The 44,963-nt window shown below is 56.6% G+C and carries 33 protein-coding genes and 2 pseudogenes (1 of these 35 only partly in view); 11 read left to right on the forward strand and 24 right to left on the reverse strand.

The annotated features are described in order from the left end of the window. The 6 genes from GT003_RS27995 to GT003_RS28020 all read right to left on the reverse strand — a co-directional run. Positions 1-202 carry the 5' end (the start) of a fibronectin type III domain-containing protein gene (locus GT003_RS27995; protein ID WP_161704238.1) on the reverse strand. It extends 3,830 nt beyond the left edge of the window, so only the first 202 of its 4,032 coding nucleotides appear in the window; it begins with the start codon at positions 200-202; the stop codon falls past the left edge of the window. A 72-nt stretch (positions 203-274) separates the two neighbouring features. Then, positions 275-1,162: a carbohydrate ABC transporter permease gene (locus GT003_RS28000; RefSeq protein WP_161704239.1), complete on the reverse strand. Its 888-nt coding sequence runs from the start codon at positions 1,160-1,162 to the stop codon at positions 275-277. A 23-nt stretch (positions 1,163-1,185) separates the two neighbouring features. Beyond that, positions 1,186-2,088 carry an ABC transporter permease gene (locus tag GT003_RS28005; protein ID WP_161704240.1) on the reverse strand — a complete coding sequence of 301 codons (903 nt, stop codon included), beginning with the start codon at positions 2,086-2,088 and terminating at the stop codon, positions 1,186-1,188. A gap of 63 nt (positions 2,089-2,151) precedes the next feature. Next, positions 2,152-3,924: an extracellular solute-binding protein gene (locus tag GT003_RS28010; RefSeq protein ID WP_161704241.1), complete on the reverse strand. Its 1,773-nt coding sequence runs from the start codon at positions 3,922-3,924 to the stop codon at positions 2,152-2,154. A 113-nt stretch (positions 3,925-4,037) separates the two neighbouring features. After that, the gene (locus tag GT003_RS28015; protein ID WP_161704242.1) at positions 4,038-5,675 is read right to left on the reverse strand and encodes a response regulator; all 1,638 of its coding nucleotides are present in this window, start codon (positions 5,673-5,675) and stop codon (positions 4,038-4,040) included. Then, positions 5,653-7,494, reverse strand: coding sequence for a sensor histidine kinase (locus GT003_RS28020; RefSeq protein ID WP_161704243.1), 1,842 nt, complete (start codon positions 7,492-7,494; stop codon positions 5,653-5,655). Before GT003_RS28020 ends, GT003_RS28015 begins: the two co-directional genes overlap by 23 nt. A 296-nt stretch (positions 7,495-7,790) precedes the next feature. Here GT003_RS28020 and GT003_RS28025 point away from each other — a divergent pair, with 296 nt between their 5' ends. Next, positions 7,791-8,261 (forward strand): DinB family protein, encoded by a 471-nt coding sequence (locus GT003_RS28025; protein ID WP_161704244.1) that lies wholly within the window; start codon positions 7,791-7,793, stop codon positions 8,259-8,261. A 139-nt stretch (positions 8,262-8,400) separates the two neighbouring features. Here GT003_RS28025 and GT003_RS28030 read toward each other — a convergent pair whose 3' ends face one another. The 8 genes from GT003_RS28030 to GT003_RS28065 all read right to left on the reverse strand — a co-directional run bounded on the left by GT003_RS28030 (position 8,401) and on the right by GT003_RS28065 (position 23,835). Continuing rightward, a complete protein-coding gene (locus GT003_RS28030) occupies positions 8,401-11,049 on the reverse strand; it encodes a family 78 glycoside hydrolase catalytic domain (protein ID WP_161704245.1) in 2,649 nt (882 codons plus the stop codon). A 299-nt stretch (positions 11,050-11,348) separates the two neighbouring features. Further along, positions 11,349-14,408, reverse strand: a complete 3,060-nt coding sequence (lacZ, locus tag GT003_RS28035) for a beta-galactosidase, LacZ type (protein ID WP_161704246.1) — start codon at positions 14,406-14,408, stop codon at positions 11,349-11,351. A 189-nt stretch (positions 14,409-14,597) separates the two neighbouring features. Next, on the reverse strand, positions 14,598-15,422 hold the full coding sequence (locus GT003_RS28040) for a carbohydrate ABC transporter permease (RefSeq protein WP_161704247.1): 825 nt from the start codon (positions 15,420-15,422) through the stop codon (positions 14,598-14,600). Next, positions 15,419-16,309 (reverse strand): carbohydrate ABC transporter permease, encoded by an 891-nt coding sequence (locus GT003_RS28045; RefSeq protein ID WP_161704248.1) that lies wholly within the window; start codon positions 16,307-16,309, stop codon positions 15,419-15,421. The genes GT003_RS28040 and GT003_RS28045 overlap by 4 nt, the downstream gene beginning before the upstream one ends. Before the next feature lie 84 nt (positions 16,310-16,393). Further along, positions 16,394-17,698, reverse strand: coding sequence for an ABC transporter substrate-binding protein (locus tag GT003_RS28050; RefSeq protein ID WP_161704249.1), 1,305 nt, complete (start codon positions 17,696-17,698; stop codon positions 16,394-16,396). A gap of 349 nt (positions 17,699-18,047) precedes the next feature. After that, positions 18,048-19,829, reverse strand: coding sequence for a cache domain-containing sensor histidine kinase (locus GT003_RS28055; RefSeq protein ID WP_161704251.1), 1,782 nt, complete (start codon positions 19,827-19,829; stop codon positions 18,048-18,050). Continuing rightward, on the reverse strand, positions 19,826-21,508 hold the full coding sequence (locus tag GT003_RS28060; protein ID WP_161704252.1) for a response regulator transcription factor: 1,683 nt from the start codon (positions 21,506-21,508) through the stop codon (positions 19,826-19,828). The genes GT003_RS28055 and GT003_RS28060 overlap by 4 nt, the downstream gene beginning before the upstream one ends. A gap of 1,001 nt (positions 21,509-22,509) precedes the next feature. After that, positions 22,510-23,835 (reverse strand): alpha-L-fucosidase, encoded by a 1,326-nt coding sequence (locus GT003_RS28065; RefSeq protein WP_161704254.1) that lies wholly within the window; start codon positions 23,833-23,835, stop codon positions 22,510-22,512. 407 nt (positions 23,836-24,242) lie between these two features. On the opposite strand from GT003_RS28065, the gene GT003_RS28070 reads away from it, so the two are divergent. From GT003_RS28070 to GT003_RS28100, 7 genes and pseudogenes are all read left to right on the forward strand, one after another. Continuing rightward, a complete protein-coding gene (locus GT003_RS28070) occupies positions 24,243-24,857 on the forward strand; it encodes a TetR/AcrR family transcriptional regulator (RefSeq protein WP_161704256.1) in 615 nt (204 codons plus the stop codon). A 43-nt stretch (positions 24,858-24,900) separates the two neighbouring features. Continuing rightward, on the forward strand, positions 24,901-27,279 hold the full coding sequence (locus GT003_RS28075) for an MMPL family transporter (RefSeq protein ID WP_161704258.1): 2,379 nt from the start codon (positions 24,901-24,903) through the stop codon (positions 27,277-27,279). Positions 27,280-27,688: 409 nt separating this feature from the next. Further along, a pseudogene (locus GT003_RS28080) lies at positions 27,689-27,877 on the forward strand (alpha-N-arabinofuranosidase); the annotation flags it as partial. Positions 27,878-28,233: 356 nt separating this feature from the next. Beyond that, complete coding sequence (locus tag GT003_RS28085; RefSeq protein ID WP_161704260.1) at positions 28,234-29,199, forward strand: metal ABC transporter solute-binding protein, Zn/Mn family; 966 nt, start codon at positions 28,234-28,236, stop codon at positions 29,197-29,199. A 20-nt stretch (positions 29,200-29,219) separates the two neighbouring features. Next, entirely contained in the window at positions 29,220-29,984 is a 765-nt protein-coding gene (locus GT003_RS28090; protein ID WP_161704262.1) for a metal ABC transporter ATP-binding protein, read from the forward strand. 5 nt (positions 29,985-29,989) lie between these two features. Then, complete coding sequence (locus GT003_RS28095) at positions 29,990-30,925, forward strand: metal ABC transporter permease (RefSeq protein ID WP_161704263.1); 936 nt, start codon at positions 29,990-29,992, stop codon at positions 30,923-30,925. Beyond that, positions 30,922-31,797, forward strand: coding sequence for a metal ABC transporter permease (locus tag GT003_RS28100; protein WP_161704264.1), 876 nt, complete (start codon positions 30,922-30,924; stop codon positions 31,795-31,797). The genes GT003_RS28095 and GT003_RS28100 overlap by 4 nt, the downstream gene beginning before the upstream one ends. A 70-nt stretch (positions 31,798-31,867) precedes the next feature. Here the strand turns inward: GT003_RS28100 and GT003_RS28105 are convergent, their stop codons facing one another. The 3 genes from GT003_RS28105 to GT003_RS28115 are packed head-to-tail and all read right to left on the reverse strand — an operon-like array spanning position 31,868 to position 34,422. Then, on the reverse strand, positions 31,868-32,677 hold the full coding sequence (locus GT003_RS28105; RefSeq protein WP_161704265.1) for a glycosyltransferase family 2 protein: 810 nt from the start codon (positions 32,675-32,677) through the stop codon (positions 31,868-31,870). Positions 32,678-32,705: 28 nt separating this feature from the next. After that, positions 32,706-33,395, reverse strand: coding sequence for a glycosyltransferase family 2 protein (locus GT003_RS28110; protein WP_161704266.1), 690 nt, complete (start codon positions 33,393-33,395; stop codon positions 32,706-32,708). Position 33,396: 1 nt separating this feature from the next. Continuing rightward, positions 33,397-34,422 carry a glycosyltransferase family 4 protein gene (locus GT003_RS28115; protein ID WP_161704267.1) on the reverse strand — a complete coding sequence of 342 codons (1,026 nt, stop codon included), beginning with the start codon at positions 34,420-34,422 and terminating at the stop codon, positions 33,397-33,399. A gap of 191 nt (positions 34,423-34,613) precedes the next feature. On the opposite strand from GT003_RS28115, the gene GT003_RS28120 reads away from it, so the two are divergent. Both GT003_RS28120 and GT003_RS28125 read left to right on the forward strand, forming a co-directional pair. After that, positions 34,614-35,606 (forward strand): sugar phosphate nucleotidyltransferase, encoded by a 993-nt coding sequence (locus GT003_RS28120; protein ID WP_161704268.1) that lies wholly within the window; start codon positions 34,614-34,616, stop codon positions 35,604-35,606. After that, positions 35,603-36,898, forward strand: a complete 1,296-nt coding sequence (locus tag GT003_RS28125; protein ID WP_161704270.1) for a UDP-glucose dehydrogenase family protein — start codon at positions 35,603-35,605, stop codon at positions 36,896-36,898. The genes GT003_RS28120 and GT003_RS28125 overlap by 4 nt, the downstream gene beginning before the upstream one ends. A gap of 443 nt (positions 36,899-37,341) precedes the next feature. Here GT003_RS28125 and helD read toward each other — a convergent pair whose 3' ends face one another. From helD to chrA, 5 genes and pseudogenes are all read right to left on the reverse strand, one after another. Then, a complete protein-coding gene (gene helD / locus GT003_RS28130; RefSeq protein WP_161704272.1) occupies positions 37,342-39,759 on the reverse strand; it encodes an RNA polymerase recycling motor HelD in 2,418 nt (805 codons plus the stop codon). Between the two features lie 460 nt (positions 39,760-40,219). Then, on the reverse strand, positions 40,220-40,681 hold the full coding sequence (locus GT003_RS33085) for a DUF6688 family protein (protein WP_428842607.1): 462 nt from the start codon (positions 40,679-40,681) through the stop codon (positions 40,220-40,222). After that, positions 40,682-40,980: pseudogene (locus GT003_RS33090) on the reverse strand (DUF6688 domain-containing protein); the annotation flags it as partial. A 26-nt stretch (positions 40,981-41,006) separates the two neighbouring features. Further along, positions 41,007-41,396, reverse strand: a complete 390-nt coding sequence (locus tag GT003_RS28145; protein ID WP_161704278.1) for a DUF6688 domain-containing protein — start codon at positions 41,394-41,396, stop codon at positions 41,007-41,009. Between the two features lie 311 nt (positions 41,397-41,707). Beyond that, a complete protein-coding gene (chrA, locus tag GT003_RS28150) occupies positions 41,708-42,886 on the reverse strand; it encodes a chromate efflux transporter (RefSeq protein WP_161704280.1) in 1,179 nt (392 codons plus the stop codon). Positions 42,887-43,162: 276 nt separating this feature from the next. On the opposite strand from chrA, the gene GT003_RS28155 reads away from it, so the two are divergent. Beyond that, complete coding sequence (locus GT003_RS28155) at positions 43,163-43,714, forward strand: VanZ family protein (protein ID WP_161704282.1); 552 nt, start codon at positions 43,163-43,165, stop codon at positions 43,712-43,714. Between the two features lie 29 nt (positions 43,715-43,743). On the opposite strand, the gene GT003_RS28160 is transcribed toward GT003_RS28155, so the two are convergent. Together GT003_RS28160 and GT003_RS28165 are read right to left on the reverse strand one after the other, a co-directional pair. Further along, positions 43,744-44,019, reverse strand: a complete 276-nt coding sequence (locus GT003_RS28160; protein WP_161704284.1) for a LexA family protein — start codon at positions 44,017-44,019, stop codon at positions 43,744-43,746. A gap of 829 nt (positions 44,020-44,848) precedes the next feature. After that, on the reverse strand, positions 44,849-44,963 hold a 115-nt coding region (locus GT003_RS28165; RefSeq protein ID WP_161704286.1), incomplete at its 5' end, for an IS3 family transposase.

Consider the following 44,963-nt stretch of genomic DNA (forward strand, 5'->3'; position numbering starts at 1 on the left):
ACGTCGTGCTCAGATCGAAGGTCAGCTCGTATTTCCCGTAGACGGCAGGAGCCGCCGTGTTGGCGGAGACGTTCGCGAACGTCGTCGACGCTGCCGAAACCTCCGAGGTCCCGAACACCATGGATCCGGTAATGGTGCCGCTGACGATTATCGCAGCAAGCAAGAAGCGGAATAATTTGCGTACCGCAGAATGGCTGAACAAAATCATAATCCCCCTTTTAGTTGATTTTCGATTGATCCTATGGGTTGCCGATCATGTTGTTATCCGTCGGTTCTACTCCTTCACGCTCCCAAGCACGATACCCGACATGAAGTACCGCTGCAGGAACGGATACACGCAGAAGATCGGCAGCGCGCCCAGGAAGATTTGCGCCGCGCGAACGGCCCGGTCGTTCAAGCTTTGGAGATAAGTCGCGTCGTCAATGTTGGCGATCTTCGAAATATCCAGGTTCACGACGATCGTCTGCAAGTAACTGGCCAGCGGGTAATGGATCGAATCGTTCATATAAATAATGCCGGCGAACCATTCGTTCCAATGTCCGACGATCGTGAACAAGCCCACCGTCGCGATCGAAGGCGTCGACAATGGCAGGATGACCTTCCACAGCAGCTTCCAATGTCCGCAGCCGTCGATGAACGAGGCCTCCATCAATTCCTTGGGCAGCGCCCGGAAGAAATTCAGCATGAGAATCACGTTGAAGATCGGCACGGCACCCGGCAGCACGAGCGCCCACAAGGTGTCGAGCATGCCCAGGTTCTTCACGATGAGATAAGTCGGAACGAGTCCGCCGGAGAACAGCATCGTAAAGACGAAGACCCAAGCATAGAGCGTCCGCAGGCGGAAATGCGACGATTCCTTGGACAACGGATACGCGACGAGCACGGTGAGCACCATGTTGATCAGCAAGCCCAGCCCGACCCGCTGGATGGACACCCAGATGGATAAGAGGAACGCTTTCTTTTGGGCGACGAAGTGGTACGCCTTGGTCGAGAACTCGACCGGCCAGAAAGTAACTTTATCCGCTTGAATCGCATCGTTGGAGCTGAACGACAGCGCGAGAACGTTAATCAACGGCAGAATACATACCAGCGCTACGAGCGTAAGCAGGCAGTATATGCCAACATAAACCGTTCGTTGTAAAGCCGACTTGTGCTGGACCATGACAGCATTCTCCTATCCGCAGGCTAGAAAATACGATAGTTGGCAAATCTGTACGCGATGATATAAGACAGCGAGATCAGCAGGAACGAAATAATGGATTTGAATAGGCCGACGGCCGTCGCGACGCTTAACTGCGCGTTCACGAACGCGAGCCGATACACGTACGTATCCAGAATATCGCCCGTCTCGTAGACGGAAGGATTGTACATATTGAAAATTTGATCGAATCCCGCATTGAGGATATTGCCGATGGCAAGCGTCATCATGAGGACAATGACGGGGAACATGCCGGGAATCGTAATATGCAGCGTTTGCTTCCAACGATTCGCGCCGTCGATGACGGCCGCTTCGTACAGCATCGGATTAATCGACGTCAAGGCGGCCAGATAGATGATCGTGCCGAACCCGAATTCCTTCCATACGTCGGTCGTCACCATGACATACGGAAACCAGCTTTGGTCGCCGAGGAAAAAGATCGGTTTGGCGCCGAACAAGAAGCCCAGGCCTTGATTCAGAATCCCGCTGCTCGGAGACAGGATATCGATGAGGATGCCGCTAAGAATGACCCAGGACAAGAAATGCGGCAAATAGATGACCGTTTGAATGGCGCGTTTGAAAAACTGCTTGCGGATTTCATTGAGCAGGATGGCCGTCGTGATCGGAACGACCAGCCCTGCGACGATCTTCATGAAAGAGATAAAGAGCGTATTCGCGACGACGGCCCGTGTTTGCGGCAGTCCGTAGACATACTTGAAATGCTCCAAGCCGACCCAATGCGAGCCGAACATCCCTTTGGTCGGAATAAAGTCCTGAAAGGCAATGATCAGCCCCGCCATCGGCGCATAGCTGAAGATCAGCACGAACAGGAGTCCCGGCAGGATCATGAGGTGAAGCGGCCGTTCCAATCGCCAATTCTTCTTGCCCATTGCTGCTCCTCCTCATAAGAAAGGGATAGAGAGCCCTCTATCCCCGGCTGACTTTAACCCGTATTATTTCAATCTGCCGCTTTCCGCGATTTCCTTCAAAATATCCTGTCCGCCCTGCTTATTCCATTCCGCGACGAAGGCCGTGTCGAAATCGTCCAATGGCCGCGTTCCGTTGATGATCTCCGTGAACACTTTGATCTCCAAGTCTCTTAGGATCGGCCCCTTGCTGACCATCGAGAGCGTCGGCTGGCCGAGGTACTCGCTCGTGACCGGCGGGGAATTCTTATCGTAGTCGTTGGTGATCGAGTAAGCGCCGCCCGGGCCGAAGAGCGCGTTCCAGAACCACATTTCCATGTTGCCGGCCTGGTACTCTTTAATGCCTTTGTAATAAACCATGGCGGAAGGCGTCAGCTTGGACTCGTCGCCCGTCTTGAGCGCGTCCTGGATCAGATCGTTGTCCGTCTGGTTCGTATTGCTGAAGCCGGGTCCGACGATCGGAGACAAGCCGAACACTTGGTAGTTTTTGTCCCCTTCCTTAACCTGGTGATACGCTTCGTCCTTGTTCGGTCCGCTGACCTTCTCATGGAAGTAGTTGAGGATCTTCATCGCCGCTTCCGGATGCTTGGAATTCTTGTTGACCACGATGAAGCTCGTCGGAACGTCGCCCCGTCCTGTCGGATGAACCGGCTGGTCATCGGAGGAGACGATCGGATACGGCTTCCAATCGACCTTCGGATCTTCTTTCTTCATGTTGTTGATCGGCCAGGTTCCGACCCAGAACTCGCCGTACGACATCCCGACTTTGCTCGTGGTTGCCAGATCGCCGGCTTTGCTCGGGTCGAGCACGCTGAATTCCTTGTTGATCGCGCCCGCCGCGTAGAGATCGCGCAGGTGGCCCAGAGCGGTTTTGACTTCCGGCAGCGTATCGCCAAGGATCGGCTTGCCGTCCGCGTCCTTGCGAATAATGAGCTCGGTGCCCGAGGCGTTCGCCGGATTAAAGGCATACGCATGATAGCCGTTCAGGTACCCGTCGATCCCTGCCCAGCCGCCGAACAAGTCCTTCATCAGGTTGAGGCCGATCGTATCGTTCTTGCCGTTCTGATCGGGATCGTCCTTCGTGAAGGCCAAGGCGATTTTGTTGACGTCGTCCATCGTCTTCGGCGGCTCCAGGCCCAGGTTCTTCAACCAGTCCGCGCGAATCCAGATCATCTGCGCCGCGCCCGGCATCCCGCCGTTGAGCGGCAGCGCCATGAGCTTGCCGTCGAACGTGGCGCCCTGCAGCTTGATGCCGCCGAACTCTTCGAACGACTGCTTCGTCACGTCCGACGCGTATTTCTCGTAGATCTCCGTCAAATCGGCCGCTTGCCCCGCATCGACGATCTGTTGGAGCTGCTTGCTGTCGACTTGATAGAAGTCCGGCATGTCCCCGGAGATCATGGATACCGTGATTTTGTTGTTGTATTGTTTATTGTTCACTTTCCATTTGTTGACGACGTTAATGCCCAGGATCGACGAGAAGTCTTTCGTCCAGAGATTGTCATCGAGCGATTCTCCCTTGCGGTACTCTTCCACGTCTGGAAGCGAGCGAACGGTGGTCATCGTGATCGGCGGATCGTATTTGCCGAACGGCCCCTCTTCCATGCCCGAAGCCGGCTTGTTCGCGTTCGCGTCCGCGCCCGCGTTGCCGGAAACCGCCGGCGTATCTGATTTGCTGCCGGTATTGCCCGTATTTCCGGTATTGCCATTGCTGCCGTTGTTGCCGTTCGAGCATGCCGATGCCAACAACAACGTGGTCAGAATACCGACTGTCAGCGTCTTGACTGGTTTCTTCCGCATTCGATCGTGAACCTCCCTTATATAGATAAAGCGCTTTCTTTCAATTCCAATTATAAGAGCCCGCCGAATGGCCACGATACAGGATTCTCATAACTTCCCTTATCTTCCCATGTCTACTTTTGCATGTCCCGGAATTCCTGCGGCGTAAACGTGGTCGCATTTTTGAAGAAGCGCGTAAAGTAGGAAGAGGTGTCGTATCCGATCTCCGAGCCGACCTCGTGGATTTTCATGGCCGAATGGGTCAGCAGCTGCTTGGCGCGGGCGATCTTGATCTCGCCGATATAATCCGAGATGGTCTGCCCGGTTTGCTGCTTGTACAAGCGCGACAGATAGAACGGCGCCAGATGCACCACTTGCGCCAGCCTTTCCAATGAAAGATCCTTCGAGAGGTGATCGCCGATATACGATCGCACGAGCCGGACCACTTCATTCGTAATTTGCGCATTCTCGTCCTTGCCCTGCTCGAATAATTTCTCGGCCAGCTTGCGGAAGTAGGCGGACATGTCCCGCAGGGAGGCATGCTCCTGGAAGGATAACAGCGGATTGACGTTGATCTCGCTCGATACCCGCTGCAGCAGGTCCCTCTCGTTCAGGTACGCGATAAAGATCGCCGTGAGCGAATAGAAGATCTCCAGCGCGGCGCCCGACTGAACCGAGGGCTGGTCGACGGTCTCGTGCATGATCTCGTCGTACAGCGCATAGAACTTATCCGGTTCCTTGCGTTCCAAATACTGGCCCAGCAGATGGATCCGTTTCACTTTCGTTCGCTCCTGCCGGCTTTCCCCCGACAATAAATGCTGGTCGGAGAGGATCATTTCGTTCCCCAGCCCCAAGCCCCGGCTGAAGAGCAGCGAGATCCGCTCGAATCTCGCGGGAATTGCATCCCATCCATAGGCTTGGCTGCTCACCACGAACGAACAGGACAAGGACAGATAGCTGGCGCAGGCGGATTGGATCGACTCCATCGTTTCGAGCAAATATCGGCAGGCATGCCCGGCATCCATGGCGTCCCCGTTATCCGCATTCGACCTCCGCAGCTGTACGAGCCACAGCATCCGGTCGGACGCATAGGGAAGATGCACGATATGGTAGCTGTGCGAGACGAACTCTTCGAAAATATTGTTCACGGAATACGTATACAGCGTCTTGTCCTTCTGCTGGATGCCATTGCGCCAGTAATCGATGCGGCCGGCAACCAGGAATACAGGCTGGTCCGCCTGCAGCGGAATATGAAGGGCGGCGAATTGCTGCCGGCGCGAGGCTTCCGTCGACTGTTCTCCGGACAGCAGCTCCAGCAGATATTCCTTGCGAAGGAGCGGTTGGGCCGCGGATACCTGCTTCTCGGCGTTCGCGATCAACTGCTCGACCTGCAGCTGTTCGTTGATCTGGTGAATCGCTTTCTCTACGACGGCGATGATGGCTTCGTCGCCCTCGGTCTTCAGTACATAGTCCAGCGCGCCTCCGCGCAACGAGGCTTGCACATAGCCGAAATCAATATAGCCGCTCAAGAAAACCGTCCGACAATCCGGCCACAGCCGATGGACGCTGCGGTTAAGCTCGATGCCGTTCAAGCCGGGCATCTCGATGTCCGTGAGCAGGATGTCGATGCGCATCCGCCGGGCGATCTCGTACGCTTCTTCCCCGTCGTAGGCACGGTATACTTCCAAAGGAAACGCGCCGTAAGCCTGGAAGAGATCGAAGAGGCCTTCAACAATGATAGGTTCGTCGTCAACGATCAATAGCCGGTACATCTTCATCCTCCTTGTCATGATTCGAATGCGGCATCGCATTTGAATGTGGATTTGAATTCGAATGCGGATTGGCCAGCGCGGCTTCCATGCAGATCTTCACCTGTAGCCCTCCCATCGGTCCCCGAGCGACCTCGATGCCCGCCGTATCGCCGAACATGATCTGAAGCCTGCGATGGATGTTCAACAAGCCGGTTAGCTCGAGGGGCGGGTGCTCACGATCCGACAGATCCCGCTGCAGCCGTGCCAGATCTTCGTCCCGCAGCGATTCGCCGTTATCCTCGACGGTCATGAAGAGACGCTTGCCGTCCTGCTTGAAATCGATGGCGATCCGGCAATTCGCGCGCTTCTTCTCGAGGCCGTGCTTATACGCATTCTCGATGACGGGCTGCACGATCAGCCGAGGCACGGTCACCTGCCGCCAGCTGTCCGGAAGCGGCGCGAAATCGACGTCGATGCGATTAAAGAACCGGATATTTTGAATTTCGACATAGGTCTGGGCATGCTTGATCTCGCTCTCCAGCTCCACCTGATCGGCGCCGCTTCGCGTAATGTACTGAAAATACTCCCCAAGATACTGGCAGAACCGGATCAGCGTATCGATCTGTCCCGCCTTCGCCAAGCGGTACAGGATGAAATACGTGTTGTACAGAAAATGCGGGTTGATCTGCGATTGCAGCTGCTTCAGCTCCGAGGCCTGCGCCCTGGTCTTCTGCTCGACCACCTCATGGAACATGACCTTCAGCCTGTCGACCATCGCGTTGTAGTGGTGCATCAAATCGGTAAATTCGTCTCGGCTGCGCGGCATGCGGATATGCTCCCACTGCCCCTCCTCCAGCTTGCGGAAGTTGCGGATCAATTTATTGAGCGGCCGGTGAATCATGCGATAGATCCAAGACGAATAAATCAGGATGATGACGATGGATAAGAGAGACAACAGCCACAGCAGCTCTTTGTAATTGTCGATCTTGCCGAACAGCTGCTCCTGCGGCACGTAGACGACCAGATAGCTGTCCAATTCCTCCGAGTATTTGTACGAGACCAAAAATGGCTTGCCGTCCATCCTCAGACTTACCGTCCCCTCCGATGCGTCGGCGGCCTGGCGGGCTAAGTAATCCTTCACGTAGGGCAGCTGAGGCTCATCGCCGAGATTATCCACCACCCAGCCCTGCCGCAGATTAATGAACATGGCGCCCGAGTTCTCGTAATCGGTAAAATGATCGAGCGCGTCCCGCAGCGTCGTTAGATTCAGTTCCAATTGAATGGCGAAGGAAGGCGGGACCTTCTTCGCCGAAGTCGGGAACGGCAGGCTCAGAAACAGCCGGTCCTTCCAAGAGATGAACGCGCGGTTCGGCGAACTGTAATTGGGAGCGATGGCTTCATACTCATCTGACAAGCGGTTGTCCGTTATGGAAGCTTCCGTCGAAATCGTCCGGTTCTGCGTCAGCATGTGAGCCTCGACGGACTTGATATAGATGCTGGAGGCTTTGATCATCTGGAGCTTGTTCTCGAGCGCCAGCACGGATTCCGACCATTCGTTGATCTTCATGAATTGGCCCACGAACGTTAAGTGGCTCAGGTTCTTATCGACCGCCAGTTGGTCCAGCAGCCCCAGCATATGCGCCTTCTCCGTTTCCAGCGAGTTCACGTAAAATTTCACCCGGGATTGAAGCGAATCGGATACCTCGCTCCGAACGCTGGTCTCCCCTTGTTTATTGATGATCAGACCGATGCCGTACAATGGCGTTACGAGCAGCAGAAAAGCGACGACCAGCTTCGGAAATATCGTATACATCCATTTGGCGTCCTTGATTCTCGGCATGCGGCACCTCGCTTAAGTTGATGAGTAGGTATTCCATAAACGCCCTTGTTTCCCCTTTTTCTGACAAACTCGAGAATGAGCCCGAATCGATGCCGTAAGCCCGCATGCGTTCGGCGGACGTTATCCCGGCATGTAACCGTTCAAACGGAGCCGCCTCGAACAATCGGAAGAAGCCGTACCCGTCAGCTAGCGGGTACGGCTTCTTCGCGGTACGCCTCGTCCGCTGGCGCTGGAGGACATTGCATGCAGGCATCGAATCTCTACAGACAGGCCTTACAAATCAAGGAGGAATGGATATGAACCGCGTTGACCTGCTTCTGAACGTGTTGGATTCGACTTACGATCGAGAAAATTGGTTTGCTCCGCTGAAAGACGCGATCGGAGGCATCACGGCGGAACAAGCAAGCTGGAGGCCAGACGGAGAAGCAGCCAAATCGATCTGGGAGAACGTGAACCATCTCATTTATTATAAAGAAAGGCTGGTCGCCGGCATGGAAGGCTGCGAATGGACGCACAGTCCCGTCGGCGACGAAACCTTCTATCTGACGGAACCGTCAAACGATGATGAAGCATGGGCGAAAGTCGTTGCTCGCGCCGATCGCGTCCAGCTTCGTTTGAGACAGCTGCTAAGCGATACTACTGCCGAAGCGCTGGCTGCCAACGCGCTCGAGAGCAATCTGCTGGACATCTTCCTGCACGATGCTTATCATACGGGCCAAATCATTCAAACCCGCAAAATGCAGGGCGCCTGGCCGGCTCATCGTTAATCGTCGGGCGATCGCGCGGGGGGAACGTACCTCTATGGAAACAGGCAGCCGACTATGGTCGGCTGCCTGTTGTTGCGTTTCCGCAGAGATGCGGGAACCGCATTGGATTGAACCGTTTCAGTCCGTTCGCCTGATTCCGTTAGGCGTTAAGGACCGTGAAGCTGTACGTCCCGCTGCCCAGCACGGCCATCGTCGCCCGATCGTCAGCCTCGACCGATACGACGCCGTCCACTTCGTCGATCGGCACGCCGTTCTCCGAGATGGCATGCCGTCCGGCGAAGAAACGAACGCTCGCGTTCGTATTGCTCGGTACCGTCAGCGTATGGGTATATCCGTCCGCCGTTCGCTCCCAGGCGGAAGCCAGTTCGCCGTATACCGTGCTTACCTTGCCTTCGGCGAAGCTCAAGCCTTCGGCCATGAACGGGCGAACCGTAAACCGGCGGTATGCGGGCTCATCCGGTTTGATGCCGGCCAGGTCGCCCATGAACCAATCGACGATCGTGCCGAACATGTAGTGATTGCGCGACCGCGCATTCAGCTCCCACATCTCCCACAGCGAATTCGCCCCGTTCTCGAACCAGAAGCCCCAGCCCGGATAGGTACGGTTGTCCGCGACCCGGAAGGCCAGCTCGCCGAAGCCGTGCGCGGTCAACAGCGGCAGCAGGAACTTGGTTCCCAGGATGCCCGTATTCAGATGGCCATCCCGCGTGACGGCGACATCCTCCACCAGATTGGCGAGTACGGCAGGCACGTCGGAATTTTCCGTAATGCCGAAGGCCAGCGGCAGTATCGACGATACCTGCCTGTAACCTGCGTCGCGATCCGTTTCGTAGATGCCGGGTTCAGGACGGAAGCAAACGCGATTGATCGCATCCCGGATCGCTTCCGCATGCCCGTCGTATCGCTCCGCATCCCGCTCCTCGCCGATGATGCGGGCGATATCCGCCATCGTCCGAAGAATGCGGTACACGTAAGCCGACGAAGTGACCTGCGCCCCCTCCGGCGGCGTCCACTCCTTCGACCATGGCGGCACCCAGTCCCCGAGCACGCTCGAAGACAGCCCGTCTTCGGTCAGCGTCAGGATCTCGGCTTCGGCGTACGCGCGCATGCCGGCGTAGTGACGGCGCAGCAAGCGTTCGTCGCCGGAATGCCGATAGATCGCCATCGGCACGAATACGCGGGAGCACTGCCATTCGGGCGAGTGCATCTGACCCCAGCCCGGGGACGGGACGATCAGCGGGAAGAAGCCATCTTCGCCCTGGCTGTCGGCGAGATCCGTCGACCATTTCTCCCAGAACGTCTGGATGTCGGCGAATAGGAACGTCGATTCCGACAGCAGCTGCGCGTCGCCCGTCCAGCCGTTCTTCTCGTACACCGGGGTGTCCGTGGGAATGCCGTGCGCGTTGTTCATGAAGGTCGTGACCGTCGCTTTGTAGATGTCGTTGAACAAGTCGCTGGAGCTGCGGAAGCCTCCCGTAAGCTCCAGGTCCGTCCGAATCGCCAGCGCCGTCACGCCGTCCGCGGATGGAACGCCCGGCCAGCCTTCGAGCTCAACGTAACGGAAGCCCTTGTAGCTGAATGACGGCGACCAGGTTTCTTCCCCGTCTCCGCTTAGAATATAGGTATCGGTCTGAATCCGGTCGTGAATGTAATCCTGCTGCACGTTCACCGCGCCGTTATCCGCCAGCGTCTCCCCGTAAGAGATGCGAACGGTCGTGCCTGCCGGACCCTGGACCCGAATACGGACGTTGCCTGCCAGCATGCGGCCGAAATCGACGATGTCGTGATTCGCTTCGTTCTTCGCGATCGAGACGGGCCGAATCTCTTCGATGACCCGGATCGGAGGCATCGTCTGCGCCTGCAGCTGCCTGGCGTCGCGCGGAATCGTCTCGACCGAATGCCAGCCGGCGGCGTCGAAGCCGTGTCGATTCCAGCCTGTCAGCTCCAGCCGGGCATCGTACGTCTCCCCGCAGTAGAGAGAATCGGACAAGGTCGGACCGACGTTCGCCCGCCAGCCGTCATCGCTGACGAGGCTGAACGTGCCGCCATCCTCATATTCGACGTTCAGCTGAAGGAGCAGCTTGGGTTCGCCGTTCCACGGCGCCTTCTCCCATTCCCAGACGTTCGGCGTCTTGATGCCGTAGAAGCCCCGTCCGAGCTCCGCTCCCAAGCAATGCTCGCCGACGGCAAGCAGCTCCGTCACGTCATGAGTCGCGTACAGGGATCGCTTGCTATAGTCCGTCAGCGCCGGATCCAGCAAACGGTCGCCGATCTTGCGCCCGTTCAGCGACAACTCGGCGTAACCCAGCGCGCTGACGTAGAGACGCGCCTTCGCGACGGCGCGATCGATGCGGAATTCGGTACGCAGCAGCGGTGCCGGCGCTTCGCGCTTGTCCCCTGCGGGTTCGCCGGCATAACCGATCCAACCGCCCTGCCAGTCCTCGGAAAGCAGCAGCCCCATTTCCCACTGGGCCGTCTCGCTCCACTCGCTCTCAGTCCACGATTCGTCCCATACCTTGACCTTCCAATAATAACGGCAGCCCGTGAGAAGCGGCTCGCCGGCGTAGATAACCGGGCCGATGCCGGCATGGCTCGTCCGTCCGCTGTCCCAGGCCTCGCCGGCGCCTTGCTCGACCGACTCCGGCGTGCGTCCGACGACGATGCGGCAGGCAGATTGGTTCCAGCCCCGGACGCCTGCGGCGACCTTCCAGGAAAAACGGGGCGCCCGCTCGTCGATGCCGAGCGGATTATTGCGATACTCGACGCGCAAATCGTAGATGTGCATCATGAAGCGGAATCCTCCTTGTTTGTTCGCGGCTTGCTCTGAATGCGATTACATATTGACCTCCTTACATTCGCTGTCTCCGCTGCCCGTCCCTGCCTTAAGCCATGCAAAAAAGCCCCGTCCCCAAGTCTAGAACGACTTTGGGGACGGCTTCGGGGACGGCTTCGGGGACGACTTTGAGTGCGACTTTGAGTGCGACTTTGAGTGAGACTTTGAGTGCGACTTTGAGGACTCGTTTGGTGACTGACTTTGGTGACTACTTGGGAACGACTTTGGGGACGGCCTTATGCCTGCCTGCACCGCTACTTCGCGTGCGGCTTTAATGTAAACGCGAACGACAGATTTCCGTTCGACGGGATGCGGTATTCCGGATGCACCGGCGCGCCCCAGCTGTCGTCGCCGCCGACGCCCATTTGACAGCCGGCTACGGTGACGACCGTATAGTGCGCATCCGGCAGCTCCCAGGCATGCGCCGCGTGCTCGAGCTCGAAGGCCGTATACGGCGAGATGTTGCATTCCACGGGGTTAAGCGAAGCGTCGATCGTCATCCCCAGCCCTTGCGGATTGCTCAGCGTCACGCGCCTTACGCCCGTACGATTGCCCGATTCCTGCGGCACGAGATAGCGGGAAGGAAGCTCCTTCACGCGGCGCTCGAACATGCCGAGACGCGCGCCATGCTTGCGGTCCGCGTAATTCTCTTCCGGCCCCATCGCATACCAGTTCGTATGCTCGTAATCCGCGCTCGTCTTGAACGAGACGGCGAGGATCGGCAGCTCCGGCAAGCCGGCAGCGCCGGTATAGTCGGTACGAACCCGAACGCTTCCGTCGGCGTAGACGGTATAGGCGATCTCTACCTTCACGCCCGGACAAGTACGGAATTCGTACGCGAAGACGACGGTCGCCGCATGTTCTTCTTGGCGCAGCTCGATGCCGGTGCAATTGCGGGCCAAGCTGGCCGCGTACCATACGCCTGCTTCGTAGCCGAGCGAGTACCCTTTGTCGTTGTCCGTCGTTGCCCGCCAGAACAGCGGAGCCGGAGGTACCGCGATCATCTCGCGGCCGCCGTAGCGCAGCGATACGAGCGACTTCGCCTGCTTGGAGAACAGGACCGCCCAGCCGTCGCCGTTCACGCCGATGTTCACGTCGCCTTCGACGACGCGCAGCGTGCCGCTCGGGACAGTCGGTTCCGCAGACGACTCGATCCGGAATACCTCTTGTCCGAATGCGATCTCGTGTCCGGCCGAGGCCCACGGCGTTCCCTGCTTCAAGACCAAACAAGTCTCGATGGCGTATTCGCCTGGCGCCAAGTTACCTTCAGGAAGCGTGAGCGGCACGAAAGCTTCCGATTGCGCAGGCACGTCCGCATCGGTACGACCGCGGTAGATTTCCCGTCCGCCTAGGAGCAGACGATAGACCAGCGACAGATGTTCCGTTCCCGCGAACAAGCTCTCGTTCACGATCTTTACGCCTTCCCGGTTCGGGAAAAGCTTATAGTCCTGATACAGGAACTTCACTTCCTGCATCTTCGGCGTAACTTCGCGATCGGCATAGACGATGCCGTTGCCGCAGAAGCTGTAGTCCGTCGGACGGTCATCGAAATCCCCGCCGTAAGCGAGATATTCCTGCCCGAAGCGATTCTTCTTCATGAGCGATTGATCGATAAAGTCCCAGATGAAGCCGCCTTGATACATCGGATACTTATTCTCCAGCTCCGTGTATTTGTGCATGCCGCCGACGGAATTGCCCATCGCGTGCATGTATTCGCAGCTGATGTACGGCTTCTCGGGCGATTCGTTCAAGTACGCCTCGATGTCCGCAGGCTTCGCGTACATCCGGCTTTCCATGTCGCTCGTGTCGTTGTACGCCCGATTGTGGAAGACGCCCTCGTAATGGACGAGACGGCTCGGATCGGCCAGACGGAAATAGTTCGATACGTTCAGGATGACTTCCCCTGCATACGCTTCGTTCCCGCAAGACCAGATGATGATCGACGGATGGTTCTTATCCCGCTCCAACATCGAGATCGCGCGGTCCATAACGATCGGTTCCCACTCCGGCAGATTGCCCGGCACGTTCCACGACGGTTCCACGGCGCCCATTTTCTGCCACGACCCATGCGATTCCAGGTTCATCTCGTCGATGACGTAGAGGCCGTATTCGTCGCACAGCTCGTACCATAACGTCTGGTTCGGATAGTGGGACGTGCGGACCGCATTGATATTGTTCTGCTTCATGATCGCAATATCACGCAGCATGTCCGCCTCGCCGATCGCGCGGCCGGTGCGGCAGTTGAACTCGTGGCGATTCACGCCCTTGAACACGATCCGCTTGCCGTTCAGGCACATCACCTTGTCGATCATCTCGAAGCGGCGGAAGCCGACCTGCTGCACGATGGCTTCAATCAGTTCCCCCTGCTCGCCGATGATCGAGATGGCCAGCTTGTACAAATAAGGCTGCTCCGCGCTCCAAAGTTGTACTGGTCCGGCTTCGAGCGCGATATCAAGCTCGCTGCCGATCACATCATGCAGGCCAGCAGCGACAGTCCGTCCCTCTGCGTCCAACAGCTCGAATCGCGCGGCGGACTTAGGGCCCGTCCCGCCGATGCTTTTCTGTCCGCCCGAACCCAAACGCAGTCCGACCTTCACCGTACCTTGCGCGTACTTGTCGTCCAACTCGCCGCGAACGGACAGATCCCAGACGTGAAGCTTCGGCACCGTATAGAGGTAGACCTCGCGGAAGATCCCCGAGAACCGCCAGAAATCCTGATCCTCCAGCCAGCTGCCGGTGCTCCGCTGATACACCTCGACCGCCAGCTTGTTCGCCCCCGGCCGAACGTATGGCGATAGATCGAATTCCGCCGGCGTAAAGCTGTCTTCGCTGTAACCGACGAATGCGCCGTTCAGCCATACATAGAAGGCCGATTCGACGCCTTGGAACGAAATATAGACCGGCCAGTCCGTCATCGTGGCAGGCAGGTCGAAGGTTTTCACATAACTCCCGACGGGATTATGCTCCGGAATATGGGGAGGTCTCACGTCTTCAAGGCCGTCCCAGGGGTACATCGTATTCACGTATTGCGGACTGCCGAAGCCCTGTAATTGGATGTGGCCCGGCACTTGGATATCGCTCCACCCGTCGCAGGCGAAAGACTCCTCGTAAAATGCCGCCGGCCGCGCCTGCGCGTTCAAGGCATAGTGGAATTTCCAGCTTCCGTTCAGACTCTGGCGCATGTCCATCGGCGCACTGGCTTTGGCCGCTTCCACGGTCCGGTAGTACCGGTGATCGGAATGGGCGTCCAGCCGATTCACGCGGAATACGGCCGGATCGCTGAGCCATTCGATGCTCGGCGATTTCGTTGTCATGATGTTAACGCTCCTTTTGCTGCTTCTTGAGGTGAAAAAGTGACCGGAGGTCGAATGGAGGTGGAAAAGCGTCAGCGTTCGCCTTTGTAGTCAGATTTCTACCTATAGTTACTTATATAATCGAGGAAATCTGAACTACAACAGCGATTGGAGCCCCATTCGACCGCAGGTCATGCCCTTTTTCCCCGATTATTTTATCGATCCCACCATACCGGCGACGAAATGCTTCTGCATCAAGAAGAACACGAGCGCCGTCGGCAGCGTCGAGATCAAGACCGCCGTCATAATGATACCGTAATCCGGCGAATAGCTGGAGCCTAAATTCGAAATCAGCAGCGGAATCGTCCGTTTCTCCGGCGACTGCAGCACGACGAGCGGCCACAAATAGTTGTTCCAGCTGGACATGAACGTGATGATCGCGCCGGCCGCGTAGCTCGTTCGCATCGTCGGCACGAAGATTCGGAAGAACAAGCCGAGCTCCGACAAGCCGTCGATACGGCCGGCCTCGAGCATATCCTTCGGGAACATCTTCGAGCTTTGCCGGAAGTAGAAGATAAGAAACGCCGTCGTGAAGGTCGGCAGGATAACCGAAGCCGCCGTATCCACGCCGATCACGGGCAGGACGCCCGAGAATTTGGCGAACATCTGGAAAAGCGGCACCATGATCGCCGCGAACGGAATCATCATCGACAGGAGCAGGATATTGAACACGATATCCTTCGCCTTGCTGCGGTAAATTTCGAAGCCGTAGCCGGCGAGCGACGCGATGAGGAGCGCAAGAATCGTCGTCGTCACCGAGATCTTCGCCGAGTTCCACATGGCTTGGCCAAGCTCGACCTGCTCCGTCAGATGGCGGAAATTATCGAGCAAATGCGATCCGGGCATCAATCTGCCGTTGGAGACGTCGATCGACTTGTTCGTCGCGCTGGAGATGATCCACAGGAACGGGAAGATCGAGACGCCGGCCGCAATGATCAGGAAGATATAGATGGGAGATCGTTTGAACATCTTCATTTACTATCACCTGCCGCTTTGAACTGAATGAAGGAAAGCAGAATTATCAAGACGACGATCGAATACGACACGGTCGCGGCATAGCCGAAATCCGGCGTGTATTTGAACGAAAGGTTATAGATATATTGGGAGATGGACATCGTCGCGTTGCCCGGTCCGCCCTTGGTAATGTTCACGACCTCATCGAACAACTGCAGCGTGCCGATGGTGGATGTGATGGACGTGAACAGAATGATCGGTTTCAGCAAAGGCACGGTAATCTTGAAAAATTGCCTGATCGGCGAAGCGCCGTCGATGCGGGCCGCCTCGTAAATCGAATTATCGATGTTCTGCAAAGCCGACAAATAGAAAATCATGTTGTAGCCCGTCCAGCGCCAAGTAATCGCGATAATAATCGTTATTTTCGCCCAGAAGGGGTCCGTGATCCATTGGATCGGGTCGTGAATGAGATGCAGGTTGAGGAAAAGCTTGTTGATCAGTCCGTCGTTGCCGAACAAATATTTGAACACGACCGAATACGCAACCAGCGAGGTGACGCAAGGCAGGAAGATCGCCGTCCGGAAGAAGCCTTTAAACTTCAGTTTGCTGTCGTTCAGCAGGACGGATATAAACAAGGCCAGCACGATCATGACCGGCACCTGGATAATCAGGAACAGGAACGTGTTCTTCAGCGCGGTCTTGAATACTTTATCGCTGAACAGCCGCTCGTAATTATCGAAGCCCGTGTAATGAATCTGTGCGCCCGTCCCCGTCTTGAACGAGAGAAGAAGCGCTTGGATCATCGGGTAGAAATAAAAGGCGCAGATCAATAGTACCGCTATGGAAATAAACAGCCAGCCCGTCCATCTGGGTTGCAGTCGGCTGCGCGCGACAGATGCGTTTCTCAATTCACTCCACTCCTCTCTTTATCCGCAAGCAGACTGATGCAAGCATACCGTCCTCCAGGGACGGTATGCTTGCACGGGAGACTGCTATTTAAGCTGGGACTCCGCTTGGGATTGCGCGTTCGCAAGCACCTTGTCCAGGTCCGAGCCGCTCATGTAGTTCTGCACTTCGGGAACCAGGATATCCTCGATCGCGTACGTGTGCATGCCGTAGTTGACTTGCGGAATCTTCTGCGTCCAAGCCGCGAAGTCGGCAACCGTTTTTTGGCCGCCGAAGAACTCGTCCGCCGCTTTATACGCTTCGCCTTCCGCCGCGGTCTTCAACGTGCCGATGACGCCGATTTGCTTAACCATCTTCTGATACAGCTCGACGTCGGAACCCATCGTTTTCGCGAGGAATTCGGCTGCCGCTTCTTTGCCGTCGATATTAAGGACATACCACGAGCTGCCGCCCAGGTTGGATGCGTTGACGGAGCTTGCCGTGTTTTTCAGCTTCGGCATCGGAACGACGGCCCATTTGCCGGATTGGCTCGCTTCGGCCTTCACGGAAGGCGAAATCCAGTTGCCCGTCGGAACCGATGCGACGTCGCCGCTGTTGAAGCCGGCCAGGAATTGGCTCCAGTCGGACGTGACTTTGACGATATCGGCCGTCATCAGCTTCTTGTACGTCGTGAGCGCATCCTTCAGCGCCGCGTTATCCTTCAGATCCGGCGTCGTGCCGTCGGACTTCAGGTACCACGAGCCTGCGGATTGAATCATCATGCGGATGAGGCCCAGATCGTTCGGGTCCTGCGTCAGCATGAATTTGCCGGTTTTCGCTTTTACCGCTTTGCCGATCTCGATGAACTTGTCCCAGTCCACGTTCGTAATGTCCGCTACGGAATAGCCCGCGTCTTTCAAGTAATCCGTACGAACGTAGAGACCCGTTACGCCGGAATCGAAAGGCACGCCGTACTGAACGCCGTCAAGGCTCGTGGAGGCGATTTTGTAATCCGCGAAGTCGCTCGACTTGATCAGATCGGACATTTTGTAGAAGCTGTCCGGGTAAGCCTTCAGGAAGCTTTGCGCCCGATAGTCTTCGATCAGGACGACGTTCGGCAGGCCGCTTGTCGTGCCCGAGTTCAGGCCGGTGTTCAGCTTCTGAATGATATCCGCTTGCGCGTATTCGATGATATTTACCTTGACGTCCGGATTCTCGGTCGCATAAGCATCCTTGGCCAGCTTCATGGCCGCGATGTTGAAGTTCGGATCCCATGCCCAGACCGTCACTTCTTTGCTGCCGCCCGCGGTATTGCCGTTATTGCCGGCGGTGTCGTTCGCGTTGTTCGATTTACTGCCGCATGCGGTCAGTACGAGTACCGCCGCGATCATGATAAACATCAGCTTTTTCAACGTTAAATCCCCCTTGTTCGTGATGCGAAAGCGTTTGCTTGCTTTGCGTAACCAAAGCTTATCATTCCCTTTAACCCGCACGTTATGACGAATTTGAGATAGATTGGTCTTATTCTTGCGAGTTTCGGAAGGGAGCAAACGAGGGAGCTGGTACTTTTTCTTGGTTTGGTATTATCTTTGGCTTTGGCTTACCATTAAAATCCGACTTAGCCATGGCATTCTTTTCTGCCACGGCCCTTGGAAAGATTTGGATCGGCCCTTGCATTAGCGTTAGATCCAGCACTGCCTTTCGTTTTAGCTTCGTTTAGCCTTGGCCTCCGTTTTTTTTGCATTGGCCTTCGCTGCGACCTCAGCCGGCCGGTGGTTCCTCGACGCGAAACGGCAGCCGGACCGTCACCCGCGTTCCTTCTCCGGGGCGGCTCTGAATGGTCGTACCGAAATCCTTGCCGTAGAGGAGCAGAATGCGGGCATGCACGTTGCGGATTCCGATGCCGGTGAACAGATGGCGGTTGCGGTTCGAATCCGGCAGCTTGTCCTCTTCGCCATCGAGGTCCATGCCGTCGCCATTGTCTACGACCTCGCAGCGCAGCGTATCGCCTTCGCGCGAGATGATGACATAGATATAGCCGGCACTTCTCTCCTTGAAGCCGTGAAAGAAGGCATTTTCCATGAAAGGCTGCAGAATCAGCTTCGGAAGCCGGGCCTCCAGGCAATCCGGCGAGATGAAATAATCGACCGCGATGCCGGTTCCGTAGCGAACCTGGTTGATGAACGCGTAATGCTTCAGATTGAGGACCTCCTGCTCGACGGAGATCGTCTCCTCGACGTTGCTGATGGAGTTCTGCAGCAGCGATATCAACGCATGCATCGTCTCCGTCGCTTTCGCATTATCGCCGCGCTGCACGAGGAAATTAACGGATGCGAGCGTATTGTACAGGAAATGCGGATTGATCTGCCGCTGCAGCGCGGCAAGCTCGGCATTGCGCTGCTCCCGCTGCGTCGCGACGAGCTGCAAGATATAATTGTTCAGCTCGTCGAGCATATAGTTAAAGGCCGTTCCGAGCTCCCTCGTCTCGTAGCTGCCGGTGATGGCGATGTAATTATGGAAGTTGCGCTTCGTTACGCTCGACATTTGCCTGACAAGCATGCGCAGCGACCGGGTCAGCCTGCGGGTAATGAGGAACAACGCCAGCAGCGCCGCCGATATGATCGCCGCGCAAATCAAGGTGATCCACGTCACCGGCAGCATCTTATTGATCAGCTTCTTATCGACGAGATTCACGATGTAGAAGTCGCAGGCAGGCAGGTACTCCGACAGCATGAGCACGTCGGCCGTCTCGTTCTTGATCGAGCTCGACTTCAGCTGCTTCTTCTCGATCTCCTCCGCGCGCGCGAGCATATCCCCGGAACGCTGCCCGATCAGCCCCTGGCGGTTGCTGGAGATGATCAGCCCCGTCCGGTCCATGATGATGACGTCGTTGCCCGTGCTCGTGAAATTCGAATAGAATTGCTGAAAGTCATGCTCCCGAATCATAAAATACAGCTGCCCGTACATCTCCTTCGTGGAACGGGACAAGAGCGCGCGCGTCGCCACGATAAGCGGATCGCCCGCCGTTCCCTTCTCGTCGCGGAGAAAATGATAGGAGAGTCTCGGCGCTTCGTTCACCGTCAACGCGGTAATCGCATTGCTTTGCAGGCTCGCTGCGGAGGAAAGCCAGTAATTGCGGTCGCTGAAATAACTCCGATCTCCCATTCCGAGAACGACGGTCCCGACATCGCTAAGATCCAAGCCGTTCAGAATATGCTTCATCTGCTCTTTCATCTTGTAGTAAGCTTGCACGTCGGCCAGCGAGCCGCCGCTCGTCTCCGTCAGGAAGTTCTTGATCGTCCCGCTCTGCATGACATCATTGGATGCCGTGACGACGGAGTAGTTGAACGTCTCGAAGTTCCGTTTGATTTGTTGGATGATTTTGGAATTCGTAATGCTGAACGTGTTCAGGAACAGATTCTGCGATACTTTCACCGTCATCCAGGACGTCGTGGCGGCGACGGCGATGGTGCTTATGACCATCACGACGAAGATTTTGCCGAACAAGCTGGACTGCGTTCCTTGCCTCCATGCGAGCTTCATCTGGCGTCCCTTCCATCCTGCGCGTTCCGCCGATACTGGCTTGGGGAGATTCCTTTCAGCTTGCGGAATACTTTCGTAAAATAGCTGTGATCCGAATAGCCCACCTGGCTGCTGACTTCGGATATCGTCATATCGCCGTTTCGCAACAGCTCGCACGCTTTCTCGATTCGCACGCGATTGACGTGTTCGCTGAAGCCCTCCTTATTATGGGAGGCGAAATAATTGGATAGATAAGACGGGTTAAAGTGAAAATGGGCCGCCATGTCGGCGAGGCTCAGCGGCTCGGCATAATGCTCCTGAATATATGTCAGCAGCTTGTGCATCGACTGGCTTCCGGAAGGCCGGCTGCGATCCGCGACGCAAGCCTCGGCTTCTTCCAAAAACCGCAGCAGAACGCCCTCCGCCTCGTCGACATGCTTCGCCTCATGGATGCTTCGGAAGTAATCGTATTTTCGTTCATCCAGCTTGGCGGCCGGGTATTCAAACCGCAGCAGCGCGAGGATAATCGCGAAGACCTGATGACCGAGGAAGGATTTGCATTCCTGGATGCTCATGCGCGGCGTGGCGGGCAGCGCGGCCAGGAACAGCCGCAGGCGGCCGAACGCATGGGCAAACGACTGCTCGTTCAACTCCCGGTTGAAGGCCGTCACATCGAAAGGAACCGGCTCGCCGTCGTACCCGGTCTCGCTCTCGGTCTCCATGAACATGCGTCCATGGGGGTGGAAAAACCGGCTTTCCAGCAGCTTGGGCACTTCGGCATGATAGGCTTTAGTTAATTCGGTTATCTGGCGAAAGGTCGGGCTGAGCGCGGCGAACAGCGGCATGTCATGCGTCTCGAGCTCCTCCCCCAGCTGTTTGACAAGCGCTATTAACGGAGCTTCATAGGACTCGTCGAAATTGAGCAGCAGCCGGACAAGTCCGTCGTCCTGCGGAAGTTCGGAAGAGAAGACGACCGGCGCGCCCTTCGGGAGCGAGCGCAGCCTGGATTCGGCCCAGCCGAGCATCTGCGCGGCATGCATGGGCAATGGAGAAGCCGGCGCTTGCGAGGCGGTCACTGACGTGTCGGGTAATAGCGAACCGGAGATCGGCATGGACGATGCAGGCCCAAGCCGGTCTCGCCGCCCGCTCGTCTCCTCTCGCTCGAGCGCGAGCAGCGCGTAGGAAGCGTACGGAAACCGTTCCTTGCTGACGGCTTCGTCTTCTTCGTTCAGGGCATAGCCTGCGATCAGCTTATCGAGTACGGCTCGAAGCGATCTCTCGCACGCGTTCGAGTTGCCTAAGCCTTGCAACGACGGTATGCCGGCGGCGATTTTCTTCAAAATCGCCAGCAGATGGCCGGCATCCAGCTTTGGCTTGAGGATATAATCCGCCGCGCCGCTTTGGAACGTCGAACGAACGTATTCGAATTCGCTGAAGCTGCTCAGCACGACGATCTCGATGTCCGGATAACCCGCCTTAATATGGCGGGACAGCTCTTCGCCGTCCATGACCGGCATGACGATGTCCGTAATGACGATATGCGGCTGCAGCGATTGGATCAGGGCCAAAGCCTCCTTGCCGTTAGCCGCTTCGCCGACGACCATGAACCCTTCGCTCTCCCAATCGAACAGATGCTTGATGCCCTGCCGGGCTAACAGCTCATCGTCGACGATGAGCACCTTGCAATAGGACTGAACCATGATTGCTCTTCCTTTCTCCTGCCTGAATATACCGGTATCCTCTAAATTATCACTTTTTGCACCTGATGTTAAACCTCGCGCGGCCGAGGGATCCTGTACGGCCCGGCTGCGGACGAAAAGAAAGAACCTTCGCTTCCACGTGGAATGTGGGAGCGAAGGTTCTTGGTGCCGGCGTACGAGAGCGTGGCCGGTTGCTGCGCGAGAACGCGGCCGGCTGCTGCGCGAGAGCGCGGCCGGTTGCTGCGACGGAGCGCGGCCGGTCGCTGCGCGAGAACTTGACCGGTTGCTGCGCGAGAGCGCGGCCGGTTGCTGCGCGAGAGCGTGGCCGGTTGCTGCGCCGGAGCGTGGCCGGTTGCTGCGCGAGAGTGCGGCCGGTTGCTGCGCCGGGGCACGGCCGGTTGCTGCGCCGAACTATGTCGGATGCGGCTGCCGGTCGCAATCGGCTGGGTTGTGCGAGTGCCGCTCAAACTGTGCCGATTGGCGGCTGTTTGTTGCGAATTCCGGTTGCGTTCGGCAGCGTGGCAGGCTGTCAATCCGTGCGCCCGCCGAAAGGTCAACGCCAACCGTTCGGCACGCCTGCAATGGTCCGAAATTAAACCAACGCGATCCAACTCCGTCGTCCCTCGGGCCGCCGAAACGCTAACGAACGTGACAACGCCTATTTCCTCGAAAATGGCTTGTTTAGAACTCTAACGAGCGTCAGAAGCGCTATTCACGCCGCGAAGAGCAATTAGTGGCGCTCGGGGCGCCAATAGCATGCGTGAGAATCGTTACGATTTTAAAATGTCCCTTTTGGGACCAAATAGCGATACACAGTTGCGTTAGCACGTGGGTTGACTGAGTTTTGACAAGGTAGTTTGCTTGCATGAGCCGTCTTCCGCCAAAGTTGCGCACGAGGTACGCCTCTTTGACCGCATGGGCCGTCTTCCCACCAATGCAGTGCACGGGGTGCACCTCTTTGCCCGCATCAACATACGCCCGAGCCGGCTAACCTGCCCCTGTTAACCCTCGACGCTCTTCAGCGTAACCTCGACAACCGTGTCGCGCTCGTCCGGCAGCGGCCATGAGAAATGCTCCGGCGAAGCGAAGTTGATGAACGCATCGTTCGGATACATCTTGGCGTTCCACGGTCTGGTCGAGCTGACCTCCGAACCGTCCGCAAGCAATCTCGCGTAACGCACTTTATCCGCCAGGCCGACCAGATTGACCGGGCCCACGCTGTCCTCGAATACATGCGCGAACAGCTTGTTGCCTTTCTGCGTATAGCGGCCCCATTCCGGCTTGGGGAAATCGGCTTGGCCGCATCCGTAGATGCTGTCGCCGTTTTGCGTCATCCAGTCGCCGACCTGCTCCAGCACCTCGAGCGTTTTGCGCGGCATTTCGCCCTTGGCGTCAGGCCCGACGTTGAGCAGCAGATTCCCGTTCTTGCTGACGCACTCGACTAATTTGCGAATGACGGTCTTCGCCGACTTGTAGGTGCGGTCCGTGGATGCGTAGCCCCAGTTGTTATTCAGCGTCATGCAGGCTTCCCATGGAATCGAATTGCCGGCTGCGTCCGTCACGCCATTCGGCGGAATGATCTGTTCCGGCGAAGCAAAATCGCCGGCGTACGGGCTTGGGTTGTTCGTGTAGATCGACCCGCCTTCTTCGCCGCTCGCCTCCAGTCGATTATCGATAATCAAATGCGGCTGAATCGATCGGATCATCTCCATGAGTTCCGTCGCGCGCCAAGCTTCGCCTTTCAAATTTTCATACGAGAAGTCGAACCACATGATGTCCAGCTTGCCGTAGTTCGTCAGCAGCTCGCGCACTTGTCCGTGCATGTAGTCGAGATAATGCTCGAAACGAGCCGGATCCCGGCGATAATTCTCGTTGGCGCGCATCGGATGAATAAGATCGCCGAATGCCGGATAATCCGGGTGATGCCAGTCCAGCAAGGAGTAGTAGAGGCCTACCTTCAACCCTTCCGCGCGGAAAGCGTCTACGAATTCACGAACGAGGTCGCGGCCCGATTGCGTATTCGTCGACTTATAGTCCGTCAGCTTGCTGTCGAACAAGCAAAATCCGTCATGATGCTTCGCGGTCAAGACCGCGTATTTCATCCCTGCCGCTTTGGCCGTTCTGGCCCATTCTCTCGCGTCGTAACGATCGGGATTAAATTCGTCGAAGTAGACTTGATAGTCTTCGCTGCTGATATGCTCGACGCTCCGGACCCATTCGCCGCGAGCCGGGATCGCGTACAATCCCCAATGGATGAACATCCCAAACCGATCCTCCAGAAACCACTTGGTGCGCTCTTTCCTGCATTCGATCTCGTTTCCGCTCATCTTGTCAGCTCCTTAGACTCTTCTCAATTGCCCATTTTAGACTCTTCTCAATTGCCCATTATAGTATCACTTGTACGTATAAGCAATGTATTTTCTAGACAGTTGTACGTATAAGTAGAACGAAGCTTTGGATCTCCTTATAATCATGTCCGACTTGAGCACTCCCATTTACAGGACCGCGGTCCGCTCCGATGAATGATTCGCGTGGGATTGGGGGAGTTTACCTGGCGATTAAAGTCAGCCATGTATTCCTTTGGTCACAATATCGTAAAACGTTGCCCATTGTGCATCATTGCCCAATGGGCAATAATATAAGAGTGAAAGCTTCAAGTACCGTGCAGTCCATGCAATCCGATTCACAGGTTTTATATGTCATAGAAGAAAAGGTGAACGCAGAAGCGCCGACAATGGACAAACAAAGCTTGCGTGACAAGAAACGGGAAGCGACCGCGCACGCCCTCGCCGATGCGGCGTTCGAGCTTGCGCAAGAGCGCAGCTTGGACGGCTTCGTCGTCGACGATATCGCGCAGAGAGCCGGCTATTCCAGACGGACGTTCGCCAATCACTTCTCCTGCAAGGAAGAAGCGGTAGCAACGGCGGCCGTCAGCTTCAAAGGCTCCGAAGAGGTACGAATTTGGATCGACGAGCAGCGGGAGAACGTTTCTCCGCTCGATATTTTATACCGGCTCCTGAAGCTCCAGCTGACGGGAGAGCATCTCTTGAAATTGCGTCAGCTCGTAGAGCTGTCCAAGCAGAGCAAGGCGCTCGAGCCTTACATTCTGAGCGCGTTCCGGCGTTTGCAAATTGCGGCCCAGGAAACGTTGAACGAATTCTCTCCCGAGCGTTACCCTGCCGGATACACCCATCTTCTCGCCGGCATGATCTACGGCGCCGTCATGCCGGTGCTCGACGGCAGCCTGAACGTGCTGCTTCCTGGCCAGCGGGCAGCGGACGGCGGCAATGCCGAACCGTTCGATCGCTACCTGGACACCATGTTCGGCTATTTGCGCAACGGCTTCTAGCCGCAGCCCGCATTATTTTCATAAACGAAGGAGACTCATCCTCATGTCGACATTCCTGTACAAAATCGGCAAGTCCGCATACGCCAAGCCTTGGTATTTTATCGTCAGCTGGGTCGTGATTCTTGGGGTCGTCGGGGCGCTGATCGGCGCGAACGGCATTCATACCGGCTCCGAAATGAAAATCGAAGGCACGGAATCGCAGAAGGTGCTGGATCAGCTGGCCCAAGAGCTGCCGCAGGCTTCGGGGGGACAGGCAAGCGTCGTCTTCGCGGCGCCGAAAGGCGAACGGCTGGACACGCCGGATCGCCTAGCCGCTATCAGCAAAGCCGTCAATGACGTCTATCACCTCGAATACGTCATCAATCCTGCCGAGCTGGCCGCGGAAGCCGGCGCTTCGGCGGGAGATGCCGCTCAAGTCAGCGGCGATGCGGCTTCGCCCAACAACGCGGCTGCGGGAGACACCGGCGACGCGAAGGACGCCCAAGCTTCGCAAGCGGCAGCAGGCGCAGCCCCTCCCTACGGCCCGATGATGGAGAACGGCGCACCCGTGCCCGGCGTGATGCTCGCGTCCGACGGCAGCGTTGCTTTGTTCCAGTTCCAATTCACCGTGCAGCAGATGTCGCTGCCCGAGACGGTGCCGGATGCCGTGATGACGGCCGTAAACAACGTCGAGCAGACCGGCGTTAAGGCGCTGCCGAGCGATTCGCTGTCGACCAAGCCCGCCATGGGCTCGACGGAAGCCATCGGTCTGGTCGTCGCCGCCGTCGTGCTCTTCATCACGCTCGGCTCCGTCGTCGCGGCGGGACTTCCGCTCCTGACCGCGCTCTTGGGCGTCGGCATCAGCGTCGGCGGCGCTTACGCCTTCTCCAAATTCATCCCGATGACCGACATTACGCCGGCACTGGCCCTCATGGTCGGCCTTGCCGTCGGCATCGACTACTCGCTGTTCATCGTGAACCGGCAGCGCCGGATGATGCTCGATCAAGGGCTGAGCGCGCGCGAAGCCGTGAGCAGAGCGATCGGGACTGCCGGCAGCGCCGTCTTCTTCGCAGGCTTGACGGTCATCATCGCCCTGTGCGGCATGCTGGTCATCGGCATTCAATTTCTGTCCGCGATGGCGCTGGTTGCCGCTGCCGCCGTGTTCGTCAACGTGCTGATCGCGCTGACGCTGCTGCCGGCCCTGCTTGGCCTGGTGGGTGAACGCATCTGCTCCAAGAAGGCCCGCGCCAAGATCGCTTCGACGACCCATGCAGCACGACGCGGTTTCGCTCACCGATGGGTAACGGGCGTCGTCAAATCCCGTATCGCGATCGTCATCGGCGTTATCGTCATCCTCGGAGCGGCGGCTACCCCCGTCCTCGAGATGGAGATGGGCATCCCTTCGGGCGAGACGGCCAACCTGGACACGCCGTCCAGGCAAAGCTACGACGCGATCTCCGCCGGCTTCGGCGAAGGCTTCAACGCAACGCTGCTTCTGGTCGCCGAGCCTGCCCGCGCGGACGGCAAGGTCAGTCCGGAGATGCTGGGCGGCATTACCCAAGAGCTTCAAAAGCACGAGAACGTCGCGCTGGTGACCCCGATGGGCGTGAACAAAACCGGCGATATGGCCATAATCAGCCTCATTCCGAAAACCGGTCCGACCGACCAGGCGACTAAAAACCTCGTACACGATCTTCGCGCAGCCGACTCTGACTTGGCGAAGACGTACAACGTCAAGCTCGGCGTGACCGGATTCACCGCGATCAACATCGACATGTCTTCCAAGCTGGCGGACGTATTTCCGCTCTACGTCGTCGTGATCGTCATTCTATCGATTATCATTTTGCTGCTCGTATTCCGCTCGATCATCGTGCCGCTCAAGGCCACGGTCGGCTTCCTGCTCAGCGTGCTCGCCACGTTCGGCATCACCACCGCCGTGTACCAATGGGGCTGGCTCCATTCGCTCTTCGGCTTCGATACCGGCGGACCGCTGCTCAGCTTCATGCCGATCATGGTAACCGGCATTCTGTACGGCTTGGCGATGGATTACCAGGTCTTCCTGGTCAGCTCCATGCGCGAGTCTTACGTTCACGGCCATCGCGGCAAGGAAAGCGTCGTTCACGGGTACGACCAAGCGAGCCGCGTCGTCGTCGCCGCAGCCGTGATCATGGTATCGGTCTTCGCCGGATTTATCTTCGCGCCGGATGTCATGATCAAGCAAATCGGCTTCGCGCTCGCCGTCGGCATCCTGATCGACGCGTTCATCGTCCGCATGACGCTGGTTCCGGCCGTCATGGCGCTCTTCGGCGATAAAGCCTGGTGGCTGCCGAAATGGCTGGATCGCCTGCTGCCGAATCTCGACGTCGAGGGCGACAAGCTCCTGGCGCAGCTGAATGCGCGGGAAGCAAGCGAGATGCCGGCAAAACGCCGCCGGCAAGCTTAACGACCAGCCTGCCGCTAATACGAAGCAAGCCTGACTAGAATGCAGACAGAACAAAGGGGCGGTTCCCAAGTCAAACGACTTGGGGAACCGCCCCTTCATGTTGATAGAACAAGGAACACTTCTTGCTCAGAGAGATTCTACAACCCAAGGCCGGTTACGAGTCCGATGACTTGGGAACGGCCCTCTCCGCATGTCGAGAAAATCCAACTCGCGGAACTCTATTGTGCTGCTGATTACCGATGTAAACCATTTCCCGCAACGCTTGCGAAAATGAAAAACATAAACAGCTGCGGCTAACGGTTGTACGGATCGCTAATTGGCAAAAAATTGCCGTTTTGAACTGCTAACCGTTGCCAGGAGGCTTATTGCGAGAGTTTCCTATGCAAATCAGCTCCTATCTGCCACATAGGACCATGACGGTCCGACCAACGATAACGGCGACCAATTCGCGATGGAAGACTACCATGTCTTGTCCATGGACGACGTGAATTCGGCTTGCGACGACCACGGCGAAGCGCTTCATATCCGGAACATACCCTGGGCGTCGAAGCAAATGTGGGCGCCCGATGCCGCATTCAAGAACGATACGTACTATTTGTTGAATAAGCAGTTAGCTACATGACTCGCCCAGCCGCCTCCGCGGACAACAAGACGCCTGCCGGCGACGATTATCGCTGGCAGGCGTCTTTGCTCACGCCGCAAACGGACAGCGCGCTTGAACGAATGGAAAATAAACCGAGGACGAGTTTCCTTAGGGAAACTTTTTGTTGTCAAGGAAACACTTTTGAAGTAAGATAACACTTAAGCAAGAGATGGCCATCTCTTTTTTTACCCCGAAAGTTTCCTTAGGTAAACTTAATTTCTCTAAGGAAAAATAGTTGTCCTGTGCAAAAACGCGAATCAGCTGCAGCGAGCATTGCGCAAAAAAACGCTACGGACGAGGAGAATGAAACGATGGAATTCCCGGCAAACGCAAGATCCGGCAGGAGGCTTCGACGGTTATTCGCGCTGATCTGCTTAGGCTGCTTGAGCATCGTGACCGCGTGCGGAAATACCGGAGCGCAGGAAGACGGGCACGCTGTCAAAGTGACCGCCACGATCGGCATGATCGCGGATGTCGTCCGGCAGATCGGCGGAGAGCACGTGGAAGTAACGGGACTAATGAAAGCAGGCGTAGACCCCCACTTGTACAAAGCCTCGCAAGGGGATATCAGGAAGCTGGATAAGGCGGATATCATCTTCTACAACGGACTGCATCTCGAAGGGAAAATGGTCGAGATCTTCGAGAAAATGGCCAAAGAGAAAACGACCGTCGCCGTGTCGGACAACATCGACCGCGCCGCGCTGCGAACCGGCGCCGAGAACGGAATGGCGAACACCGAGTACGATCCCCATATCTGGTTTAACGTGCAGCATTGGATGACCGCGGCGGAATCGATTCGGGACACCCTCGTCGGCCACGATCCGGAGCATGCCGCCGATTACCGCCGGAACGCGGAAGCCTATCTCGAGCAATTGCAGCAGCTGCATGACGACGTAACCAAGCGCCTGAACGCCCTTCCGGAGGAGAGCCGCATCCTGGTGACGGCACATGACGCATTCGGTTATTTCGGCGATGCCTATCGGCTGCAAGTCAAGGCGCTGCAAGGCATGAGCACCGCTTCCGAGGCCGGGACGAAAGACGTCACGGATCTGCGGGATTACCTGGTGGACAACAAGATCAAAGCGGTCTTTATCGAATCCAGCGTTCCCCGCAAGGCCATCGACGCCGTCATTCAAGGCGCGAAACAAAAAGGCCACGACGTCGTCATCGGCGGCCAGCTGTTCTCCGATGCCATGGGCGAAGAAGGCACGCCAGAAGGCACCTATATCGGGATGGTCCGGCACAACGTAGATACGATCGCGGCCGCGCTCAAATAAAGACGAAGGGAAGTGTGATCATGCCTGTACATCCGCTGACGATTCAAAACATGACGGTCGCTTACGAGAAGAAGCCCGTGCTGCGGGATATCTCCTTTCAGGTGCCGGAAGGCAAGCTGATCGGCATCGTCGGTCCGAACGGCGCCGGCAAGTCGACGCTGATCAAAGCCGCGCTGGAGTTGATTCCGAAGCTGTCCGGCGATGCAGCCATCTACGGAAAGCCCTATGCGGAGCAGCGCAAGCTGGTCGGATACGTGCCTCAGCGGGAATCCGTCGACTGGGACTTCCCCACGAACGCGCTCGATGTCGTGGCGATGGGACGTTACGGTCATCTGGGCTGGTTCAAGCGCCCCGGCGGCGTGGAGAAAAAATTGGCCATGGCGTGCCTGGCCAAGGTCGGCATGAGCGAATTCGCCGGTCGGCAGATCAGCCAGCTGTCCGGCGGCCAGCAGCAGCGCATCTTCCTGGCGCGCGCATTGGCGCAGGACGCCAAGCTTTATTTCATGGATGAGCCGTTCGTCGGCGTCGATGCGGCTACGGAGAAAGCGATCATCACCCTGCTGAACGAGCTCAAGATGCAGGGCAAGACCGTGCTGGTCGTCCATCATGACCTCGCGACGGTGCAAGAATATTTCGATTGGCTGATGCTGCTCAACGTAGAGCTCATCGCCTTCGGACCTACGGAGCAGACGTTCACGGCCGACAAGCTGCAGCAAGCATACGGCGGGAAATTAACGATGTTGGATCGAGACGGCCAATCGGCTTTGATCACGAGCGGGAGGTAGGGACGATGTCGGATTGGATGACCGTATTCGCGGACCCCAACGTGCAGTGGATCCTGTTCGGCTGCATGCTGCTCGGATTAAGTAGCGGCGTGATCGGCAGCTTCGCCTATTTGCGCAAGCAATCGTTGATGGGCGACGCCCTGGCGCATGCCGCGCTTCCCGGCGTCTGCATCGCTTTCATGCTGAGCGGATCCAAGTCGATCGCGCTCTTCCTGATCGGCGCCGCCGTCGCCGGCACTGCCGCGACCTTCGGCATCGGCTATATTACGCGCCACACGAGAATCAAACAAGACGCCGCCCTGGCCATCGTGCTCTCTACCTTCTTCGGCCTCGGCATCGTTCTGCTTACGCAAATCCAGCATAGCGGCAACGGCAATCAGAGCGGCCTGGATAAGTTCCTCTTCGGCCAAGCGGCTACGATGATGCAGAACGACGTATGGATCATGGCCATCATTTCCCTCGTTCTGATCGGCATCAGCACGCTGTTGTTCAAGGAATTCAAGCTGCTCAGCTTCGATCCCGGATTTGCCCGCGGCATCGGTTATCCCGTCGCATTCCTGGATCAGCTGATCATGTTTCTCCTGGTCGTTGCGGTCGTAGCCGGCATTCAAGCCGTAGGCGTCGTGCTAATGGCCGCCCTCCTGATCACGCCCGCGGTGTCCGCCAGATATTGGACGGAGAGGCTCGGGTTCATGGTCGCGCTCTCCGGAATGTTCGGCGCGCTTAGCGGCCTGGCGGGTACGTTCATCAGTTCGACCGGCAATAATCTGCCGACCGGCCCCCTGATCGTGCTTGTCGCGACTGCCGTCTTCTTCTTCTCCGTCCTGGCCGCCCCGCGGCGGGGCATTCTCTCCAAGCTGCTGCTGCGCGCATCGGCCCGCAGCCAAGCGAGACAGGAACAAGTCATTCTTCAAGCGGTTCGAAGGGAGCAGGATCGATGAGTACGTTATGGATCATTCTAACCGGCGCGCTCGTGGCCAGCACATGCGGCATCGTCGGTTGTTTCCTCGTCCTGCGCAGAATGGCCATGATCGGCGATGCGATCAGCCATTCCGTGCTGCCGGGCATCGTCATCGCTTTTCTGATCAGCGGATCGCGGGACTCCCTCTTCATGCTGCTCGGCGCGGCGGTCCTTGGCCTCGTTACGGTATTCCTCATCCAGCTGTTCCATCAGAGCGGGGTTCAGTCGGATGCTTCGATCGGCGTCGTGTTCACCGCGCTCTTCGCGGTCGGCGTCGTTCTCGTCAGCATGTATACCAAGCATATCGATCTCGATCTCGACTGCGTGCTCTATGGAGAAATCGCTTATGTGCCTTGGAATACGATCCAGCTGGCCGGAATCGACATCGGGCCGAAGGCGGTATGGGGCGTCGGCCTGGCGCTGCTTCTTACCATCCTTCTGATCTCCGTCTTCTACAAGCAGTTCAAGCTCTGCTCCTTCGATCCCGCCTTGGCCGCGGCCGTGGGCATACCGGTGGCGCTCTTCCACTACTTGCTCATGGGGCTCGTATCCGTCAGCACCGTCGCTTCGTTCGAGAGCGTCGGCGCGATTCTGGTCGTCGGCATGCTGGTCGTTCCTCCGGCTGCGGCTTACCTGCTCACGGAACGGCTGAGCCGGATGATCGTTTACAGCGTCGTCATCGGCTGCTTCAGTTCCGTGCTCGGTTATTATGCGGCCCACCTCCTGGATGCTTCGATCGCGGGCTGCATGATCAGCGTCGCCGGCGTCATCTTCCTGCTCGCCCTTCTCTTCTCGCCGGGACACGGCATCGTATTCCGCAAATGGAATCGGAGGCAGCAGCTGAGCTCGTGACAGCCGGCTAAGCTCCGGCACCAGCACAAATACACCTCAATGACCTTAACAAAGTCATTGAGGTGTTTGTCTATCCATTTCGATTCGCTCGGCGCCGCGCCCGCACGTTGTTCGCTGCGCTCGCGTTTCTCGGCTTCATGCCGTCCGGCAAGGGCAGAAGGTCGAACGAGCGGTCGACATGCGGCTTGAAGTCCTGCGTTCGGATGATCGATGCTCCTTTGGATGCGAGCAGCTGCTGCTCCGAGATCCGCCACGTATGCGATTTTCGGTTCGCGCGGCGGCAGCCGGCGAAGTTGTAAGACGATGCCGTGTATACTTTGAAGCCCTTCTTGAGGCAGGCTCGAACGAAGCGCGCGTCGGATCCGGCAACCACCTTCGTCGAGAAGGCGACCTTCTTGAACACCCGCTTGCGGAACATGATCGTGGGTCCCGCGATACGCCTGCACCGGCTGTACGGCTTTACGGCCGTCTTGCGCAGCAGCAGGAGAGAACGGTGAGGGAAGAAGAAATAAGTGGAACGCTTGCCGACGATATCCGCGTTCCTCTTATGGAATACAAGCATGGATTCATCGAGATAGTGAGGCGAGTAGTAGTCATCGTCATCGAATTTGGCGATATACGGATACTTGGCGCGGGCCACCGCGTAATTCAGGCACGCGCCCAGATTCCTGCGCTCGTCGACGCGATAGACGCGGACGTTGGCGTGCTGCTTTGCCAGCTCCAGGTAAGGCTGCATGGCGATGGCGTTGTCGTTGAGAATCACGATGAGCTCCTTGACCGGCCACTGCTGGCGCGCGTAATTGTCGAACAAGTTGCCCATTAGGTCTTTCCGAATCGTCGAGGTAATAATCGTTACGCCTGCCTCTGTGCTCGCGGACATCGTCCGTGCCCCCTATGTGAAGGATCCTCTAGTTGACATAAGGCCTGTAATTCTTCGTCCTGCGAACAAGCCTGCACTGCGACATGTAGCGGAGCGTGGATTTCTTCTGCGTATGGCTGCTCCAGTTCTTTCTTCGAATGCATACATAGTGACGCTTGGATACGGAATAGACGCGGAAGCCTCTGCGGACGCAGCGGCCGAGCCAGCCGGAATCGGTGCCGTTCTTCTTGAATTCGGGGAACGGGACGCGCTTCCAGACCGATTTCTTGAAGACCAGCGTGCCGCCCTTGACGCTGCGCCTGTAGCTCCATTCCCGGCCGCGGCGGAACACCATGAGCGCCTGCTTCGACTTGAAGTAGAGATAGGCGGTATGCTTGCCGACGATGGACGCCCAGCCCTGCTTGATCGCCCGCGCGGTCTCGCTCAGAAACTTGGGCCCGTAATAATCGTCGTCGTCGAACTTGGCGATCAGGCCGTCCTCGGCCAGATTGATGGCGTAATTCAAGCACTTGCCGAGCATGTATTTCTGGGGAAGCTGGTAGACGCGCACCTCGTTCTCCGGATATTGGCTCGCCCGCTGCCGATAGAGCTCGATATCCATCTTGTCGTTGTTCAGGACGATGATCATTTGTTTATCCTGCCAGAGCTGCCGGTCGTAATTCTCGAATACGTTGTCGATGCAGGAGGATCTCATCGTACAGGCGATCACGGTGATCATCTTAGCCCCCATCTCCGGTCGGCGCCGACTGAAGCTTGGCTTTGCGCCGGTTCCATAAAGTATTCTTTTTGATTTTGTACAAGTTCTTGTTGATGACCCTCTTGTACAGCTTCAGGAACGAATCCGTCATGACGACGTCGGAGTAACGGGTTCTGGCATAACGCCTCAATGCGCGGGCCGACGGCAGCCGTTTGCGGTTTCTGACCTTCGCCGCCATGCCTGTCGTGGTCTTGCATAAGAGCCGCGGCATGCCGCGAAGCACCTCGGCCACGCCGCCCTTGTTGAAGCCGAGCACCGGCGTGCCGCTCGCCATCGATTCCACGAGGACGAGCCCGAACGGTTCATCCCAGGTCGACGTGAACAGGACGCAGCTGGCATTGGCGAGCAGCTCGTGCTTGCGGTCTCCGCCCACGGGACCGACGTAGCGGATTCGTTTCCCCAGATGCGGTTTGATTTTGGCGTTATAGTATTTCTTGTCGTTCAGCGTGCCGGCGATGATGAGCCGTCTGCCCGTCTTCTTGGCCACCTTGATGGCCAGGTGCACGCCCTTCTCCTTGATCAATCTGCCCAGGAAGAGCAGGTATTTCCGCTTGGCGGTTTTGAACGTGTAGTCGTCCATGCGGATCCCGTTGTAGACCGCGTAGCCTTTTCGTTTCCCGTATTTGCGCAGGATGAACTTGCTGACGTATACGCGAATCTGCACGTTCGACTTGATTCCTTTGGAATGGGACTGGCAGATGGTCGGAATCGGCGGATTCGCTTTGGCGACGATGCCGTAATGATCGTGAATGATATCCACGCCTTCCGGCATGTTTTTTATAATGAAGTCGAGCTGTTTTTTCGGATCATCCGATTCGTATTCGAACGTTCGGGTCGCATTCGAGGTCGAGCCCTTCTTGGCGAACAGAAACACCTCATGCCCCCGCTTGACCAATTCCTCCGTCAAATAGTGAACGTCACGCTGCGTACCCCCGTAATTCTTCGGCGGGACGGGAATCGTATTCGTCGAGATTTGCGCAATTCTCAAATGTCCCACAGCTCCTTAGGTCAGTGTCCTCTATAGGCATTTCTTTGTAGGATATGAATGGACTCCTGTGCAGGGCACGGCGCTTTCATCAAATTCAGCACTAATATTACCCGCGCGTAGCATATGGCCTATACCAAGTGAAAGCCATTTTCATAGAATAATAGCAGTTGATCAAGAGGGGAGAGAGGCTGTTGAAGGGATTGATTCTCTGTGCAGGGAAAGGAAGCCGTTTATATCCGTTTACCTACAGTCGGCCGAAGACGCTTATACCTGTCGCAAATACACCTCTGCTGCAATTATCGATCGTGAAATTAATGGAGCTCGGCATAGATCAAGTCGGCATTGTCATTCATCCATCTCAGGAAGCGGGCATTCGGGGCCAATTCGGAGAGGGCGAGGCGCTTGGCATTTCGATCTCGTACATCTATCAGCATGAAGCCAAAGGTATCGCTCATGCGGTCAAGCAAGCGCAGGCGTACATCGCGGACGAAGCGTTCTTGCTGCTTCTGGGGGATAATTTGATTTCCTCCTCGTTATCCGCGCTGAAAGGCGACATCGAGCTTGGCGGGGTACAAGCATCCCTGCTGCTCGCGGAAGTCGCGGCTCCGCAGGATTACGGCATTGCGGAAATTCAGGACGAGCGCATCGTCGGTCTCGAAGAGAAGCCGGCGAAGCCCAAGTCCAACCTGGCGGTGCTTGGCGCGTATGCGTTCACGAAGGCTATTTTCGCCGCGATCGACGAGATTCGGCCTTCCAAGCGGGGCGAGTACGAAATTACGGATGCGATTCAGCGGTTGATCGAGAAGGGGCAGCAAGTCGCCTATCGCGTGACCGATCAGTTGAACATCGACGTCGGCACGATGGACCGGTGGTTGAAGGCCAATCAGAAATTGCTGGGCGCGGATGCGTCGATGAGTCGGATACACGAGTCCGCCGTGCTGGAGCGATGCACGATCGTGGAGCCGGTATCGATCGATAAGGACTGCGTGCTGAAAGATTCCCAGGTCGGCCCGTACGTGTCGGTGGGCGCGGGATCCATGCTGGAAAACTGTCTGATCGAGAACAGCATTATTTTAAACGGGGTCCATGCACAAAACCTTCCCTTCCCGTTGAAAAATGTCATCATCGGCGAGCATTCCATCGTCACCGGTGTGCACAAAGATGAAGGAGTGAATGAACCTTGAACATTTTGATAATCGGTACGGGTTACGTTGGAGCCACGACCGCCATGGTTTTTGCCGAATCGGGTTGGCAGGTCACGGGACTGGATATCGATGCCGGCAAAATCGAACGGCTGAGGCAGGGACGCCTGCATTTCCACGAGCCCGGCCTTGAAGAGCTGATCGCCAAGCATGTGCGCAGCGGCCGCTTGCTCTTCACGACGGACAAAAAGACCGCGATCGCCGAGCACGACGTCATTTATATTTGCGTCGGAACGCCCTCGCGGCCGGACGGCAACGCGGACCTGCGCTATATTCAGCAAGCGGCCGAGGATATCGGCTTCTTCATGAACGGCTACAAGCTGGTCGTCACCAAGAGCACCGTCCCCGTAGGAACGCAGGAGCAGATCAAATCATGGATCGAAGCCGCGCAGCAACAGCCCTATCGCTTCGATGTCGCTTCCAATCCCGAATTCTTGAGGGAAGGCAAAGCCGTGGAGGATGCCCTGCGGCCGGACCGCATCGTCATCGGCACGGACAGCGCGAGGGCGACGGAGCAGCTTCAGCTGCTGTACAAGTCGTTTCATTGCCCTTGGATCATCACGAAGCCGCGGACCGCGGAGCTGATCAAGTACGCATCCAATGCTTTTCTCGCCACGAAAATCTCGTATATGAACGAGCTTGCGCGATTATGCGACGAACTGGAAGTCAACGTCAACGAGGTCGCGGACGGGATGGGACTGGATCCGCGGATCGGCCCAAGCTTCCTTCAAGCCGGTCTGGGTTACGGAGGCTCCTGCTTTCCGAAGGACGTCTCGGAGCTGGTCATGACCGCGAGGAAGCACGAAGTGCATCTTCGCATCCTGGACCAAGTGATGGACGTCAACCGCATGCAGTTCGCTTATTTGCTCGATAAGGCAAGGACGCGGCTTGGGGAATTGAAGGACAAGAACATCGCGGTGCTGGGACTGGCGTTCAAACCGGATACGGACGACATACGGGAAGCGCCTGCGCTCCGGATGATCCGCGAGCTGCTGCTCGAACAGGCCCGTGTCAGGTTATTCGATCCTGTCGCGAAATTGCCGGCTCATCCATTCTATGAGACGGTGGCCGTATGCGCCTCGGCGGAAGAAGCCCTGCTGAACGCGGACGCGGTCATCCTCTGCACCGAATGGACGGCGTTCGGGCAGCTGAACTGGGAGAACGCGAAGCCGCTCCTCGGGCAGCCCAATTTCTTCGACGGGCGCAATATGATGGACGCCCAGCGGATGCGGGGCATGGGTTATTACTATCAGGGCATCGGTACGGATCATTGAGCGCAGCGGATGTTTTCCGGCGATCAATTTCCTCCACGTCACAGATCCAAAAACAGCCTTGGCCGCTTTGCGGCCAAGGCTGTTCCATGTAGAGATTCCGCTGCTTCTTAAGAGAGTTAAGCAAGGCGGCGGAAACCTCCAATCGTTCAACGTGAATTCGGACTGAGGTCTAACGGTTGTCAGCGCTACTATTTCTCGAAAAATACGGCTAAATAAATGCTAACGATTCTGACAGACGTTATTGGGCATAGAGGCGCTGATTTACACGGGAAAATCTCGCAATAAGCCTCCTGACAACCGTTAGCCATATAGGAGAGGCATTTGGGGCCGATTAGTGATCCCTACAACCGTTAGCCGCAAGCGTTTATGTTTTAGGCTTATTTTTCGCAAACATGACTGTAATCTTTGCGTCGGCGATCGGCAACCCTATACAGCAGCTCATTTCAATAGCCTGCCGCTTCGTACAATTCCGCAGGCTGCGACTGCACGAACGGCGACCAATCGCCCGTCGTATACAGCTGAAGCTGATGCATGGCCCGCGTGCATGCCGTGTAGAGCAGCTTCCGTTCGTTATCCCGTCCGTAAGCTTCCGGCGAAGCATCGTAGATCAAGACGGCATCGAACTCGACGCCCTTGGCGAGATACACGGGAATGACCATCACGCCCTTCTCGAATTCCGGCGTCTCCTTCGTAATGAGCCGCAGCTCCTCGCATCCATAGGCCCGCAGCGATTCATGCGCATCCCGGCTGTCGGCCGCGGTCTTCGTGATGACGGCGATCGAATCAAAGCCCTCGGCCTTGAGCGCCGAGATGTCCGCGACGATCTGCGCATCTCGCTGCTCCCCGTCGTCCAGCTTCGAGAGCAGCGGCTTGCGGCCTCTGCGTTCAAACGCTTGAATCTCTTCCCCGCCGGGCAGCATCGCTCTCGTGAATTCAACGATCTCTTTGGTGGAACGATAACTCCGTACCAGGCGGATCAGGCTCGTATCGGCTTCGCCGAACAGACGAATCAGCGGCGAATCCGCGGCGTCCAGGCTTGTCGCCTGCATGTAGATGGCTTGCCCGAAATCGCCGAGCACCGTCATGCGGGCACGCGGAAACAGCTTTTTGAGATATTCGTACTGAAATGCCGAATAATCTTGGCCTTCGTCTATGAAGACATATTTGATTTCCGTGTTCATGCGTACGCCTTCGACCAGTTCCTTCACGTACAAATACGGCGTCGCATCCTCGTAGAACAGCTCGTTCCGGTTCAGCATTTCCTTCGTTTGCTCGCAAATCTTGGCCCACAGCGGCGGAAGGCCGGCTCCGTTCGTCCGTTCCCGGTAAGCGGCTTCGCCCTCGAACAGTTGGCCGTATAAGGCTTTGACGTCCACGAACGCGAATTTCTTCACGCTCTTTCTCAGCGGCTTGAACAGACCCTGCACGATCTTCCGGCGGAGCAGTTCTTCTTCCTTCAAGCCGTAGTCGAAGTCGCCTTCATCTGCCCGGCGCTTCTTGTTGATTCGCTCGCGAGCCGAGACGTACGTCTCGGCCAGGTCGAAGAGCTCCTTCTCTTGGTGCAGCATGCCGAAGGCTTCCACGTACTGATCCGTGTCGAGATAGTTCAGCTCTTCCTCTACCCAATCCGCTTCCCGTTCCTTGCGTTCCAGCAGCGTCAATTCGTTCAGCAGCCACTCCTGCAAGAGAATGACGCGATTGATCAGCGGCAGGGAACGGTCATAACCATAGAATTCGGATCTCATCCGCTCCGCGGTAATCACCTCGCGGTCACGCATCCGAATACCGGTGAACTGCATGCCTTCGCGTCCCAGCCACAGGCCATAGTTCTGCAAAGCCTGCAGGAAAGCCTCGGAGGATTTGTACGCGATGCCTTGAAGCCGCGCCTCGTACCCCGGCGTTCCTTGGGCGGTCAGTACGTATTCGATCTGATCGAACGGATCCTCCGGCCGCAGCGAGGCGCCCAGCCAATAGTCGAGAAATTCTTGATACGTCGTCTGCTGCATATTCTCTTCGCCGAGCTCAGGCAGGACCGTGGAGATATAGCTGGCGAACATCGGATTCGGCGAGAAGAGCACGATCTGGTCGGCCCTGATGGACTGCCGGTGTTTGTACAGCAAGTAGGCCACCCGCTGCAAGGCCGCGGAAGTCTTGCCGCTGCCGGCCGCCCCCTGCACGATTAACATGCGGCTTTTGTCATCGCGGATAATGGCGTTCTGTTCCTTCTGGATGGTAGCCACGATGCTCTTCATCTGCGAATCCGCGCCTTTGCCGAGCACCTGCTGCAGCAGCTCGTCTCCGATCGTTTCGCTCGCGTCGAACATGTTGTTGATTTGTCCGTTTTGAATCTGATACTGCCGTTTGAGCTCCATCGTTCCTTCAATCCGTCCAGTCGGCGTGACATAAGACGCAGGCCCGGGCGAATAATCGTAATACAAGCTCGCGATCGGCGTACGCCAGTCGTAGATCAAGAAGCTCAATCCGTCTTCGTCGATGAAGGAGGATACGCCGATGTAGATCTGCTCGCTGAGGCTCAGCCCATCCTCCTGAAAATCGATACGCCCGAAATAAGGAGACGGGAGCAGACGGGTCATGTTTCGCCATTTCTCCGTCAACAGCTTATGTCCGCGCTCGCGTTCGGCCAACAGCGCCGACTGCTGATTAATATTATGAAAGGTTTCCTCGAAATCCTCGTCCGTCGCCGTATTGATCGTCACTTCTTCCCAGAAGCGCCTGCGGATGTCCGTCGCCTGATCGTGCAGCCCGGCAACCTCCGGCTCCAGTTCGGCGATTCTCGCCTCCAGCTTGTTCCTGACCAGCTCGAGCCGCTCTTGTTCCTGCTGCCATTGCTTGTTTTCCATCTGTTCTGAACACACTCCTTTTTCCGAATTTGCGGGGTAAAAAAGAGCATTGACAATTCAAAGTTCCAGGTGTACAATTAAAGTAGGAAAAGAACTGAGTACGCCTATATTTTAAAATGTCAGTAGCGCTAATGATTATATCATAGCGTTATTTTTCGTTCAATCGTTTTTTGTGCCCCTTTTTATAGCAGCCTTATGGAATTCGCTTGGGGCTTCTTCACCCATACGATCGTTAAAGCAAAACCCGGAAGCGGCGCACTTATCGAAGTGTCCCGCCTCCGGTTTTTGGTTTCTATAGGCTGATGGCAGCACGCAGCTGATATGGAGCTGGGAGATTTGGACGATGCACCGGGCGCTTCCCCATTAACTCGTCAGCTTCAAACAGTCGCGAATACGCGAACCGCAGCATTCCCCCATTATTTTCCGCGATACGGTCTCGTTCATTCTCGTACTTCCGACTTTATCCTATCCGATTGGCGTCCGGTCGCGCGCTCGCTTTTCTACCGAAGCCGCTGTATTGCGCTTGAATCCGATCTTCCGGGCGGCGGTCGACGGTGTACAGGACGAGCAGGAAAAACCATTCCAGCGGCTTCATCGCCAAGTAGACGACATCCGCCGCCAACTGCGAGCGAATATGCCGGCTTACCGGATATCCCCAGCTGTCGTATAGTCGTCGAATCATCCGGTGGCTTGCAGGCATGTGCTGTTCCAGCACGTTCTCGAACGCATTCGCGATGAGCAGCTGACGGTTCACCGTGATGGGTTCGCCATGCCGGATTCCCGCCCGAAGCGGCTTGACGAGGCGGCGGTGTCCCCGAGCGGCGACGGTGCACAAATAATGGCCGTCTCCCGCCACCATTTCCGGCGGCGGCGCGGGCAGCCTCGACAAATGGAAGCTGCTCGTCTCCAGAAACGCCCGCATGACGCCATCCGGCCGCTGCCGAACAAGACCAGTATCATCTGCACGACCAGCTGGACAGGAAACATCAGCGCGAACCACAGCGCCGGAAATCTCCGGCTGCGCTTGACGATGAAGCGATGCAGCGGCCGCTGCCAGTCGGGCATCGTCTCCGCCTCCTCCATGTTTCCGAACGCCTTCCATACGTCAAGCGAACGCTTGAGCTGCGCCAGGTAAAGCAGGCTGGTCGTCAAGCTTCCGGTTTGAAGAAGCAGCACGGAGAAGATCTCATTGAATTCAAGATCGGAAATGCCGGTATGCATAAAATAGACGACCGTTAATGAAATGCCTACACCAGAAAAACGTTGCAGCACGTGTAGACGATCGGAGAAAGCCGACTATGATGGATTCTTAGCAGCCAGTAGGAAAAGAAGCCGAGCAGCCAGTCTGCGCAAAGCACGGCACTGTGCTTGCCGGACAAAGAAGCATAAGCATAGAGCGGCTCTCCGTTGTCCGAGTATCTTTGCAAAGGCGAACCGCCCGGCACCCCTTTCATATCGGCCAAGAAGCCGATGAGCACCAGAAACGAAGCAATTCCGAACAGCACGACGTCCACGAACCGAGCTGCCGTCAATTCTTCGCCTCGTTCGCGTTCTCCTGGCTTTCGCGCGAACGCAAACACGGCCCGAACGAGGGCGAAGAACGCCAAGAGAAGAAATGGAGAATAAAATAGCAGCATGCAGTCGATCCTCCTTCCGTTTCCATACGGCACAGCTCGCGCTACTAGCGCGCGTTACGCTGCACATGGGCCGCCGATTAACAGCCGACCCTTTATGGAGTCCATGATACGTGGAAGGGACAGCCCGAAAAAGAGAAAGATCATCGACTGCAATTTCCTATTATTGTCTTCTGGGAATGTTACGGATTAGAAGATCTCATTTATCCAAAATAGCAGCCGCCTGGGACAAGTAATAACGTCCTGGACCGCTGCTGTTTTGTTGTATAACGCCATGGATGGACATCGCTTGATTCGCCAATTCGCCATGCCACCTAGATGTAAGTCAGCGCAATGCCGCCAAGCGCAGACACGGCGACGACGACCCATGGCGGCAGCTTCCACGCGACCAGCAGCCCGAAAGCGATCAGCGCCAGGGCGAAATCGGATCCGGTATGGATGGCGCTCGTCCAGACGGGATCGTAGAGCGCCGCCGTCAGTATGCCGACGACGCCGGCGTTAATGCCCGAGAGCGCCGACCGAAAGGCCGGCTTCGAGCGGATGACGTTCCAGAACGGCAGCGCCCCCGCGACAAGCAAGAAAGCCGGCAGGAAGATCGCGGCTACCGCGAGCAGGCCGCCGGCGATGCCGTTCGGAGCAGGCCCGGACACGAAGCCGAGGTACGCGGCGAGCGTGAATAACGGGCCGGGCACCGCCTGTGCCGCGCCGTACCCGGCAAGGAATTGGCCGTCGGTCATCCAGCCCGCCGGCACGACGCTCTGCTGCAGCAGCGGCAGTACCACGTGGCCGCCTCCGAAGACGAGCGCGCCCGCGCGATAGAAGCTGTCGAACAGCGCGAGCCCGTGGCCCGCGACAGCAGTCCGCAGCAGCGGGAGCGCCAGCAGCAGTACGCCGAACGCCGCGAGGAAATACGCGCCGGTCCGGCGGCTGATCGTGGACGGCAGCGGCTCTGACAGTTGAGCGTCGTTCGCGCGCAGGCAGCGCCAGCCGAGCAGACCCGACGCCGCGATAATCCCCGCCTGGACGAAAGGCGAAGGAACGAGCAGCGCCGCGACGGCGGAGGCAATCGCGATGGCGGCCGTCGCTTTCCCATTCGCCAGCTTTGCCGCCATGCCCCAAACGGCCTGCGCGACGACGGCGACAGCGGCGATCATAAGCCCGTGCAGCCAGCCGGCGTCAGTGACATCCAATCCTTGCAGCACGTAAGCGAAAGCGAGCAGGAGGACGACGGACGGCAGCGTAAAGCCGACCCATGCGAGCAGCCCGCCGAGCAGGCCCGCTCGTCCGATACCGATGGCAATGCCTACCTGGCTGCTCGCCGGTCCGGGGAGGAACTGGCAGAGCGCGACCAGATCCGCGTAGCTCTCCTCCGTCAGCCACCGGCGCCGCTTCACGTATTCCTCGCGAAAATACGCCAAATGCGCGATCGGGCCGCCGAAAGACGTCAGCCCGAGGCGGAAGGATACCTTCAGTACCTCCAACAACCGATTCATATCTTCCGTCTCCTTCCGAGTTGATAAAAGCAAAACTCAGCCTTGATTATCGCAAGTGTTTGTTCGCTCCGTGTTAAGGAGACGGAAATCTTCGAAAAATCGCGTCCGAACCGAAACTAACGATGAACGAATCCCAGCGGAATGGTATAATAACTTTTCTGCGCATGACCGTTTTTACTTGCGAAGTTAAGAAATAATTAAGATTTCGCACCAACATCATTTAAGCAAATTACGGTATGATCTATCTGGCCGTGAAAGATAAAAAAGGGGATAGCGATGCGTAAATTAGAACGAGTGAAAGCATTTTTCTTATATGTCGTTTTCCTTTGTTACATCCTGTTACTAATTAAAATCTTGTTCTTATCGAGAGTTTCGTTCGCGGAGCTGTTCGATCGCCACAGGACGGCAGTCAGGTCGGTCAATCTCATCCCTTTTTGCAGCATAAGCGAATTCTTATCCGGCAGCTCTAGGAATTTAAAGGATTTCGCATTCGCGAACGTGGTCGGCAATATCCTTATTTTCTTCCCCCTTGGCGTATATTCGTCTGTGTTGAGTAACCATACACGCGTAAGAAGCCATCTCTTGCGTATAATTGCAGCGAGCGTAGTCGTTGAGATCATCCAGGGCCTGCTGGCGATCGGGACGGCGGATATCGATGACGTCATCCTAAATTCATTAGGAGGATGGATTGGTATTGCAGTATACAAGCTCTTATTACTCCTGTTGCGAAACAAGAAGAACGTACATACTGCTGTTGTACTACTGTCCGTTATCGTAGGCTTGCCGGTCATATTCTATTATTTATTCATGATCAAGATGAGATTCTGAACAGCCAACCCGCCGGATCCATGCGTCGCTTACTTGTAAATATAATCGCTTCTCTTTTCATGAAGTAGTCTGGCGTACTCGCTCACGACAAAATCGGACCGTAGCACGTTCAACGTTCTCGACTCGCCGCTCACCCAATCGACCACCCCTTCTTCTTTTAATTTCTTAAGATGCGCATAGACGGTGGAGCGGTTCCTCAGACCGACGAAATTACGGATTTCGTCCACGGTCGGAGGCATTCCGCGCTTGTTTTGATAATTCAGGATCGAGCAGGCAATCTCAAGACTCTTTTGCGATAAACGCATACTCACGCCTCCCATATAGGAACATATGTTCTCATTGTAATACTGGAGGCGCTGCTTATCAAGAGGAATAAAACAGCAACCGACCGTTAGGCGGTCGCTTTCCACCTGTAGAGAGACCCCTGTTTCTTCGAAACGGCGGGTTTCTCTTACGTTTCCGGTTCGATTGCCGCGCCTTCGGAGGGCGGATTCATCCTCCGAAGCCGAATATTCAACGTGAAGAATTCCGGTTGACGCCTAACGGTTGTCAGCGTCGTTATTTCACGATTAAAGCTGCAAATAAAACGCTAACGTTTGTGACAGACGTTATTGGGCATCTTGAGGCGGATTTGAACGAAAAATCTCGCAATAAGCCTCCTGGCAATCGTTAGCGTTATAAAACTGGCGTTCTGAGCCGATTAGCTTCCCCCACAACCGTTAGCAGCTGCAGGGCGTTTACGTTCATTATCGCAAGCAGAACAATAACGGCATGCATCGCAATCTGCAGTTCTATGGCAACAATGAGCGACGCATTGGCAACTATAGCAACATCCGTGGCTCGTCCCCTATAGCAACAATCTGCGGCTCATTGTCCTCTATAGCAACAATTATGGCAACAATGAGCGACTCATTGGCCCAATAGCAACCATCTGCGGCTCGTCCTCTATAAACCATCTGCGGCCCATTGGCCCAATAGCAACATTCCGCGGCTCTTCCTCAATAGCAACAATCAGCGGCTCGTCCTCAATAGCAGCAATCGGAGACCCATTGGCGTTCCGCGATAACGAATCGCGACATGCGGAAAAAGCAGCCGACCAGGTGAAGTGACCCCAAAAAGTTAGACATATTTTATTTAGGCAACTTGCAGGGCATGAGTTCGGTATTGTACCGGACTCATGCCTTTTAGTTTGGACTTGATTCGTTTGTGATTGTAGTACGCCATGTATTGTGCAAGCTCTTGCTTGAAA

It is taken from the genome of Paenibacillus sacheonensis (genome assembly GCF_009909195.1).
Classification (GTDB): domain Bacteria; phylum Bacillota; class Bacilli; order Paenibacillales; family Paenibacillaceae; genus Paenibacillus_Z; species Paenibacillus_Z sacheonensis.

Coding starts and splice junctions, on each gene's coding strand:
- GT003_RS28000 (WP_161704239.1), bottom strand. CDS start 1,162: ATGGTCCAGCACAAGTCGGCTTTACAACGAACGGTTTATGTTGGCATA.
- GT003_RS28005 (WP_161704240.1), bottom strand. CDS start 2,088: ATGGGCAAGAAGAATTGGCGATTGGAACGGCCGCTTCACCTCATGATC.
- GT003_RS28010 (WP_161704241.1), bottom strand. CDS start 3,924: ATGCGGAAGAAACCAGTCAAGACGCTGACAGTCGGTATTCTGACCACG.
- GT003_RS28015 (WP_161704242.1), bottom strand. CDS start 5,675: ATGTACCGGCTATTGATCGTTGACGACGAACCTATCATTGTTGAAGGC.
- GT003_RS28020 (WP_161704243.1), bottom strand. CDS start 7,494: ATGCCGAGAATCAAGGACGCCAAATGGATGTATACGATATTTCCGAAG.
- GT003_RS28025 (WP_161704244.1), top strand. CDS start 7,791: ATGAACCGCGTTGACCTGCTTCTGAACGTGTTGGATTCGACTTACGAT.
- GT003_RS28030 (WP_161704245.1), bottom strand. CDS start 11,049: ATGATGCACATCTACGATTTGCGCGTCGAGTATCGCAATAATCCGCTC.
- lacZ (WP_161704246.1), bottom strand. CDS start 14,408: ATGACAACGAAATCGCCGAGCATCGAATGGCTCAGCGATCCGGCCGTA.
- GT003_RS28040 (WP_161704247.1), bottom strand. CDS start 15,422: ATGAAGATGTTCAAACGATCTCCCATCTATATCTTCCTGATCATTGCG.
- GT003_RS28055 (WP_161704251.1), bottom strand. CDS start 19,829: ATGAAGCTCGCATGGAGGCAAGGAACGCAGTCCAGCTTGTTCGGCAAA.
- GT003_RS28060 (WP_161704252.1), bottom strand. CDS start 21,508: ATGGTTCAGTCCTATTGCAAGGTGCTCATCGTCGACGATGAGCTGTTA.
- GT003_RS28065 (WP_161704254.1), bottom strand. CDS start 23,835: ATGAGCGGAAACGAGATCGAATGCAGGAAAGAGCGCACCAAGTGGTTT.
- GT003_RS28070 (WP_161704256.1), top strand. CDS start 24,243: ATGGACAAACAAAGCTTGCGTGACAAGAAACGGGAAGCGACCGCGCAC.
- GT003_RS28075 (WP_161704258.1), top strand. CDS start 24,901: ATGTCGACATTCCTGTACAAAATCGGCAAGTCCGCATACGCCAAGCCT.
- GT003_RS28085 (WP_161704260.1), top strand. CDS start 28,234: ATGGAATTCCCGGCAAACGCAAGATCCGGCAGGAGGCTTCGACGGTTA.
- GT003_RS28090 (WP_161704262.1), top strand. CDS start 29,220: ATGCCTGTACATCCGCTGACGATTCAAAACATGACGGTCGCTTACGAG.
- GT003_RS28095 (WP_161704263.1), top strand. CDS start 29,990: ATGTCGGATTGGATGACCGTATTCGCGGACCCCAACGTGCAGTGGATC.
- GT003_RS28100 (WP_161704264.1), top strand. CDS start 30,922: ATGAGTACGTTATGGATCATTCTAACCGGCGCGCTCGTGGCCAGCACA.
- GT003_RS28105 (WP_161704265.1), bottom strand. CDS start 32,677: ATGTCCGCGAGCACAGAGGCAGGCGTAACGATTATTACCTCGACGATT.
- GT003_RS28110 (WP_161704266.1), bottom strand. CDS start 33,395: ATGATCACCGTGATCGCCTGTACGATGAGATCCTCCTGCATCGACAAC.
- helD (WP_161704272.1), bottom strand. CDS start 39,759: ATGGAAAACAAGCAATGGCAGCAGGAACAAGAGCGGCTCGAGCTGGTC.
- GT003_RS33085 (WP_428842607.1), bottom strand. CDS start 40,681: ATGCGGGCGTTTCTGGAGACGAGCAGCTTCCATTTGTCGAGGCTGCCC.
- GT003_RS28145 (WP_161704278.1), bottom strand. CDS start 41,396: ATGCTGCTATTTTATTCTCCATTTCTTCTCTTGGCGTTCTTCGCCCTC.
- chrA (WP_161704280.1), bottom strand. CDS start 42,886: ATGAATCGGTTGTTGGAGGTACTGAAGGTATCCTTCCGCCTCGGGCTG.
- GT003_RS28155 (WP_161704282.1), top strand. CDS start 43,163: ATGCGTAAATTAGAACGAGTGAAAGCATTTTTCTTATATGTCGTTTTC.
- GT003_RS28160 (WP_161704284.1), bottom strand. CDS start 44,019: ATGCGTTTATCGCAAAAGAGTCTTGAGATTGCCTGCTCGATCCTGAAT.